General features: G+C 61.8%; 53 protein-coding genes, 4 tRNA genes, 3 rRNA genes and 1 pseudogene (1 of these 61 running past the window's edge). 32 read left to right on the forward strand and 29 right to left on the reverse strand.

Annotated features, from left to right (window positions below; translation table 11 throughout):
• Window positions 1–9 precede the first annotated feature (9 nt).
• On the reverse strand, window positions 10–423 hold the full coding sequence (locus tag ACJ0G7_RS04440; RefSeq protein WP_407395287.1) for a hypothetical protein: 414 nt from the start codon (window positions 421–423) through the stop codon (window positions 10–12).
• A 181-nt stretch (window positions 424–604) separates the two neighbouring features.
• Between ACJ0G7_RS04440 and ACJ0G7_RS04445 the strand changes: the two genes are divergently transcribed.
• Window positions 605–781, forward strand: coding sequence for a chlorophyll a/b-binding protein (locus tag ACJ0G7_RS04445; protein ID WP_407395288.1), 177 nt, complete (start codon window positions 605–607; stop codon window positions 779–781).
• A 541-nt stretch (window positions 782–1322) separates the two neighbouring features.
• Here ACJ0G7_RS04445 and ACJ0G7_RS04450 read toward each other — a convergent pair.
• Window positions 1323–1445 (reverse strand): hypothetical protein, encoded by a 123-nt coding sequence (locus ACJ0G7_RS04450; protein ID WP_255475551.1) that lies wholly within the window; start codon window positions 1443–1445, stop codon window positions 1323–1325.
• On the opposite strand from ACJ0G7_RS04450, the gene ACJ0G7_RS04455 reads away from it, so the two are divergent.
• Window positions 1435–1656, forward strand: a complete 222-nt coding sequence (locus tag ACJ0G7_RS04455; protein WP_407395289.1) for a hypothetical protein — start codon at window positions 1435–1437, stop codon at window positions 1654–1656. The two genes, ACJ0G7_RS04450 and ACJ0G7_RS04455, sit on opposite strands and share 11 nt — an antisense overlap.
• A gap of 203 nt (window positions 1657–1859) precedes the next feature.
• Here ACJ0G7_RS04455 and ACJ0G7_RS04460 read toward each other — a convergent pair whose 3' ends face one another.
• A complete protein-coding gene (locus ACJ0G7_RS04460) occupies window positions 1860–2114 on the reverse strand; it encodes a hypothetical protein (RefSeq protein WP_043695264.1) in 255 nt (84 codons plus the stop codon).
• A gap of 99 nt (window positions 2115–2213) precedes the next feature.
• Between ACJ0G7_RS04460 and ACJ0G7_RS04465 the strand changes: the two genes are divergently transcribed.
• Window positions 2214–3008: a prohibitin family protein gene (locus ACJ0G7_RS04465; protein ID WP_407395290.1), complete on the forward strand. Its 795-nt coding sequence runs from the start codon at window positions 2214–2216 to the stop codon at window positions 3006–3008.
• A gap of 187 nt (window positions 3009–3195) precedes the next feature.
• Entirely contained in the window at window positions 3196–4233 is a 1038-nt protein-coding gene (locus tag ACJ0G7_RS04470; RefSeq protein WP_407395839.1) for a DUF389 domain-containing protein, read from the forward strand.
• 26 nt (window positions 4234–4259) lie between these two features.
• On the opposite strand, the gene bsmB is transcribed toward ACJ0G7_RS04470, so the two are convergent.
• Both bsmB and ACJ0G7_RS04480 read right to left on the reverse strand, forming a co-directional pair.
• Window positions 4260–5102: a dimethylglycine N-methyltransferase gene (gene bsmB, locus ACJ0G7_RS04475; RefSeq protein WP_407395291.1), complete on the reverse strand. Its 843-nt coding sequence runs from the start codon at window positions 5100–5102 to the stop codon at window positions 4260–4262.
• 5 nt (window positions 5103–5107) lie between these two features.
• Window positions 5108–5956, reverse strand: a complete 849-nt coding sequence (locus ACJ0G7_RS04480; protein WP_407395292.1) for a class I SAM-dependent methyltransferase — start codon at window positions 5954–5956, stop codon at window positions 5108–5110.
• A 304-nt stretch (window positions 5957–6260) separates the two neighbouring features.
• Here ACJ0G7_RS04480 and ACJ0G7_RS04485 point away from each other — a divergent pair, with 304 nt between their 5' ends.
• Genes ACJ0G7_RS04485 through ACJ0G7_RS04495 form a run of 3 tightly spaced genes read left to right on the forward strand, consistent with a single transcriptional unit; the run spans window position 6261 to window position 9132 of the window.
• Complete coding sequence (locus ACJ0G7_RS04485) at window positions 6261–7268, forward strand: glycine betaine/L-proline ABC transporter ATP-binding protein (protein ID WP_043695258.1); 1008 nt, start codon at window positions 6261–6263, stop codon at window positions 7266–7268.
• The gene (locus ACJ0G7_RS04490) at window positions 7265–8176 is read left to right on the forward strand and encodes an ABC transporter permease (RefSeq protein WP_407395293.1); all 912 of its coding nucleotides are present in this window, start codon (window positions 7265–7267) and stop codon (window positions 8174–8176) included. Before ACJ0G7_RS04485 ends, ACJ0G7_RS04490 begins: the two co-directional genes overlap by 4 nt.
• Window positions 8173–9132, forward strand: a complete 960-nt coding sequence (locus ACJ0G7_RS04495) for a glycine betaine ABC transporter substrate-binding protein (protein WP_407395294.1) — start codon at window positions 8173–8175, stop codon at window positions 9130–9132. The genes ACJ0G7_RS04490 and ACJ0G7_RS04495 overlap by 4 nt, the downstream gene beginning before the upstream one ends.
• A 35-nt stretch (window positions 9133–9167) precedes the next feature.
• On the opposite strand, the gene ACJ0G7_RS04500 is transcribed toward ACJ0G7_RS04495, so the two are convergent.
• The 4 genes from ACJ0G7_RS04500 to psbA form a co-directional block, all read right to left on the reverse strand.
• On the reverse strand, window positions 9168–9377 hold the full coding sequence (locus ACJ0G7_RS04500; RefSeq protein WP_043695249.1) for a YqaE/Pmp3 family membrane protein: 210 nt from the start codon (window positions 9375–9377) through the stop codon (window positions 9168–9170).
• 46 nt (window positions 9378–9423) lie between these two features.
• A complete protein-coding gene (locus tag ACJ0G7_RS04505; protein WP_407395295.1) occupies window positions 9424–9882 on the reverse strand; it encodes a cupin domain-containing protein in 459 nt (152 codons plus the stop codon).
• 513 nt (window positions 9883–10395) lie between these two features.
• The gene (locus tag ACJ0G7_RS04510) at window positions 10396–10623 is read right to left on the reverse strand and encodes a DUF2237 family protein (RefSeq protein WP_407395296.1); all 228 of its coding nucleotides are present in this window, start codon (window positions 10621–10623) and stop codon (window positions 10396–10398) included.
• A 315-nt stretch (window positions 10624–10938) separates the two neighbouring features.
• Window positions 10939–12018 carry a photosystem II q(b) protein gene (gene psbA, locus ACJ0G7_RS04515; RefSeq protein WP_043694721.1) on the reverse strand — a complete coding sequence of 360 codons (1080 nt, stop codon included), beginning with the start codon at window positions 12016–12018 and terminating at the stop codon, window positions 10939–10941.
• A 384-nt stretch (window positions 12019–12402) separates the two neighbouring features.
• On the opposite strand from psbA, the gene ACJ0G7_RS04520 reads away from it, so the two are divergent.
• The 3 genes from ACJ0G7_RS04520 (at window position 12403) to ACJ0G7_RS04530 (ending at window position 13604) form a co-directional block, all read left to right on the forward strand.
• Window positions 12403–12738: a hypothetical protein gene (locus ACJ0G7_RS04520; RefSeq protein ID WP_407395297.1), complete on the forward strand. Its 336-nt coding sequence runs from the start codon at window positions 12403–12405 to the stop codon at window positions 12736–12738.
• 93 nt (window positions 12739–12831) lie between these two features.
• Window positions 12832–13236 (forward strand): hypothetical protein, encoded by a 405-nt coding sequence (locus ACJ0G7_RS04525; protein WP_156957181.1) that lies wholly within the window; start codon window positions 12832–12834, stop codon window positions 13234–13236.
• A complete protein-coding gene (locus ACJ0G7_RS04530) occupies window positions 13233–13604 on the forward strand; it encodes a hypothetical protein (protein WP_407395298.1) in 372 nt (123 codons plus the stop codon). The genes ACJ0G7_RS04525 and ACJ0G7_RS04530 overlap by 4 nt, the downstream gene beginning before the upstream one ends.
• Window positions 13605–13606: 2 nt before the next feature.
• Here ACJ0G7_RS04530 and ACJ0G7_RS04535 read toward each other — a convergent pair whose 3' ends face one another.
• Window positions 13607–14533 (reverse strand): aspartoacylase, encoded by a 927-nt coding sequence (locus tag ACJ0G7_RS04535; protein ID WP_407395841.1) that lies wholly within the window; start codon window positions 14531–14533, stop codon window positions 13607–13609.
• A gap of 64 nt (window positions 14534–14597) precedes the next feature.
• On the opposite strand from ACJ0G7_RS04535, the gene ACJ0G7_RS04540 reads away from it, so the two are divergent.
• From ACJ0G7_RS04540 to ACJ0G7_RS04560, 5 genes and pseudogenes are all read left to right on the forward strand, one after another.
• On the forward strand, window positions 14598–15572 hold the full coding sequence (locus ACJ0G7_RS04540) for a glutathione S-transferase C-terminal domain-containing protein (RefSeq protein ID WP_043695229.1): 975 nt from the start codon (window positions 14598–14600) through the stop codon (window positions 15570–15572).
• The gene (locus ACJ0G7_RS04545; RefSeq protein ID WP_043695226.1) at window positions 15569–16207 is read left to right on the forward strand and encodes a DUF2301 domain-containing membrane protein; all 639 of its coding nucleotides are present in this window, start codon (window positions 15569–15571) and stop codon (window positions 16205–16207) included. Before ACJ0G7_RS04540 ends, ACJ0G7_RS04545 begins: the two co-directional genes overlap by 4 nt.
• A gap of 65 nt (window positions 16208–16272) precedes the next feature.
• Window positions 16273–16704 (forward strand): annotated as a pseudogene (locus tag ACJ0G7_RS04550) (ATP-binding cassette domain-containing protein); the annotation flags it as partial.
• Window positions 16705–16875: 171 nt separating this feature from the next.
• A complete protein-coding gene (locus tag ACJ0G7_RS04555; protein ID WP_407395842.1) occupies window positions 16876–18102 on the forward strand; it encodes an ABC-F family ATP-binding cassette domain-containing protein in 1227 nt (408 codons plus the stop codon).
• A 106-nt stretch (window positions 18103–18208) separates the two neighbouring features.
• Entirely contained in the window at window positions 18209–18427 is a 219-nt protein-coding gene (locus ACJ0G7_RS04560; protein ID WP_407395299.1) for a Calvin cycle protein CP12, read from the forward strand.
• 33 nt (window positions 18428–18460) lie between these two features.
• Here ACJ0G7_RS04560 and ACJ0G7_RS04565 read toward each other — a convergent pair whose 3' ends face one another.
• Both ACJ0G7_RS04565 and cgtA read right to left on the reverse strand, forming a co-directional pair.
• Complete coding sequence (locus tag ACJ0G7_RS04565) at window positions 18461–18643, reverse strand: hypothetical protein (protein ID WP_407395300.1); 183 nt, start codon at window positions 18641–18643, stop codon at window positions 18461–18463.
• Window positions 18644–18723: 80 nt separating this feature from the next.
• Window positions 18724–19713 (reverse strand): Obg family GTPase CgtA, encoded by a 990-nt coding sequence (gene cgtA / locus ACJ0G7_RS04570; protein WP_407395301.1) that lies wholly within the window; start codon window positions 19711–19713, stop codon window positions 18724–18726.
• 59 nt (window positions 19714–19772) lie between these two features.
• On the opposite strand from cgtA, the gene ACJ0G7_RS04575 reads away from it, so the two are divergent.
• On the forward strand, window positions 19773–21002 hold the full coding sequence (locus ACJ0G7_RS04575) for an ABC transporter ATP-binding protein (protein WP_407395302.1): 1230 nt from the start codon (window positions 19773–19775) through the stop codon (window positions 21000–21002).
• An 8-nt stretch (window positions 21003–21010) separates the two neighbouring features.
• Here ACJ0G7_RS04575 and ACJ0G7_RS04580 read toward each other — a convergent pair whose 3' ends face one another.
• The 4 genes from ACJ0G7_RS04580 to ACJ0G7_RS04595 are packed head-to-tail and all read right to left on the reverse strand — an operon-like array spanning window position 21011 to window position 25833.
• Complete coding sequence (locus tag ACJ0G7_RS04580; protein ID WP_052378238.1) at window positions 21011–23443, reverse strand: endonuclease MutS2; 2433 nt, start codon at window positions 23441–23443, stop codon at window positions 21011–21013.
• Window positions 23406–23786 carry a VOC family protein gene (locus tag ACJ0G7_RS04585; RefSeq protein WP_043695205.1) on the reverse strand — a complete coding sequence of 127 codons (381 nt, stop codon included), beginning with the start codon at window positions 23784–23786 and terminating at the stop codon, window positions 23406–23408. The genes ACJ0G7_RS04580 and ACJ0G7_RS04585 overlap by 38 nt, the downstream gene beginning before the upstream one ends.
• A 59-nt stretch (window positions 23787–23845) precedes the next feature.
• Window positions 23846–24847 carry a porphobilinogen synthase gene (hemB, locus tag ACJ0G7_RS04590; RefSeq protein ID WP_043695202.1) on the reverse strand — a complete coding sequence of 334 codons (1002 nt, stop codon included), beginning with the start codon at window positions 24845–24847 and terminating at the stop codon, window positions 23846–23848.
• Window positions 24848–24894: 47 nt separating this feature from the next.
• On the reverse strand, window positions 24895–25833 hold the full coding sequence (locus ACJ0G7_RS04595) for a DnaJ C-terminal domain-containing protein (protein ID WP_186485540.1): 939 nt from the start codon (window positions 25831–25833) through the stop codon (window positions 24895–24897).
• A gap of 138 nt (window positions 25834–25971) precedes the next feature.
• Here ACJ0G7_RS04595 and ACJ0G7_RS04600 point away from each other — a divergent pair, with 138 nt between their 5' ends.
• Window positions 25972–26376, forward strand: a complete 405-nt coding sequence (locus tag ACJ0G7_RS04600) for a vitamin K epoxide reductase (protein WP_253912755.1) — start codon at window positions 25972–25974, stop codon at window positions 26374–26376.
• Window position 26377: 1 nt separating this feature from the next.
• Window positions 26378–28063 carry a SulP family inorganic anion transporter gene (locus ACJ0G7_RS04605; RefSeq protein ID WP_043695196.1) on the forward strand — a complete coding sequence of 562 codons (1686 nt, stop codon included), beginning with the start codon at window positions 26378–26380 and terminating at the stop codon, window positions 28061–28063.
• Between the two features lie 21 nt (window positions 28064–28084).
• Here ACJ0G7_RS04605 and ACJ0G7_RS04610 read toward each other — a convergent pair whose 3' ends face one another.
• Together ACJ0G7_RS04610 and aroQ are read right to left on the reverse strand one after the other, a co-directional pair.
• Window positions 28085–28726, reverse strand: coding sequence for a tRNA-(ms[2]io[6]A)-hydroxylase (locus tag ACJ0G7_RS04610; RefSeq protein ID WP_043695193.1), 642 nt, complete (start codon window positions 28724–28726; stop codon window positions 28085–28087).
• Window positions 28723–29166 carry a type II 3-dehydroquinate dehydratase gene (aroQ, locus tag ACJ0G7_RS04615; RefSeq protein WP_407395303.1) on the reverse strand — a complete coding sequence of 148 codons (444 nt, stop codon included), beginning with the start codon at window positions 29164–29166 and terminating at the stop codon, window positions 28723–28725. The genes ACJ0G7_RS04610 and aroQ overlap by 4 nt, the downstream gene beginning before the upstream one ends.
• Window positions 29167–29252: 86 nt before the next feature.
• On the opposite strand from aroQ, the gene ACJ0G7_RS04620 reads away from it, so the two are divergent.
• Window positions 29253–29334, forward strand: a tRNA-Tyr gene (locus ACJ0G7_RS04620).
• Window positions 29335–29344: 10 nt separating this feature from the next.
• Window positions 29345–29416: transfer RNA gene (locus ACJ0G7_RS04625), tRNA-Thr, on the forward strand.
• On the opposite strand, the gene ACJ0G7_RS04630 is transcribed toward ACJ0G7_RS04625, so the two are convergent.
• A complete protein-coding gene (locus ACJ0G7_RS04630; protein WP_407395304.1) occupies window positions 29408–30835 on the reverse strand; it encodes a glycoside hydrolase family 13 protein in 1428 nt (475 codons plus the stop codon). The genes ACJ0G7_RS04625 and ACJ0G7_RS04630 overlap by 9 nt on opposite strands.
• Before the next feature lie 51 nt (window positions 30836–30886).
• Between ACJ0G7_RS04630 and glpK the strand changes: the two genes are divergently transcribed.
• Window positions 30887–32389, forward strand: coding sequence for a glycerol kinase GlpK (gene glpK, locus ACJ0G7_RS04635; protein WP_407395305.1), 1503 nt, complete (start codon window positions 30887–30889; stop codon window positions 32387–32389).
• Window positions 32382–33926 (forward strand): FAD-dependent oxidoreductase, encoded by a 1545-nt coding sequence (locus ACJ0G7_RS04640; RefSeq protein WP_407395306.1) that lies wholly within the window; start codon window positions 32382–32384, stop codon window positions 33924–33926. The genes glpK and ACJ0G7_RS04640 overlap by 8 nt, the downstream gene beginning before the upstream one ends.
• On the opposite strand, the gene ACJ0G7_RS04645 is transcribed toward ACJ0G7_RS04640, so the two are convergent.
• Complete coding sequence (locus ACJ0G7_RS04645) at window positions 33910–35601, reverse strand: alpha-amylase family protein (protein WP_407395307.1); 1692 nt, start codon at window positions 35599–35601, stop codon at window positions 33910–33912. The genes ACJ0G7_RS04640 and ACJ0G7_RS04645 overlap by 17 nt on opposite strands.
• 84 nt (window positions 35602–35685) lie before the next feature.
• On the opposite strand from ACJ0G7_RS04645, the gene ACJ0G7_RS04650 reads away from it, so the two are divergent.
• Together ACJ0G7_RS04650 and ACJ0G7_RS04655 are read left to right on the forward strand one after the other, a co-directional pair.
• Window positions 35686–37035, forward strand: a complete 1350-nt coding sequence (locus ACJ0G7_RS04650; protein WP_156957257.1) for an aldehyde dehydrogenase family protein — start codon at window positions 35686–35688, stop codon at window positions 37033–37035.
• 96 nt (window positions 37036–37131) lie between these two features.
• Window positions 37132–38175, forward strand: a complete 1044-nt coding sequence (locus ACJ0G7_RS04655; protein ID WP_043695175.1) for a LysM peptidoglycan-binding domain-containing protein — start codon at window positions 37132–37134, stop codon at window positions 38173–38175.
• 6 nt (window positions 38176–38181) lie between these two features.
• Here the strand turns inward: ACJ0G7_RS04655 and ACJ0G7_RS04660 are convergent, their stop codons facing one another.
• Window positions 38182–39663, reverse strand: coding sequence for a RecQ family ATP-dependent DNA helicase (locus ACJ0G7_RS04660; protein ID WP_407395308.1), 1482 nt, complete (start codon window positions 39661–39663; stop codon window positions 38182–38184).
• Between the two features lie 49 nt (window positions 39664–39712).
• The gene (locus ACJ0G7_RS04665; protein WP_043695169.1) at window positions 39713–40753 is read right to left on the reverse strand and encodes a hypothetical protein; all 1041 of its coding nucleotides are present in this window, start codon (window positions 40751–40753) and stop codon (window positions 39713–39715) included.
• A gap of 99 nt (window positions 40754–40852) precedes the next feature.
• Here ACJ0G7_RS04665 and ACJ0G7_RS04670 point away from each other — a divergent pair, with 99 nt between their 5' ends.
• The gene (locus tag ACJ0G7_RS04670; protein WP_043695166.1) at window positions 40853–41062 is read left to right on the forward strand and encodes a photosystem I reaction center subunit IV; all 210 of its coding nucleotides are present in this window, start codon (window positions 40853–40855) and stop codon (window positions 41060–41062) included.
• Between the two features lie 5 nt (window positions 41063–41067).
• Window positions 41068–41904 carry a DNA-formamidopyrimidine glycosylase gene (locus ACJ0G7_RS04675; protein WP_407395309.1) on the forward strand — a complete coding sequence of 279 codons (837 nt, stop codon included), beginning with the start codon at window positions 41068–41070 and terminating at the stop codon, window positions 41902–41904.
• A gap of 60 nt (window positions 41905–41964) precedes the next feature.
• Here ACJ0G7_RS04675 and rrf read toward each other — a convergent pair.
• The 5 genes from rrf to ACJ0G7_RS04700 all read right to left on the reverse strand — a co-directional run bounded on the left by rrf (window position 41965) and on the right by ACJ0G7_RS04700 (window position 47340).
• Window positions 41965–42081: ribosomal RNA gene (gene rrf / locus ACJ0G7_RS04680) — 5S ribosomal RNA — on the reverse strand.
• A 110-nt stretch (window positions 42082–42191) separates the two neighbouring features.
• Window positions 42192–45057, reverse strand: a 23S ribosomal RNA gene (locus ACJ0G7_RS04685).
• A 452-nt stretch (window positions 45058–45509) separates the two neighbouring features.
• A tRNA-Ala gene (locus ACJ0G7_RS04690) sits at window positions 45510–45582 on the reverse strand.
• A gap of 9 nt (window positions 45583–45591) precedes the next feature.
• Window positions 45592–45665: transfer RNA gene (locus tag ACJ0G7_RS04695), tRNA-Ile, on the reverse strand.
• Between the two features lie 189 nt (window positions 45666–45854).
• Window positions 45855–47340, reverse strand: a 16S ribosomal RNA gene (locus ACJ0G7_RS04700).
• Together the 16S, 23S and 5S rRNA genes with 2 tRNA genes alongside form the textbook arrangement of a ribosomal RNA operon.
• A 701-nt stretch (window positions 47341–48041) precedes the next feature.
• Here ACJ0G7_RS04700 and ACJ0G7_RS04705 point away from each other — a divergent pair.
• Complete coding sequence (locus ACJ0G7_RS04705; RefSeq protein WP_043695160.1) at window positions 48042–49496, forward strand: glycoside hydrolase 100 family protein; 1455 nt, start codon at window positions 48042–48044, stop codon at window positions 49494–49496.
• A gap of 52 nt (window positions 49497–49548) precedes the next feature.
• Here ACJ0G7_RS04705 and petD read toward each other — a convergent pair whose 3' ends face one another.
• Both petD and petB read right to left on the reverse strand, forming a co-directional pair.
• Complete coding sequence (petD, locus tag ACJ0G7_RS04710) at window positions 49549–50031, reverse strand: cytochrome b6-f complex subunit IV (protein ID WP_043695157.1); 483 nt, start codon at window positions 50029–50031, stop codon at window positions 49549–49551.
• A 39-nt stretch (window positions 50032–50070) separates the two neighbouring features.
• On the reverse strand, window positions 50071–50727 hold the full coding sequence (petB, locus tag ACJ0G7_RS04715) for a cytochrome b6 (RefSeq protein ID WP_007100534.1): 657 nt from the start codon (window positions 50725–50727) through the stop codon (window positions 50071–50073).
• 67 nt (window positions 50728–50794) lie between these two features.
• On the opposite strand from petB, the gene ctpZ reads away from it, so the two are divergent.
• The 5 genes from ctpZ to minE all read left to right on the forward strand — a co-directional run.
• Window positions 50795–52072, forward strand: coding sequence for a carboxyl-terminal processing protease CtpZ (ctpZ, locus tag ACJ0G7_RS04720; protein WP_407395310.1), 1278 nt, complete (start codon window positions 50795–50797; stop codon window positions 52070–52072).
• Complete coding sequence (locus tag ACJ0G7_RS04725) at window positions 52069–53319, forward strand: HD domain-containing protein (protein WP_043695151.1); 1251 nt, start codon at window positions 52069–52071, stop codon at window positions 53317–53319. The genes ctpZ and ACJ0G7_RS04725 overlap by 4 nt, the downstream gene beginning before the upstream one ends.
• A 63-nt stretch (window positions 53320–53382) precedes the next feature.
• Entirely contained in the window at window positions 53383–54024 is a 642-nt protein-coding gene (gene minC / locus ACJ0G7_RS04730) for a septum site-determining protein MinC (protein WP_407395311.1), read from the forward strand.
• A gap of 60 nt (window positions 54025–54084) precedes the next feature.
• A complete protein-coding gene (minD, locus tag ACJ0G7_RS04735) occupies window positions 54085–54897 on the forward strand; it encodes a septum site-determining protein MinD (protein WP_043695145.1) in 813 nt (270 codons plus the stop codon).
• Window positions 54898–54901: 4 nt separating this feature from the next.
• On the forward strand, window positions 54902–54908 hold the beginning of the coding sequence (gene minE, locus ACJ0G7_RS04740; protein ID WP_043695142.1) for a cell division topological specificity factor MinE. The gene runs 257 nt beyond the window's last position; the window shows 7 of its 264 coding nt (coding positions 1–7); its start codon is at window positions 54902–54904; its stop codon lies beyond the right edge, outside the window.

Genomic DNA, 54908 nt, shown 5'->3' on the forward strand with positions numbered 1-54908 from the left:
GAAGCAATTCTACTTTCTGACCTGTTCAGAAAGTCGCCGAATTTCCATGCTTTCATCACGATCTCCAGCACCGCACGACTGATCAAGACTGCTCACATAAAGGTCAGCCGTTTTCACAACAATCGGACGCTGCAAAACGGTGGCGTCCATGCCATTTTCACTCATGAGATCTTGAAGGATGCTACGGCCTTGAGCATCTGAGATTCGTCCATTCTGCTTCTGGCATTGGAATGCCGCAAGGTAACCAACAACAACAACTTCCTCATCAGTCAAAGCAGGAGTGAACTGCTTAAGCACAACACTGACAAGCGAACCTACAGTGGCAATGCCGAACAAACCAATCACAACAACGGCAAAGATCAGCCTGGGCTTATTAACAGCACGCTTTTCGTCCGAAGGAATCAAAGCATTGGGGATCGCCATGATTCGGCTGAAGCCTTAACGCCTTCTCAGAATGGCGACGTCCTTCAGTCGCGTCTACCAAGCCTGCCGCTTCCGGAATCGCGATCTCGCGAGCCAGCCATGATCGTTGGACGAGAACGTCATCCTGATCACAAAACGGGCAGCAACCAAATGTTTAGATGTGTAAACAGGTGTGGGCGTCATGCGTTCGGCCAATACAACCCGGTATCTGGCCATGGCCCGATTGCAGCGACGGCTCGCCTACCTCAGACGGGCTGAACGCACCAATGGCCGGATCGCCATGGTGGCCGTTGTGGCCGCCACGCTGGCTGAATGGTCGATCGGACATCCACTGATCATGCGACCCGGCGGCTTCTGAACGGAGTGCGTGAATCTCTGTGTTCAAACGATTCGTTTTATGTTCCTTGAGGAAATTATTCAGAGCTCGCCCTTAAGTTCCCTGAAATTGCAACAAGGAGCAGAAGAGCAATGCGCACCTATGAACAGAGAAAACGTCACAACGAAGTGGCCACTGGCCTTTCATTTGTCGCTGTAGCCCTGATGGTTCTTGGCTTTATGGGAATTGCCCAGCACTTCGGGCTGTCTCTGGTCTAACTCCCCTCGGATATCAGCGACGTCCGATCACGTCCTCCCAGGACACCAGTTGCTGCCGATGGCAGCTCACCGCCTTGGTCAGGGAATCAGACGTGGATGGTTCCGAGTGTGCGTGCTTTGAATCATTGAAACCGGCCGCACGTTGGCCCCGATGTGAACGATGGTTCTTGTTGGTTGTTGGCATGGATCAATCAAGGTTTATTCCAATCCGATCGCTAGCTCGACATCTGTCGATTCGCTCTCAACAACATCTTAGGCCTTCCTCCTCATAAACGAAAGGCGGAAAACCGTCTGAGGGAAATGGATCAGTCGTCGATCACGGTGATTCCGCTGGCCTGCTCCTCCAAGTGCTCGGCTCTTTCGAGAACAGCCTTGAGCACATCCTCGGCATCGGGGTCGAGTCCGAGCTGATCCAGGGTGAATGCCACGTCCCTGGTCGCCGTGAGCACAGCAGGAGAGACCTGCTCAATGGGAACGGACCGGGATCGACGTCGCCTCGATTTCTGCCCGGCCCTGGGGCTCGCCTCCTTCGCCATACTGCCCCCTGACGTTGAGTTCATTCTGGACCTCAGCCGCCGGTTCCACATCGTTCAGGAGGTGGCACAGTGCCAGTTATCGGCCAAGAGGCGCAACCGTTGATGTCCTACGCAACTCCTCCGGCGGAGACACGGCAGTGCACCTCCTGCAGAAATGTTCTGACCCTGAATTTCTTCAAGCTGGATCACCAGGAATGTCGCCACTGCGAAGGGAAGCGCCTGGCAGATCTGATCGATGCAAGCTCCGAAGAGGACTGAGACGAGGGAAGGCTTCGAGCACAACGTCTGAACTCCGGCCAGCTCCAGCTATTCACCGTAGAAGCGGCAGAAGCTCAGCATGTCGAGCTGATCAACCCCAACGAGCCGTTTGGTCTCCGCCCAGGCCTGAGATTCGCGCTCCCCTGAATCCGGTGCTCCCCAGAAGGCGGCACAGAGCGAACGCAGCTGGTCATTGCGGGACAGACGTTGATCGATCCGCACCAGCGCCACAGCCATGACCATGGCGCTGACGGTCATGAGCAGTTGAAGAAGCGCTGCGACACGGGCACGGTCTGGAGCCATTCCAAGATCCCGGATGGTGTCGGTTTAGCGCCACGGCCGGTCTCGCGACACCGGTGGTGCGTTCCACCCGACATCATCAGGGCAGTGGATCGCAACGGAATGCAGACCCCTCGCCCGATCAACGACGCCGGCAATGGTTTGGTGCTGGTGGTGGCACTCCTGCTGAGCGCCCTGCTGCTGCTGGGCCAGGCCACCTTCATCGTCCCGGCCGGACAGGTTGCCGTGGTGACCACCCTCGGCAAAGTGAGCGGTGGCTCTCGACTGCCTGGCCTGAACCTGAAGATCCCTTTCCTTCAGGCGGTGTATCCATTCGATGTGCGAACCCAGGTGCGGCCGGAGGAATTCGCAACGCTCACCAAGGATCTGCAGGTGATCGAGGCCACGGCAACAGTGAAATATGCCGTGCGTCCTGACGAAGCCGGGCGGATCTACCGGACCATCGCCGGGAATGATCGGGAAATCTATCCACGCATCATTCAGCCCTCCCTGCTGAAAGCGCTGAAATCCGTCTTCTCCCAGTACGAACTGGTGACCATCGCAACGGAATGGAATGACATCTCCGCGCTGGTGGAGCGAACCGTGGCCCAGGAACTGGACAAGTTCGATTACGTGGAAGTGCGTGGCCTTGATCTCACCGGTCTGCAGATCGCAGAGGAATACCGGGCCGCGATTGAGCAGAAACAGATCGCCGAGCAGCAACTGCTGCGTGCCCAGACCGAGGTGAAGATCGCTGAACAGGAGGCAATCCGATACGACACGCTCAACCGCAGCCTCGACGATCAGGTGCTGTTCAAACTGTTTCTCGACAAATGGGATGGCCGCACGGAAGTGGTTCCGGCACTGCCTGGCGCCACAGGGGGCTCAACTCCGGTGATCGTTGGAGGTCGCCGTTGAGGCAGGAGTGTTCCGGATCTTTGCCCCAAAACCCCGCCTGAAGGAGGGGCAACCCCTCGATCAGCTGCACCGCAGCTACGACAAGGATGCCGAGCTGAATGAGCCCTATGTGGTGCTCAGCATTGGAGCCGGCCTGATTGCAACCTTCGGATTGCTCTCTGACAACACCGCCGTTGTGATCGGGGCCATGGTGGTTGCACCCTGGATCCTCCCCCTTCGCACCGGTGTGTTTGCCATTCTCGTTGGCGATTGGGGCCTGTTGCTGAGGGCATCACGCACCCTGAGCATCGGTGTAGCCAGCACCACCATGCTGGCCATTGCGCTTGGCCTGTGGGCGGGTACGCGTGGCTTGCTGGTCGCCGAGACCATGCCGGCTGAAATCAGCGGCCGGGTGAATCCCAACCTGATCGATCTAGCCATCGCCCTGATCGCCGGAGCCATGGCGACCTACGCGAAGGTGAAGCCCAGCACAGTGAGCTCAATGGCGGGCACGGCGATCGCCGTTGCACTGGTTCCGCCCATCTGCGTGATGGGACTGATGATCGCGAGTGGCGAATGGGAGAACGCAGAAGGTGCCGGTTTGCTGTTCGCCGCCAACCTGCTCGGGATTCTGATCGGCGGGGTGACCGTGCTGGCGATCCGTGAGCCGTATTTACGGGGTCAGCTCCTCACCAGCCGGCGCACGAAGATCCCATTCATTGGCTCCCTCGTGTTGATGGTTGTGATCACAGTTCCTCTGCACAATCGCTTCGTTGCCCAGCTTTACGACAAACGCACAGAATTTGCACAACAGAAAATCGAAGAGACAATTCGCGATTATCTCCAGAGCAAAACATTGACTTTCGGAGCCAACGAGTCGCTGGCCTTGAACAGCATTGCATTTGACTGGCCGAACTTCTGGGAGAAGCGACGATCTCCAACTGTAGAAGTGGTGGTTCGGGTCACCAATCCCAATCTTCCCAGTTACAAACAAGTCCAGATCATTCAAGACACAATCAATGAGAGGATCGGATCTCGACTGGAAGGCCTGAAATTCCAGGTTCAGGTTCAACGCATCAATGTTTCCGTTGTGGAGGGCCGTGAGGTCAATCAACCGGATGGTTCCGCACCCGGATCACCACTGCTCAGTCCGCAACAGACCAAGCAGGTTCTTGAACAGGGAGCTCTGGAGCTGGATTCCGATCCTGAACAAGCCACCAATCGGAGCCGCTCTGAAACCCGTTGATGGGGTGAACAGTCCTCCCCTCCTGATCAGCCCGCTTTCCGGAAGCGCATCAGCCCCCAGCTGAGGCGACCCTGCTGGCCACCATCCACCCAGTGGCCAAGACCCACATCCATGCGGTCCAGATAGCCGGCACTGATTGTGGTTTCCAGTTCAGCGCGGCGGGACCGCGTGTCCTGGCGGACCCGGTCGTAGTGACGCACCAGCATCTCGGTGCGTTCATCCCACACCTCCAGCGTCAGACCAACCGCCTCTCCCCAGGTCTTGTAGCGAGCAGGTGAGGCGAGATCCGGCAAGTGAATTCGGTCAAGAATCGGCTGAAGAAGCCCCATCTCCACACCATCGGCCGCCATCGGATCGGTGAACACGAAACAGCCGCCAGGCTTCAGCAGGCGGGACACCTCGGCCAACACCCGGGCCCGATCGCCGGCATGCAGGATTGCATCCTGACTCCACACCAGATCCGCGCTGGCATCGGCCGCGGGCACCTGCTCAAAGGATGCGTCGTGGACTGTGATCTGTTCCGCCAGCCCAGCCGCAACATTCAGTCGGCGATGCCGATCGTTTTCCACCGTGGAGATGTTGATCGCATGGACCGGTCGTTCACTCCAGCGGGCCAGACGTCGGGAAGCCCCCCCGTATCCGGAACCAAGATCCACCACACACCCCCCTGAGGGCAGATCGGTCGCCAGTGCCAGAAGCGCCTGCACTGTGCGCTCGCTGGCAATTGCGATCTCCTGGAGAGGAGTCTCATAGAGACCGATGTGAATGTCCTCACCGCCCCAGACCAGTTCGTAGAACTGGTCTGCATCGCTGCTGTCGTAGTAATGAGCCGCAACATCATCCGCCGCGGTGCCACTGGTCATACTCATCGATCTCAGTGCATCGTTGCATCAACATCAAAGCGGTATTCCTTCTCCGCCACATGAATATAGAAGTCGGGATTTTCGTAACTCCGTTGATAGTCACCAAAGCTGGTGATGTTCTGGAAACCGACCTCCGACATCAGACGTCTGACATAGCCATAACGCAGCGGGAACATATTGAGGTGGTAAGTGCTGCCATCACCGAAGGCATAACGGAATCGGGCGAGCCCCTCATCCACATGCTCGGGGCCGACCTCCACGTCCTCACCGCAGTAGACGTTGCCTTTGCCCTGGCGCACAGCAGAGCCGCCTTCCAGCAACCGGTCGTAATTGCGGTGATCAAGGATCAGAACGCCGTTGTGCTTCAGCACGGCGTAGTACTCAGCCAGAGACTTGCGCCTGTCCCGTTCCTTGAACAGGTGGGTGAAGGAATTACCCAGACAGATCACCGCATCGAACTCACCATGGATATCGCGGTTCAGAAAGCGCCAGTCCGCCTGGGCCGTACGCAGGAGTTGATCACGATTGCGGGCATTCCGGAAGGCCCTGGCCAGCATGTTCGGGCTGCCATCGGCGCTGATGACATCAAAGCCCTCCTCCAGCAGACGGACCGAATGAAAGCCGGTGCCGGTGGCGACATCCAGAACCGAGTGGGCGCCGTGCTCCTTGAGAATGCGGATGAAGAAGTCACCCTCCGCCTCAGCCCGTGCGTTCCAGTCGATCAGGCGGTCCCAGCGGTCGGTGAAGTCCTCGATGTACTCCTGCTGATAGTGATCAGTTTCACGAACGGACTCCGGAGAATCACCGAAACGTTGATGATCAGATTCAGCGGAAGTGAACTCGTTCTGCGTTGATGTCATACCAAATGGGCCGAATGTTTACCCAGACCCACTTCCTGAGAACACGATTTCAAACGTGACGAACAATGGAAGAAGTGATCCGACTCCGAACAGAGCAACTGCTCAGATGTTCAGACCCTATACACAAACTCCTCAGTTGTCAGTGATGGCGCAAACCTGTCGCCATTCATGCCGCGCAGCCACACCTGGGATCGACTGTGCCGGATGGACTTTCAGAATATTTCAATCAATCGAAACAACAACAAGGCAGAACAAGGTGCTGCCTGCTCACACCCGTAGCATCAGGTTGCGTTGATCAGCGGAAATGAATGAGCTGATCCGCATTGAACAGCTTTGGAAAGTCTTCGGCGGCCGGCGTGATGCCGATCCAGAGACTCATCTGCAGGACCCGCTGGCGCGGGTCGCCGTCCGGGACGTGTCCCTGACGATCGGCGAAGGTGAGATCTTCGTGGTGATGGGGCTGTCGGGCTCGGGCAAGTCCACGCTTCTGCGCATGCTGAACGGCCTGATCCAACCCAGCGCTGGGGAGATCCTGGTCAGTGGGCGGCGTCTCGGAGATCTGAGCGGTTCGGAGCTGCGCATGCTTCGCCGACGCAGCATGGCCATGGTCTTCCAGTCCTTCGCCCTGTTTCCGCATCGAAGCGCCCTGGAGAACGCCGCCTTCGGACTGGAGGTGGCCGGAATGCCGAAGCGTCAGCGCCAGGAGCGGGCTCAGCAGGCATTGGAACGCGTCGGGCTCGGCAACGATCTCCATCGCCGACCGGACCAGCTATCCGGCGGGATGCGACAACGGGTGGGGCTCGCCCGGGCACTCGCTCTGGATCCACCGATCCTGCTGATGGACGAGGCCTTCTCAGCCCTGGATCCCTTGATCCGACGGGACATGCAGGATCTGCTGCTCGATCTCCAGCGCGAACATCGCCGCACCGTGGTGTTCATCTCCCATGACCTGGATGAAGCCGTTCGCATCGGCGATCGCATCGCCCTGATGCAGGAGGGACGGCTGCTGCAGTGCGGCACCGCAGAGGAACTGCTCCGCCACCCGGCTGAGGAAGCCGTGAGCCGTTTCTTCAAGGCGGTGGACGCCTCGGCGGTGCTCCGTGTCGGCGCCTTGGCAGAGCCGGCCCCCGATGGCATGGTCCTCGATCTGGGAAACCGCAGCCTTCCCCTGCTGAACGCCGCCACCCTGGTGCGGGATGCCATCCCCACCGTCGCCCGGGCGAATCGCCCCGTCCCCGTGGTCGGCGATGACCACCATTTGATCGGTGTCGTCACCCCGCAGACGCTGCTGCGTGCCATCGCCACGCCATGACCGATTCCATGCTCCCCCTGCTCGCGAGTTCAACCGAAGCCGGCACCATCGGCATCGCCACTGATGCGATCGTGCGCTGGCTCCTGGACCATGGCCAGGGTCTGTTTGATGCAGTCAATGCCCTGATCCTTGGCATGGCTGAGCTCTGTGAACAGATCCTGTCGGCCCCTGCCCCCTGGGTACTGGCGATCCTCATGGCTGCGCTCGGGCTCTGGCGGGTGAGTGCCGGATTCGCGCTGCTCACGCTGCTGGGGCTGAACCTGGTTCTGGTGATGGAGCTCTGGGATCCCATGATCAGCACGCTGGCGCTTGTTCTGGCCGCCTCGCTGCTGGCGCTGTTGATCGGGCTCCCGCTTGGTGTACTGGCTGCCCGTCAGACCATCCTCTGGCAGATCACCCGTCCGGTGCTGGATCTGATGCAGACGATGCCGGCCTTCGTCTACCTGATCCCCGCTGTGATGCTGTTCAGCACAGGGGCAGTGCCATCCATCCTCGCCACCCTGATCTTCTCCATGCCGCCTGTGGTGCGGCTCACCGTTCTGGGCATCCGACAGGTTCCAGCGGATCTGATGGAAGCGGGTCGGTCCTTCGGCTGCTCAGAGCTTCAACTGCTGCGCAAAGTGCAGCTCCCGAGCGCCTTGCCCACGGTGATGACCGGCGTAAACCAGACGATCATGCTGGCGCTCTCGATGGTGGTGATCGCCTCGATGATCGGAGGCGGCGGACTGGGAGACGTGGTGCTGCGTGGCATCCAGCAGCTGAACATCGGCCTGGGCTTTGAAGGAGGCCTGGCGGTGGTGATCCTGGCGGTGATCCTCGACCGGCTGACTCAGAGTTTCACCACACCCCCGTCAACGTCTCTGCCGGACCGGTTTCGCGGCTTCCTTGATCTGTGGAGGGTTCGATGAAGGCCAACCATCGCTGGCAACGACGTTCCGTTCTCCTGGCAGGCATCGGCCTTGCCGGCGCATCTCTGTTCAACATCGCCCGGCGTGGCCGCGAGCAGAGCGGATCGGTCAACACAACCGCTTCCCTGCAGAGCCAGGAGCAGTCGATGGACAACGCAAGGCCGTTGAAGCTGGGCTGGTCGCCCTGGGCCGATGCCGAGGTGGTGAGCCTGATGGCGGCACAGCTGATCCAGTCACGCCTGAACGTGCCTGTGGAGCGCGTGATGGCAGACATCGGCATCCAGTACGAATCGGTTGCACGGGGAGATCTGGATCTGATGCTGATGGCCTGGCTGCCTGGTACGCACCGGGACTACTGGTCTCGTATCAGGGATCGTGTCCTCGATCTGGGGCCGATGTATTCGGGTCGTCTCGGTTGGATTGTTCCGGACTACGTTCCGGAGACGGTGCTGAACAGCATCGAACAGCTCAAGGATCCCGACCTCGCGACCCGCTTCGCCAACCGCGTTCAGGGCATCGACCCAGGTTCAGGTCTCAATCAGGCATCGCTGGAGGCATTGAAGCGCTACGACCTCAAGGACGTGGACCTGGTGGCATCCAGCAGTGCCGCGATGGCGGCGGTGCTGGCCCAGGCCATCGACGAGAAACGCTGGATGATCGCCACCAGCTGGACTCCTCACTGGATGTTCGCCCGCTACAACCTGCGCTTTCTGAAGGATCCCGACGGAGTGTTCGGAGGCACGGAACGCATCCATGCGGTGGCACGCCAGGGGCTGGATCGGCGCGCCCCGTCGGTGACCGCCTTCCTCAGCCGGTTCCACCTGCCGGACAGCGACCTTGATGGCCTGCTGCTGCAGGCGCAGGAGCAGTCCGCGGAGGAGGCGGTGGCGGCTTACCTGGAGCGCAATCCGGATCGGGTCACCTACTGGTGCACCGGCCGCATGAGCGCCAGCTAACCGCACCCTTCCGGCTCAACATTCCAACGCGGTCGTCACTTTCTGGTGAGGATCACCCAGAAGGCATGAATGATGGCGATCGCTCCCATTCCGAACAGCGGTGGCAGGCCCAGAAAGCCACCGAGCGCGAGCGCGAACAGCACGAGATTCAACCAGAACGGCCCGCTGAAGCCCACCTGCGTGAACACCCCGAGCGGGGGCAGGAACACGGCAATGATGAGACGGAAGATGTCACCGCAAGTCATGGGCGCTCAGATCACACCCCCTTTCTTGTAGCAAAACGAACACTCATCAGAGCAATGCCTCGTCGATTCCCATCGGCCAACGGGAGCGAACTCGATCGCGCAGCATCTCGAAATCGTCAAAACTGAACCCCGGACCGACACAGCAGCTCACCAGGCTGTGCTCACCTTGACTTCGCGCCGCCATCCAGACCCCGGCTGGAACGCAGGCCACGGGCTGATCAGCGCTGAGCACGTCTTCATCCGAGGCGTTCGCATCATCTGGATGCTGAAAAAGGCTGAGCGGAGCCCCTCCGAGGAAGGTCCAGATCTCATCGCCACCATGAACGCAGTGCCAGCGACTCACATCGTCGGCACCAAGAAGGAACAGCACGGTTGTGATCGCACTGCGTTGTTCGCCATCAGGCCTGGTCACCTGGATTGAGCTGCGCTGCAACTCCCTGTACCACCCGCCCTCGGGATGGGACTGCAACCCCAGGCGCGACACGAGAGCGTCGAAAGAGTCCACCACCGAGCTGACCAGAGTTCTGCAACGCTGCCACAACAAAAGCCCCCTTGCGAAGGGCATCTCAACGTGAGCTAAGGCGATGCCGAAACCATGAGCCCTCATGCAACCAGGACGACAAGATTGGTTAACTGAAAAGACGCTCACGATTAAGCGGTCGTCGAGGCCATCGCGTTAGAGCAAACAATCAAAAGGAATGAGAGACCTGACGCTTATCTCCTAATGCTGCAAAAGCCTGCCCACAAGCAATAGAGACTGGAAACCTTTGCCCAGGACTAGTACCAAAAGACTGCAAAATTTGATTCACTATGCACAATCAACCTGTAGCTCTTCAACATTAAAACAAGAAGAAAACGATTTCCGATCTGGGCAAAAATATTAGCGTCCTTCATAAGCATGATTCCTTAAAATCTCAAACGGAACTATTTTCAAGGCAGATGGATCTGCAGCCTCAAGAATCACAGGAGGAGCTATTCCGTCGAATCTTGCCTATTCCCAACGAGATGCACACAAACATCAACTGTCTCCTGGCTTGAGTTCAGGAAAGTTAAACATTGGATTAGGATCTTTCAGATTATTGCCTTGAGCAAGAGTATATGACAAAAACTGATCAGTCATAACACTGCAAATTACACGCTCCCCCAAGTCAGATGCGTCGGCCCCACAGAATCCACCAAGATACCAACCAGTTAATGGCTTACAACCACACGGAAGCAAGGGCTCTCCAAGAATATTAGCCAGCATTATTCACATAGATAGCATACTTAAACACTGAAGCAAAGTGATTCAGGGGCCGAATAATTATTAATAGTTCTCCTACCGTCGAATAACCAATCCGAATAAATACTCGCAGTATTGCGTCGTTTCACTGTTGCAATTGACTGCGATTACACAATGCTGCAATGGCAGTCAAATAAGTCCCATCCACTATGGGGCACACCCGCATGACGGGGACCCGTTGCTGTCACAACAAAAAGCCCCCACCTTGCGGTGAGGGCTTTCCGATTCAGTTGATCTGAATCGTTTGGTCTGTTCCAGAAGGAACAGGTTGATTCCAGATCAACCGATGGCAGGTGCCTGCAGAGCCACAGGAGTGGACTCAGCAGCAGCCAGGTCGAGGGGGAAGTTGTGAGCGTTGCGCTCGTGCATCACTTCCATGCCGAGGCCGGCACGGTTCAACACGTCGGCCCAGGTGTTCAGGACGCGGCCCTGACCATCAAGGATGGACTGGTTGAAGTTGAAGCCGTTCAGGTTGAAGGCCATGGTTGACACGCCCAGGGCGGTGAACCAGATGCCGACAACAGGCCAGGCAGCCAGGAAGAAGTGAAGGCTACGGCTGTTGTTGAAGGAGGCGTATTGGAAGATCAGGCGACCGAAGTAACCGTGGGCAGCCACGATGTTGTAGGTCTCTTCCTCTTGGCCGAACTTGTAGCCGTAGTTCTGGGACTCGGTCTCGGTGGTTTCACGCACCAGGGAGGAGGTCACCAGGGAGCCGTGCATGGCGGAGAACAGGGATCCACCGAACACACCTGCGACGCCCAGCATGTGGAAGGGGTGCATCAGGATGTTGTGCTCAGCCTGGAACACCAGCATGTAGTTGAAGGTTCCAGAGATGCCCAGGGGCATGGCGTCAGAGAAGGAGCCCTGACCGAAGGGGTAGACCAGGAAGACAGCAGAGGCTGCAGCGACAGGTGCGCTGTAGGCAATGCAGATCCAGGGGCGCATGCCCAGGCGGTAGGAGAGTTCCCACTCGCGGCCCATGTAGGCGTAGATGCCGATCAGGAAGTGGAAGACAACCAGCTGGAAAGGACCGCCGTTGTACAGCCACTCATCGAGGGATGCAGCTTCCCAGATGGGATAGAAGTGCAGGCCGATGGCGTTGGAGGAGGGAACAACAGCACCGGAGATGATGTTGTTGCCGTAGATCAGGGAGCCAGCGACAGGCTCGCGGATGCCATCGATGTCGACCGGAGGAGCGGCGACGAAGGCGATGACGAAACAGATGGTGGCAGCCAGCAGGGTGGGGATCATCAGCACACCGAACCAACCGACATACAGACGGTTGTTGGTGGAGGTAACCCACTCGCAGAAGGACTGCCAACTAGAAGCGCCGGAGCGCTGCTGGATGGTGGTGGTCATGAGAACGGAAAGAAGTGCCCCCGAAGGGACGGTTTAAGGAAGGGCAGGGATGCCCTGCCTCCACCCAATGTAACGGAAGTTTGCGGTGTGTGTGCGGACATTGCGCGGGGTCCGGCGGCACACCCCAGGCCAGGACAGGGGGGCTCGGAAAGTCTTAAGGTTTGATTGCCCCCTTCGGGATGCGTCTTGGTTCTGATCCGCTGGCTCCATTCAGGGCAACGCTTGGAGGAAACCGTTCCTCTTTGCCAGGCACGGCATCGCCGCCATGAGCTCGAGGCCCAGGGAGCCACGGTTTATTGGAGTGAACGTCTGGTGCAAGCGGCGATCTGCTGAGAGCCTGGATCAACCGTTCTCCGGACCATGGTTTCTCGCGTCTCCAGGCCGATGTCTGTTGCAGCCCTCTGTTTCGGACTTCTGCTGCTCGGCGGGTGTCAGCGTGGATGGATTCCAACACCAGGCGCAGAGCAGTCCAGAACAGGCGCTGGCTCCGACGATGCCCTCAGGAGGCTGGAGCTTCGCCTGGATCAGCTGGAGAGACGCCTCGAGGATCAGAGCAAGGGAGCCGCCCCGAAAGACGCCAGGACTCCGGCAGGTCCGCTCCAATCGCTGACGCTTCGCATCGGAAGCGACGACGACAGGCTCCGCTTGTACTGGGCCGATGGTCAACGCAGTGACCTCAGTTGCAGCAAGGAAGGGACGGGGGTCTGGGCCTGCGGTTGATGGACAGGCGCATCCGGACACACCTATGTCCCAGCCGCGGGGATGCATCCCACCGCTCCAGCAGCAGAGTGACGGCACATCGCAAGTGCTCCGATGCGTCCGTTCCCTGCTCTGCTTGTCAGCCTGGGACTGGCTGTGACTGGGTCGATGGCCATCGCCCAGTCCAACAACTACCCCTTTGCCCAGACCAAGGCGGCCAATCTGGCCCGGATGAGGGCCGAGCGACTGAACGGCGGATTACGTCTGTACCGATCCGATCAGTGCATGCATGCTCTTCGGGGAGAGGCCTGCCTGATCTCCTCGACGGATGAGGGATTCCTCTTCCGCTTCAGGGGCGGTGCACCCGGCTGGCAGCAGCAGATTCCGCCGCAACCGACCCTGGTGACCGAAGTTCTGGTCTCACCAGACGGCGATCGGATTCTGGACGTCTCTTACAACGGACCGCTGCTACCAAAGGGGAACAGCTCTCCTCCGGTGATGCCACCGGACAATCCATGAGTTTCCTCAGCCGATCCCTCGGACTCGTTCTGATCGGAGCGAGCCTGCCCCTCGGCCTCGGCCCCGTTCAGGAAGCCAGAGCCCAGGTGTCCGATGCCCGGCAGAGAGCTGTGAATGTGGCTCGGATGCGTGCCGAGGCCATCAACGGTGGACTGAGCCGCTACCGCGCGGCCCGCTGCATGTACGGGACAAGCGTCGGTGGAGGTGACTGTCTCGTGACCACCGACGACGGCTACACCTTCCGGTTCGACGGTGGTGCTCCCGGTTGGCAGGAGGCCGGCGCACCTCCGACCGTGGAGACCGAACTGAAGATTTCTTCTGACGGACGTCAGGTGGAAGCAGAGATCTACAACGGACCTCCCCGCTGAACTCAGCTCTTCAGCAAGTGCTCGAGGGCCGTCCGCCAGGCGTCTTCCACAGGCCAAACCTCCCGCCGGGTCAGCGACAGAGCGATTCGCTTCTCGGCGTAAGCGGCCTCATTGATGAACACGGGAACATCGCCCACCTCGCCATCGAAGCCCTGAATCGCCGGCAGCCCCTGGCCGCAGAGTTCAACGAACAGAGGGTCCTCGGACGCCAGCGGCTGCCAGTCCCGGCCGAGACGATCACCATGCAGCAGGCCTGAAATCTGATTCCCGTCACGTCTCGGCAGATCCAGGCTGCAGCGATGGCGATGCACCACGAGCTGTCGTGGGTAACGCCCTGCCGCCCTGCGCGCTGCTGCCAGAGAGGCCAGGCAGGTTTCCACCGCCAGACGGGTCTGTTCAACGATCCGAACATCCAGAAGCGACTGCGGCACCGGACCCACCTCGATCACCAGACCACAGGGCCAGCACTCCACGAGGAAACCGGTCTGACGATCATCAGCCTCATGCAGATACACCGGCAGTCCGAGCGCACCCTGCACGAGGCTCGCCAGAGCCAGATCAGCGGGCCGACGGCCGTAAACCACCAGACAACTGCCCATGGCCGCCGTGGTGCTGTGCAGATCGAGGGCCACCCGGCAGGGATGCGTGCCGTGTGGACCATGCAGCTGCACCAGGGACCGGGCCCGGGCAAGCTCCAGCGCTTCACTCTCATCAGAGGCGAAACGTTCCGGCAGAAAGCTGCGGTTGAGATCACGGTCGATGTAGCGGCGATTGGCCGCTCGCGCATCGGGATTGCCGATCAGCGGCTGAACCGTGAGGCCATGGGCATCCACCAGATCAGGCGTCCTCTGCCAGGCCTCCAGCAGCCATGGCGCGTTCACCTCGTTGCCATGGGTCCCGGCCACAAGAAGAACGTCCGACGCCGTCATCAGGGGCACACGCTGCTGCACGACTGAAGCATGGGCTTCCAGACTGGCGGCAAACATCCTGACGATGTCGATCCCTCCGATCGTGGTGATGGCCGCCCGCTCAGGGTGGCGATGGCAATGGAGCCGGCTGATGGGAGGCCTGGGTCCTGCTGATGCTGCTGGGAACTACTGCCGCCCGGTCAGTGATCATCTCGAGGCAGAACGACCCGACCAAGCGCAGCTGAGGGGCCGCTCCGAACAGCAGAGGCCCCATCTGATCATCGGCCGCAGCTGTCCATGGGCCCATCGCACCTGGCTGGTGCATCGCCTGAGGGGTCTGGGAGACAGCCTGACCGTGCTCATGGCGACGGCTGATCACCGCGCAGGGCGCTGGCAACTGGATCCGGCCTGGCTCGGCTGCAGCAGCCTGCTGGACCTCTACAGAGCCTGCTCGGCACCACCAAGTCATCGGGCCACGGTGCCGGCTCTGGTGGATCCCCAGGGACCACGCATTCTCGGCAACGAAAGTGCACAGCTGGTGGAGCTGCTGAACCGCTGGCCCGCCTCCGAGGATGCTCCGGACCTCGATCCTCCTGATCATCAGGAGATGATCCAGCGGTGGCAGACCCTGCTGCAGCCGGCGGTGAACGACGGTGTCTACCGCTGCGGTTTCGCCCGGGGCCAGCTGGCTTACGACCGTGCTGAAACAGCGCTGTTCGAGGCTCTGGAACAGGTGGAGCAGGCGCTGGCGGAGAGGGGTCCGTGGCTGTGCGGCGAGACCCTGACCCTGGCGGATGTCCGACTCTTCCCAACGTTGATCCGTTGGGAACTGGTCTATTCCCCTCTCTTCGGCTGCAGCCGGAGACCCCTCTGGCAGTTTCCGCATCTATGGGCCTGGCGCAGGCGCTTCCACGACCTGCCCGGAGTGGCTGAAACCTGCGATGCCAAGGCCTGGCGTCAGGATTATTTCGGAGCCCTGTTTCCCCTCAATCCCGGGGGCATCGTTCCAGCCGGCCCGGAGCTGAGCACACTGGTGAACAGCACCATCCCTGAGGCATGAGCACGGCCGACCCCCAGTTCGACGGTGTCTACGGCCCGTACACGATCAACGAGCAGGATCGCCGGGAGGTGCAGCGCTACCGCATCGCCCTTCTGATCTCGGGCCTGGCGATGAGCGGAGGAGTGCTGCATTGGTGGGCCCTCGGCGGATCCTGGGCCTGGCTGTGGCTGCTGCCCCTGACCGCCGGGATCGGTCTGGCACTGAAGTGGATTCACATCTACCTGAGGCCGTTGCACCGCGCACTCCAGCTGTTCTGGTTGCTGGGATGTGCCGGATGGGGGGCCTTGCTGATCACAGCGGGACCTGCTGATGCCCTCGCCACACTGGCCGGCAGGCCGCTCTGGATCCTGGCCGTCGGGCCACTCTTCGCGGCCCTGGCGGGAATCGGCTTCAAGGAATTCTTCTGCTTCCAGAGACCGGAGGCGATCGGTCTCACTCTGCTGCTTCCCCTGGCGTTGCTGGGTCGTCTCGTCGGTCTGCTCGGCGACGAATCCGGGCTGGTGCTGGTGGGTGTTGCCGGCCTGCTTCTGGTCGTGCTGGCTCTGCGGAAATTCGGCATCGAAGCCGCTGCGGATGTCGGCGACAAGAGCGTCTTTGCTTATCTGGACGGTCAGCTGTCTGCCGGGACCCCGTGAGTCTGATCAGCCTGGTGGGGGCCGGAAAGGATTTCGGCATCCGCACCCTGTTCGCTGAGCTGGATCTCCACATCGGAGAGGGGGAGAGACTCGGACTGATCGGCCCGAATGGAGCGGGCAAATCAACGCTGCTGAAGGTGCTGGCCGGCCAGGAACCCCTCGGAGAGGGGGAACGGCGTTGCTCACCGCGGCTGCGGGTGGAGCTGGTGGGGCAGGACAGCCGCGTCACACCCGGACTCACGGTTCTGGAGCAGGTGCTGCAGGGATGTGGTGCCAAGCGTGATCTGCTGCTTCGCTTCAGCTCCCTGAGTGAGGCCGTGGCAGCGGATCCCGAGAATCAAGCGCTGCTGGCCGAGCTGGGCGACCTGAGCCAGCGGATGGATGAGGAAGAGGCCTGGAGCCTGGAGCAGCAGTGCCGCGAGGTGCTTCAGAAACTCGGAATCAGCGACCTGCAGAAGCCTGTGGAAGCTCTCTCCGGCGGCTACCGCAAACGGGTCGGACTGGCCTCAGCCCTGGTCGCGTGCCCGGACGTGCTGCTGCTGGATGAACCGACCAACCACCTGGACGCCACTGCCGTGGAGTGGCTCCAGAGCTGGTTGGACCGCTACCCGGGAGCCCTGGTGCTCGTCACCCACGATCGCTACGTGCTCGACCGAATCACCCGCCGGATGGTCGAAGTGGCCCGAGGCCGGGCGCGGACCTATCAGGGCAACTACAGCACCTACCTGCAGCACAAGGCCGAAGAGGAGGCGTCCGAAGCCTCCTCGGCGGCCAAGTTCAAGGGGGTGCTGAGGCGGGAACTGGCCTGGCTGCGCCAGGGCCCGAAAGCACGCAGCACAAAGCAGAAGGCTCGCCTGCAGCGCATCGAAACCATGCGGGACGAACAACCGGTGCAGGCCCGGGGAAAACTGGAGATGACCAGCGTCAGCCGACGCATCGGCAAGCTGGTGATCGAAGCCGAGGGACTGGGGGTCAGCACCGACGGCAGTGCCGAAGGCCGGAGGCTTCTGGATGACTTCACCTACAGCTTCAGCCCCGAGGACCGGGTGGGGATCATCGGCCCGAACGGCAGCGGCAAATCCACGCTGCTGGATTTGATCGCCGGTCGCCGCAGTGCCACCCACGGCTCCCTGCGCCTTGGGGAAACCGTCCACATCGGCTATCTGGACCAGCACACCGAGGACTTCACCAAGGGCAAGGGACTGGAGCGCAAGGTCATCGAATTCGTGGAGGAGGCTGCCAGCCGCATCGACCTCGGAGGCGAGCAGCTCACCGCCTCTCAACTGCTGGAGCGGTTTCTGTTTCCACCAGCGCAGCAGCACAGCCCCCTGGCCAAACTCTCCGGGGGCGAGCGGCGGCGCCTGACCCTTTGCCGGATGCTGATTCAGGCTCCGAATGTGCTGCTGCTCGATGAGCCCACCAACGATCTGGATGTGCAGACGCTGAGCGTTCTGGAGGACTTTCTCGAAGACTTCCGCGGTTGCGTGATCGTGGTCTCCCACGACCGCTATTTCCTCGACCGCACGGTGGACCGTCTGTTCTGTTTCGAAGCCGGCCGGCTGCAACGCTTCGAAGGCAACTACTCGGAATTCCTCGACCAGCAGCGGCAGCAGGAGCGACAGCAGACCAGTGCCGCAGTTCCTCCATCCCGAAAGGACTCCAGGGACAGAGGTGACGAGGAGAAGCCCCGTCGCCGCAGCTTCAAGGAATCGAAGGAACTGGCATCGCTGGATCAGCAGCTCCCTGAACTGGAGACCAAGCGGGCGGCCCTGGAACGGGAGCTGACCTGTGAGGGATCCGAGGTGGCCAGGCTCAGCATCGAGCTCGCCGAACTGATCAGCAGCATCGAACAGGCGGAGGAACGCTGGCTTGAGCTGAGCGAACTGAGACCCTGATCTCACAGGGCCAGGGCGGCGATGTCAGGGAACTGCCGCAAACGAAAACGACCGCACTCACCCTTGAGATGGGTCGTAATGTGGTGAGCGGCATCGGGGAGATTCCATGAAATCCATCGACGAGCACATCAACAAGGACAAGTCCGAGATCGAAGCGGCCAAAGCCGCAGGCGATGAGGCCAAGGTCCGTCACCTCAAAGATGAACTCCACTCTCTCGAGGAGTACAAGGAACATCACCCCGAGGACTCCCACGACCCGACGTCCCTGGAGCTCCATTGCGAGGCCAACCCGGACGCCGATGAGTGCCGGGTCTACGACGACTGATCAGACAGGTCGAAGGACCAGGGGATCTGCGAATCAGATCTCCTCGTTGAAGTCCGAGGGGCTGCCGGTAAGGCTGCAGACCACAGCCTCTTCATTCTTCATGGCCTTCACCTCAGCGATCGGGCGCCCCATGCGGCGCAGCACATCGATTTCTTGTTGGGTCTGACAACGGGCGATGATCTCGCCTTTGTCGTCAAAGCAGGTGTAAAAAGTCATGGCGGCTGTTGGATGCCAACTCCGTTATGGCGAGGAGTGACCGGCCTCACAACTTCAGATGTGCCGGCCGACACGGAGCATCAGACCCCCAGTTCGCGCCAGACGCGCTCCAGCAGAGCATCGAGATTGCTCCCCATCGCTGCTGAGACGCACAACACGGAACGGCCGCTGGCCCCTTCGAGGTCACCGACCAGCTCAGGCAGTTGATCGTCGGAAACAAGTTCCTGTTTGTTCAGCACCAGGATGCGGGGTCGTTCCACGAGCCCATGGCCATAGGCCTCCAGCTCGTTCTCCACCACCCGCAGATCGCCGATCGGATCGTCTGCCCCGGCATCAACCAGATGAATCAGCAATCGGGTGCGCTCGATGTGGCGCAGGAAGTCGTGGCCAAGCCCGGCTCCCTGAGCGGCACCGGCGATGAGTCCTGGGATGTCAGCGAAGACAGTTCCATCACCGCTCGGTCGTCGCACGACCCCGAGATTCGGGACCAGGGTGGTGAATGGATAGTCGGCGATTTTGGGGCGAGCGGCTGACAACACGGCGATCAGGGTGCTTTTGCCGGCATTCGGCAGGCCGATGATGCCGACCTCGGCCAACAGTTTGAGCTCAAGCTGAAGCGGCCACTCCTCTCCATCGCGACCCTCGGTGAATTTTTCGGGAGCGCGATTGCGGTTGCTCAGGTAATGAGCATTGCCCAGCCCTCCGCGCCCGCCGAAAGCGACCACCAGCCGTTCACCGCCGTTGATCAGATCGCCGAGCAGGATTCCAGTGGTGAGATGTCGCACTTCCGTCCCGCACGGGACCTTCACCACCAGTTCACGCCCTGAGGCCCCGGTGCACTTGTTCGGTCCACCGCGCCGGCCGTCGTCGGCAGCGAACAGACGCTTGTATTTGAAGTCCAGCAGAGTCTGGAGATTGGCATCGGCCTCCAGCACGACATGTCCGCCGTGACCGCCATCACCGCCGGAAGGTCCACCTGCCGGCACGTACTTCTCGCGTCGGAAGGCCGCAATCCCGTCGCCGCCGCGGCCACCTCGAGCCGTGATCCGTGCCTGATCGATGAACTGCACGGTGGCGCCGGGTGGGTCGAATCCACAACCCTAGGATCAGGTGGCTGCAGTCCCAACGCTTGGCCGGCGTCCGATTCGAAGCCCTCTGCAAGAGCTACCCAGGCCGACGAGGGGGCCGCCCCGTCGACGTGATCCGAAGCCTTGATCTGATGATCGAGGACGGTGAGTTTCTCGTGCTTGTCGGACCTTCCGGCTGCGGCAAAAGCACGCTTCTTCGTCTTCTGGCAGGACTTGAACTCCCATCCGCCGGAGAGATCCTGATCGGTGATCGACCCGTCAGCAGGGTGCGGCCGGCCCAACGGGATGTGGCCATGGTGTTTCAGAGCTACGCGCTCTATCCGCATCTGAGCGTCCGGGACAACCTCAGCTTCGGGCTGCGACGCAGCCGCTCTCTGCCGCCACTGCAGCGTCTGCAGGATCAGCTGCACCGAAGTGCTCGCCACCTGCCGCCCTCCCTGCAGGTGCCCAGTCCCCGCGAGCGACGCATCGAAACGCGCGTGGGGGAGGTGGCTGAGTCGCTGGAACTGACGGACTTGCTGGATCGACTGCCGAAGGAACTCTCCGGTGGCCAGAAACAGCGGGTCGCTCTCGGACGTGCGATGGCCCGGCAGCCAAAGGTCTTTCTGATGGACGAGCCGCTCAGCAATCTCGATGCCAAGCTGCGCAACAGCACCCGGACCCGCATCGTCGAGCTGCAGAAACAGCTGGGGACCACGACGCTGTATGTGACTCACGATCAGGTCGAAGCGATGACGATGGGTCATCGCATCGCCGTGCTCAATCAGGGATACCTGCAGCAGCTGGGGACTCCCATGGAGTTGTACCGATGGCCCTCGAATCTGTTCGTCGCCCAGTTCATCGGCAGCCCGCCGATGGCCCTGCTGCCGGTCACGGTGGCACCCGCAGCCACCCTGCTGCTGGAGGATCGTCGACTGCCGGTGGAGGGGCCGATGGCCGAGGCACTCCCTGCACTGGAGGGGCAGGTGCTCACGGCAGGGCTGCGGCCGGAAGGCTGGAGGGTCGCCCCTTCCACCAATCGCAACCTGCCGGCGGAGATCCGTCATGTCGAAGTGCTGGGCAACGAGCAGCTGATCACCTGTCAGCTGCTCCATGGCGGTCACCTGGTGACGGTGCGCACCGAGGCGGACCTTGCGGTGATCGTGGGAGGAAGGCTGCACCTGGATCCCGATCCCCAGGGCTGGCGGCTGTTTGACGCCGAAGGCGATGCCATCTGCCCACCGGAACCTGCCCGGAGCTCACCCGAAGAGCCACAGCTTCCCCCTCTCTGAAGGCTCCCTCAGCGCAGCCAGACCACGCTGCAGCCCTGTCCACCATCGCCCTGGTCCGCATCGGTGACGCGTTCCACGTAGGGCACCGTGTCCAGCCAGGCCCGCAGGCCGCGCTTCAGCTTCCCGGTCCCGATCCCGTGGATCACCCAGACGGCACCGGACGCAGAGCGCAGGTGCTCCTCCACGGCAGCCTCCGCTTCATGAACCCGAAGACCACGGACATCCACCGTGTTGCGCGACGTGCGCACCTGACCGCCGCCTCCTGATGGCGTCCGGGCTTTCACCTTCACCACCGCCTCCGGCGGCTCCGGCTTGCGGCCATCGAGACTTTCCACCGCCGCCAGCTCCACGGTGCTGCGCATCACGCCGCAACGCACGGTGAGCTGCAAGCCATCGTCTGACATCTCCAGCACATCAGCAGCCTTCCCGAGAGCCAGCAGACGGATGCGGTCTCCCACCTGGGGCCGCCATCCAGCGTGCGCCCGGCGCTCCGGTTCAGGCCGATGACGGTCCTCCAGCTTGCGCAGGCGCTGGCCGGCCCGCCGGGCCGTCTCACCATCAGCCTGGCCGTCCCTCAGCCGACGGATCAGGGTGCGCACCTCCTTCTGACCGTCACGGATCGAACGCTCCAGACGCTGCCGGCCCTGCTCCTGGCGCTCCGCTGACTGCTGTTTCTGCTGCTGCCAGCGCTGCAGCAACTCCTCATGCAGCAGCTCGGTGCGGGCCAGCAGTGCCGCGGCATCCTCCGCCGCGGCCTGCTGGCGTTGCCGTTGCTCCTCAAGACCACGGATGACACTGTTGACCTCTCCATCTCCGGCTGGAGCGAGCAGCTCCTGGGCCTGATCCAGCACCTGCCGGTCGAGGCCAAGCCGGGTGGCGATCGCCAGGGCATTGCTGCGCCCGGGGATGCCCCACAGCAATTCATAGGTGGGTGAGAGCGTCTCAGGGTTGAAAGCCACCGAGGCGTTCTCAAAACGGCCATCGCCGTACTTGAGTGCCTTCAGTTCACCGAAGTGGGTGGTGGCGATCGTGAGCCGGGCCCGATCCGCGAGAGCCTTCAGCAAGGCCGTCGCCAGGGCGGTGCCCTCGCTGGGGTCGGTGCCTGCACCCACCTCATCGAGAAGCACCAGAGCCGGGGCGGGCCCCTGCTGCAACGCGTCCAGGATGCGACCGATCCGCTTCACATGGCCGCTGAAGGTGGAGAGGCTCTGCTGCAGGGACTGCTCATCACCGATGTCCGCCAACACCTGAGCGCACCACGGCAGCGACGGCTGCCCGGAACAGGGAAGCAGCATGCCCGCGCGGGCCATCAGGGCCGCCAGACCGATGCTCTTCAGGGTCACGGTCTTGCCGCCGGTGTTGGGACCAGTGATCGCAACGACCCGCAGCTCTTCAGACACCTCCACCGAGATCGGCACCACAGCCGGGCCTTCGTCATGCTTCTCCTGCCAAACCAGCAGGGGGTGGCGCAGGTTCTCCAGCCGGAACGGCGCCTCCGGCCGGTCCTCCAGCTGGGGCACCGATCCTCCCAGCCAGCGACCGTAACGGCCTCGAGCCAGCGCCAGGTCCAGCCGAAGCAGCACTCCATTGAGAACGTTGAGCGGCTGCTCCTGCTCCGCCACCCGCTCGCTCAGCTCAGCCAGGACCCGCAGCTCCTCCTCACGGATCCGGGCCTCAATGTCCACCAGCCGGTTGCCGATCGCGAGCACGGAACGGGGCTCCACGAACAGGGTGCTGCCCGAGGCCGAACTGTCATGCACCTGCCCCGGCACCTGTCCCACCGCTCCGGCCTTGACCGCCAGCACAGGACGCCCGTGGCGTTGTGCGATCACCGTGTCCTGCAGCAACGGACCGAGACGCCGCAGCAGATCCTGCAACTTGTCGCGACGCTCCTGCCGCAGACCGTCCCATTGCCGCCGCAGGCCCGCCAGGGGAGCGCTGGCGCGGTCGGCCACACGTCCGCCCTCCTCGAGAGCGAACTTCAGCCGCTGCTCCAGCTCCGGAAGGGTCACCATCGCAGCGATCAGATCGCTGCACGCCGGTCGAAGCTCCGGTTCATCGATCTGCCGCCGAAGCCGCCGTGCGGTTGCCAGGGTCTCCGCCACCGCCAGCAGCTCCTCCCCGGATGCGGTGCCGCCTTTGCTGCAACGCAACACAACCGGCCGCAGATCCCGTACGCCTCGGAAGCTGATCCCTCCCTCGCTCAGATCATCGAGGGTCACCAGTTCCACGGTCTCCTTCAGAGCCGTTCGACTTTGGGCAAGGCCAGCCGGCAGCGACAGGGACCGTGCAGCAACGCGTCCCATCGCCGTGGACGCGAACCCGGAGAGGTGCTCGCACACCCGCGGCCATTCCAGGAGCCCGAGCGTCTCCTGCAGAGCACGATCCCGCTCGACGGGGGCGTCAGCTGCAGTTGGAAGGAATGCCACCGGGGGGTTCATAAAGCATCTCCAGCCAGTTGCCGTCTGGATCCTTCAGGTAGAAGGAAGCCGTGCCATCGCGGTGGTCATGCACAGACCCCACGAACACACCGGACTGCTGAAGCTGTTGATGGATCTGATCCACGTCGTCGCGGTCACGGAAGTGGAAGGCGAAGTGGGGGCCGGCAGCCTTGTAATCCGGACCCAGCAGGGCAAGCCCGTCGCGCCCGGGCCCTGCCTCGAGATAACACCAGTCGTCCGCTTTCCACACAAGGCGCATGCCCAGCCCCTCGTAAAAGGCCACGGCACGGGTGACGTCCTGGACGCGGATGGCCACATGGCCGAGACGATCCACCGATGCCATCAGGGGAGGCTCACTGAAGGGGACATTCTGAAGAGTGATGTGACCGAACCGTTGACAGGTCAGCCGCCCTTCAGCCAGCCGGCCGCATCGCAGGCGTGATAAGTGAGGATCAGATCAGCTCCGGCCCGCTTGAAGCTCAGCAGCGTTTCCAGCACCACAGCCCGTTCATCGATCCAGCCACGTTCGGCAGCAGCCTTGACCATCGAGTATTCGCCGCTGACGTTGTAGGCGGCAATCGGCAGCTCCGACTCCTGCCGCAGCCGATGAATGATGTCGAGGTAGGCCAGACCCGGCTTCACCATCATGATGTCGGCGCCCTCCTGCTCGTCGAGCTGGGCTTCCGTGATCGCTTCCCGAGCATTGGCGGGATCCATCTGATAAGTGTCTTTGTTCTTCGGGATCGGTTTGCTGCCCGCAGCCCTTGGGGCAGAGTCCAGCGCCTCCCGGAAGGGCCCGTAATACGCGGACGAGTATTTGGCGGTGTAGCTGATGATGCCCACCTGATCGAAACCCTCGTCATCGAGAGCTTCCCGGATGGCTCCGACACGCCCGTCCATCATGTCGCTGGGTCCGATCAGATCCGCGCCTGCTGCCGCCTGCACCACGGCCTGCTGACAGAGCTGCTCGATCGTCTCATCGTTGAGCACGATGCCCTGCTCGCTCACGATGCCGTCATGGCCATCGCAGGAATAGGGGTCCAGGGCGACATCGGTCATGATCGCCATCTCCGGCACATCTCTCTTGAGCTGACGGATCGCCCGTGGGATCAGACCGTTCTCGTTGAAGCACTCGGCCCCGTCCTCGGTCTTCAATCCCTCGGCCACCTTCGGAAACAGCACGACGCAGCGGACGCCGAGATCCCAGGCCCGCTGCACCTCCCCGCTGAGCTGCTCCAAACTCCAGCGGTTCGCACCCGGCATGGCGCCGATCGGTTCAACGCCCACTCCTTCGTGCACGAACAGGGGGTAAATGAAATCAGCCGCCGACAGACTTGTTTCCCGCACCATGGCTCGAAGAGCGGGAGTGCGACGCAGACGTCGGGGGCGGTAGGTGAGCTCCATCTGACCCGGGAACCAGCCGTTGATCGTAGGGCTGGGGGGGCTTGTGTTCAGAGGCTGGCGGACTTCAGCCAGCTGCGCCGTGGATCCTCAGACCGAAGCACGCGCAGCTGCTCAAGCAGACGTCGCTCCTCATCCGACCACTGGCCCGGTAGTTCCAGCACCAGCGAGAACAGGAGATCTCCCCGCCCGCTCCGGCCGGGCCATCCCTTGTTCCGCAACCGCAGGCTGCGGCCGGGAGGAGTTCCAGGGGGGATCGTCATCTTGGCTTCGCCATCCGGGGTCATCACCGGCACCGTGCCGCCGAGGGCGAGTTCATCGAGACTCACGGGCAGGTCTGCGCGCAGCTGATCTCCATCGAGACGCCAGACGGGATGATCCGCCACGGAAAGATTCAGGTAGAGATCGCCTCGGCGTCCTGTCCCCGGCTGAAGGTTGCCCTTTCCCTTCAGCCGCAGTCGCGATCCGGTGCGGACACCTGCAGGAATGCGCACCTGAACCCTTTCATCATTGACTGAGAGTGTGCGCTCCGTGCCGCGGAACGCCTCCAGAAAACCGATGGAGACACTGGCCTCGGCGTCCAGGTTGATGGGCGAGCGGGTCGCCTGAGCACCCCGGGGAAATCCGGCTGCACCGGCAGGACCACCGAAACGACCGAGCAGATCGTTGATGAAGTCGTCAAAGTTTCCGTAGCGCCCGAAATCCACATCGAATCCGGCACCCGGGGCACCACCTCCCATGCCCCCGGCTCCGGCCTGGCTCCAGTACTGGCCGAACTGCTCGTAGCGCTGACGCTTGTCTGGATCCGAGAGCACCTCATACGCCTCGCTGATCTCCTTGAACCGCGCTTCGGCTGACTTGTCTCCAGGGTTCACATCAGGGTGGTACTGCCGCGCAAGCTTGCGGAAGGCGCGCTTGATCGCATCCGCGTCAGCGCTGCGCTCGACCCCGAGCACCTGGAAGTAATCCTTGTATCCACTGCCGGCCATGGCGGTGCGCCTGTCTCCCGACCATCCCAACAACCCTGACAGTGTCCCAAGCGACGGGTGTTCGGTGCGGGTTCACGATGGAGGGAAGCCCGAACGGCGACGATCGACCTAGCTTCTAAAAACTTGAGGTCCGATGGCATGACGCCGCGCGTGAAGACTCTGCTGGCCGGCATGGCGCTCGGGCTGAGTTTCAGCACCACCCCGCTGGACGCCAAGGAATGGAGCGGAACCATCGGTGAGCCCCTCCGCGATTCGAGCGAGCAGGCCCTGCAGCTCGTCGACCATCTGCGCAGCATCGGAGCCCGCTTCTTCGGGGCCTGGACGTGCCCTGCCTGCTTCCGCCAGATGAATCTGTTCGGCAAGCAGGCCGGTGCCGAGGTGCCCTACGTGGAATGCCGCAAGCCTGAAACCCTCCCCGCGCAGGCGGAAGCCTGCCGAGAAGCGGGGATCCGCGCTTATCCGACCTGGGTTCTCTCGGATGGTCAACGGCGCGAGGGCGTCCAGTCTCTCGAGGCCCTGAGCACCTGGACCGGACTGCGCTGAGATGGCGCTGATCCACGGTCTGCATCGACGCAATCTGCGGGGGGATCTGCTCGGTGGTGTCACCGCAGCCGTGGTCGCACTGCCGCTGGCCCTCGCCTTCGGTAACGCAGCGCTCGGACCGGGCGGAGCGATCTACGGCCTGTACGGAGCCATCGTCGCCGGCTTCCTCGCGGCCCTGTTCGGCGGCACACCCGCTCAGGTGAGCGGACCCACCGGGCCGATGAGCGTCACGGTGGCAGGTGTGGTGTCAAGCCTTGCCGCGGTGGGGGTCTCCAGAGATCTCTCCGCCGGCGAAATGCTGCCGCTCGTGATGGCTGCCGTGGTGCTCGGAGGTCTCTTCGAGGCCCTTCTGGGCGTTCTGCGCCTCGGTCGCTACATCACGCTGGTGCCCTACTCCGTGGTGTCCGGCTTCATGTCGGGGATCGGCGCCATCATCCTGGTGCTTCAGCTGGGGCCTTTCATCGGGGTGAGCACCCGCGGCGGAGTCGTGGAGTCTCTCGGCACCCTGCTGTCTGACCCGACGCCGAACCCCGCCGCCATCGCCGTCGGGCTGATGACACTGGCCGTGGTGTTTCTCACGCCGGCACGGATCAGGGCATGGATCCCGTCGCCTCTGCTGGCCCTGCTGGTCGTGACCCCGCTGTCGCTGCTCCTGTTCAGCGACGACCGGCTGAGGGATCTGGACCTCGAGCCTCTGACGCGGATCGGGACGATTCCCGATGGTGGCCTGCGTCCGGTGATGCCTGATTTCAGTCGTCATCTTCCCGAACTGGTGAAGGCAGGCCTGGTGCTGGCCCTGCTGGGGGCGATCGACTCGCTGCTGACCTCGCTGGTGGCCGACAACATCACCCAGACCAATCACGACTCCAACCGGGAGCTGATCGGCCAGGGGATCGCGAACTCCGCAGCCGGTTTCCTCTCAGGGCTGCCTGGAGCAGGGGCCACGATGCGCACGGTGATCAACATCAAATCCGGCGGAGAGACACCGATCTCCGGGATGACCCACTCTCTTGTCCTGCTGCTGGTGCTGCTGGGGGCGGGGTCGCTTGCGGCAGAGATTCCCACCGCTCTGCTGGCAGGGATCCTGATCAAGGTTGGACTGGACATCATCGATTGGGGCTTCCTGCTGCGGGCCCACCGGCTGTCCACCAAAACAGCGGTTCTGATGCACGGCGTGCTGCTGATGACTGTCTTCTGGGACCTGATCTGGGGGGTGCTGGTCGGGATGTTCGTCGCCAATCTGCTCACCGTCGACTCCATCACCCAGGCCCAGCTCGCTGGGATGGATGAGGACAATCCCCACGACGGGGAGGCGGCACTGCCCTCGGACCTTTCTGAGCAGGAGAAGAACGGCATCCGTCGCTGCGGCGATGCTCTGATGCTGTTCCGGCTGCGGGGACCGATGAGTTTCGGAGCCGCCAAGGGGATCAGCGCCCGGATGGGACTGATCAGGAACTACAAGGTGTTGATCCTGGACATCAGTGAAGTCCCGCGCATGGGGGTGACGGCCTCCCTGGCGATCGAACGGATGGTCAAGGAGGCTGAGTCCCTCGGTCGGCTGGCGATCGTCGCGGGTGCCAATGAACGGCTACGGGCAAGGCTGATGGCCTTCGGCATCAACGCGCCCATGACCGATCGTCGTGAGGCGCTCCGACGCGCTGAGGAATTCATCGCTCCGCCGCGCTGAATTCTCAATCAGACGTTCGAATCATCTCCGGAGCGTGACACCCGGGGAGTGCATTCTCACCTCTTCAGGCTTCGCAAGGCTGCCTTCCAGGGCAAGGGATTCGGCTTCGGCCAACACCTCCAGACGTTCCATCACCAGCTGGCGTGACCAGCGGGCCTCCGCCAGGGTCCAGTAGATCCCGAAATGACGGGCCTCACTGTTCAGCAGATCTGCGTAAAGCGCTCGCAGCTCAGGATCCGGGCTGTGCTCGGCCAGCAGGGCCATGCGCTCATGGGATCGGGCTTCGATCAAACCCGCCACCAGAAACGAATCCAGCATCCGCTGGGGTTCACCGCGACGGATATGGCCTGACAAGGCAGCTCCATACCCAGCCGAGGGCAACGGTTCCAGATAACGACCTCTGGATTTGATCAGGGTCAGAACCTGCTCGAAATGCTCCAGCTCCTCTCTCGCCAGAGGACTGAGCACCTCCCCGAGACCTGGCTCGCAGAGGTAGCGGAACATCATCTGAACAGCGGATCCCGCTGCCTTGCGCTCGCAGTGGGCATGGTCGATCAGCACCTCCATCGGCCTGGCATTGGCCTGGTCCACCCAGCTCCAGCTCGTGGGGGCCGCCAACCAACGAATCGACTGAATGCTCTTGTCCGGAATCGCGACGGTCATGAGCTGGTGGTGCGCAGATGATGCAGCAACCCCTGCAGGGCCAGGCTGTAGCTCCCGGAACCGAACCCCATCACCACACCGACGGCCCGATCGGCGAGCAGGGAGCGATGGCGAAAGGGTTCCCGGGCATGGGTGTTGCTGAGATGCAGCTCCACATAGGGGATCGCAACCCCCAGCAAGGCATCCCGCAGAGCGATCGAGGTGTGGGTATAGGCCCCGGCATTGATCAGGATGCCCTGGCTCCTCCCCATGGCCTGGTGAACCTTCTCCACCAGGGCCCCCTCGAAATTGCTCTGAAAGCAGTCCAAGGTCACGTCGGCCGCCTGCGCTTCGGCCTGCAGCTTCTCCTCGATCGACGCCAGGGTGCCGCTTCCATAGAGTCCCGGCTCCCGCTGGCCCAGCAGATTCAGATTGGGTCCGTTCAGCAGCAGCAGATGCATGGGGCTTCAGCCCGGAACTGTTGACGTGATCGTATCGATCTGGTCGGGAGCGACACACCGGCTGGTAAGTTCATGCGGTGTGGTTCGGGTCGGTGCCCGAGTGGTTAATGGGGGCGGACTGTAAATCCGCTGGCTCTGCCTACGTTGGTTCAAATCCAACCCGGCCCACCTTCCACATGCCCTTGTAGCTCAGCGGTAGAGCACTCCCTTGGTAAGGGAGAGGTCACGAGTTCAAGTCTCGTCAAGGGCTTTCACTCCCCGTCACCACCACGGCTGATTGGCAGCCCAGGGCATCAGGGGTGGCGTTCAGGCCGTTCGATGACCAGATGATGATCCCGCTCCGGATGTGATCGGGAAGGGGCAGGTGCTGCTCGCGGCTGCGGTTGATCACCACCTGCAGGCTGTCTGTCTGACCGAGCAGACCGTCGCTGCCGAGACTGCTCCAGATGAGACAGCCCTCCCGGATGGCCGACTGGTGCGTCCGCAGTGCGGCCATGTCCCGGATCAGGGACTGAAGCGCCTCACAGCGGGGCCGGTTCCAGGGGAACCCTTCCCGACAGCCGGGTTCTGGCCCACCCGCCAGGGCGGCCTCGGTTCCGTAATAGACGCAGGGAGCTCCGGGCAGGAGGAACAGGAGAACCAGGGCAAGCTTCAACGCTTCGACATCGCCCTGGAGGCTGTGGAGAGCCCTGGGTACATCGTGGCTGTCCAGCAGGTTCATCTGAGCCCGGGTGACCTCTGGCCGGTACCAGCCCGCGGTGGTGTCCCAGATCCCGATCAGCTGCTCTGTGCTCAGGGGATCCAGCGGATACTCGGGGTTGCGGTAGTCCCGACGCAGGTGATCACCCGCCACCCAGCAGAGAGTGCTCCAGCCGAGGCGGTAGTTCATCACCCCATCGAAGTGCTCTCCCTGCAGCCAGGCTCTGGCGTCCCCCCAGATCTCACCGACAATCCAGGCCTCCGGGTTCACCTCCCGCACCACACGGCGGAACTCGACCCAGAAATCCGCCGGGACCTCCGCCGGCACATCCAGCCTCCAGCCGTCGATGCCGCGCTCGATCCAGTGCCGTCCCACGGCGAGCAGATGGTCCCGGACGCCGGGATCCGCGTGGTTGAACTTCGGCAGATCCGGAACGGCCCACCAGCAGTCGTAACCGCAGTCCATGCCCTCTTCGGGATAGGGACGCACGGGCCAGCTGTGCACATGGAACCAGTCGCGATAGGGCGAGTTCTGCCCGTTCTCCACCAGATGGTGGAAAGCCCAGAAGCCCCGACCGCAGTGGTTGAAGACACCGTCCAGCACCAGACGCATGCCGCGCTGGTGAACGGCGTCGATCAGGGCATCGAGGGCAGCGTTCCCCCCCAGCAACGGATCAACCGTCAGGTAGTCGTACGCGTGATAGCGATGATTCGACGCCGAACTGAAGATCGGCGTCAGGTACAGACAGGTGACACCCATGCCCTGAAGTTCCTCCAGCGCCTCGATCACCCCGTAGAGATCACCCCCCTGAAACCCCTGTTCCGCGGGGTCGTTTCCCCAGGGTTTGAGCGAAAGCGAGCGCTGGGCCACAACCCTGCCGCTGCAGCGGAAACGGTCAGGAAAGATCTGATAAAGCACCGCATTCGACACCCACTCGGGCGGATCGTTGAAGGCGACCGCACCTCCCATGACCTTTGCAGGCGGCGGTCCCCTCGCTAGCAGGGGAGAAACGGAACGGCCATGGCGGATCAGCCTCTCCTGTTGGCCCTGGATCAGGGCACCAGCAGCTCCAGGGCTGCACTGTTCACCGCGTCAGGGGCGCTGGTGGCCAGTGCCAGCGCCCCTCTGCCGATTCACTACCCCGCGGATGGCTGGGTGGAGCAGGACCCGCAGGCGATCTGGAACAGTCAGCGGCAGGCTCTGATCGATCTGCACAACGCCCTCAGCGAAGAGCAGCGGCAGGCTGTGGTTACCTGCGGCATCACCAACCAGCGCGAAACCACCGTGCTCTGGAGGCGCAGCAGCGGCGCCCCCTGCGGCCCTGCCCTGGTCTGGCAGGACGGACGCACCGCCGATCTCTGTCGTCAGTGGAAGCAGGAGGGACTGGAGCAGGAATGGTGTCACCGCACCGGCCTGCTGCTCGACCCGTACTTCAGCGCCAGCAAGATCCGCTGGATGCTGACGCACCACGAGGACGCCGCTGCTGCCGCTGCCGCCGGGGACCTCTGTTTCGGAACCGTTGAATCCTGGCTGCTCTGGAATCTCAGCGGCGGCCGTCATGGCTCCGACGTGAGCAATGCAAGCCGAACCCTGCTGATGGACCTGGAGCAGCGCTGCTGGGTCGAGGCGTTCTGCGATCACGCCGGCCTGCCGATGGCCTCGCTGCCGGACCTGCTGCCCTGCCGCGGCGACTTCGGACAGATCCGCGAGGGACTCCCCTTCGCGGGACTGCCGATCCAGGCGCTGCTGGGGGATCAGCAGGCCGCCACGCTGGGGCAGCTCTGCCTCGAACCTGGTGAAGGCAAGTGCACCTACGGCACGGGAGCCTTCCTGGTGATCAATACCGGCGAGCGCATCCGTCGTTCCGATGCCGGCCTGCTCAGCACCCTGGGCTGGACGGACGCCGCCGGGACACCCACGTACTGCCTCGAGGGGAGCCTGTTCAATGCGGGCACCGTCGTCCAGTGGCTGCGGGACGGCCTTCAGATCATCGACAGCGCTGATGCAGTGAACCGCCTGGCCATGGAGGTGCCCGATTCCGGCGGCGTGATGCTTGTGCCGGCATTCACCGGCTGGGGGACTCCGCACTGGGACCCGCAGGCCCGGGGCCTGATGGTGGGTCTGACCCGCGACAGCAGCCGTGGCCACATCGCCCGGGCCGCTCTGGAAGGCATCGCGCTCTCCGTGGCGACCCTGGTGGAGCTGGCGGAGAACGCCCTTGGCAAAAGCCTCGGGGAGCTGGCGGTGGATGGAGGAGCAGCCGCCTCCGATCCGCTGCTGCAGGCCCAGGCCGACAGCACCGGGCTGACGGTGCGGCGGCCGGCCAGCCTGGAGAGCACTGCCCGCGGAGTCGCCCTGTTCGCCGGTCTTCAGGCCGGCGTGGTGACGGACCTGCACGATCTTGCTCAGCAGCGCAGCGAGGGAGCCGATCGATTCGAGCCGCAGATCGACACATCCGCCCGCACGGCCTGGCGACGTCGCTGGAATGACGCCGTGACCCGCAGCCTTGGCTGGCATGGCTGACCCAACTTTCGATCTGCTGGTGATCGGTGCCGGCGCAAGCGGTGCCAGCGTGGCCTACGAAGCCGTGCGCCGCGGTCTGTCCGTGGCGCTTCTGGATGCAGGCGACATCGGTGGCGGCACCAGCTGCCGCAGCACGAAACTGCTGCATGGAGGCGTGCGCTATCTGGAGCTCGCCTTCAAGACAGCCGATCTGGCGCAGCTCCGACTGGTGCGGGAAGCCCTGCTGGAACGCGGCCACTGGCTGCGGGAAGCCCCCTTCCTGGCCCATCGTCTCGAGCTGGCCCTTCCCACCGGGACCCTGTGGGGGCAGGCCTACTACCGCGTCGGTCTCGGGATGTACGACGCGCTCGCCGGCCGCCAGAACATCGGCTCCAGTCGTCTCCTGGGGCGTCGCCAGCTGGAGCGGACCCTGCCAGGGCTGAAAGCCTGTCAAGGTGCCGTCGCTTACAGCGACGGCCAGTTCGATGACGCGCGTCTGAACCTGTTGCTGGCGCTGACCGCCGCACGGGGAGGAGCCGAGTTGCGCAGCCACTGCAGCGTGGTGGAGCTTGAGCTGGGAAGCGATGGCCGTCTCTGCAGTGCCGTCAGTGAGTCCAGAGACGGCGTGCGGGAGCGATGGAGGGCGCGGGTGATTGTGAATGCCACCGGCATCGGGGCGGATGGCATCCGCCGGATGGCGGATGCGTCAGCCGCGCCCCGCATGCTCACCAGCCGCGGCACCCACATCGTTCTGAAGGAGCAACTCTGCCCGGCAGGCCTGGGGCTGCTGGTGCCATCCACGGATGACGGCCGGGTTCTGTTCATGCTTCCTTTCTTCGGGCGCACCCTGGTGGGGACCACCGACGAAGCCTGTCCCCAGGCGATGGCCACCCATCCCACCGACGCCGAGCAGGGGTATCTGCTCGATTACGTCCGACGCTGGTTCCCTGGGAGCTCGGCAACGGTGACGAGCCGCTGGGCGGGCGGCCGCCCTCTGCTGAAGCCTGCCGGGGCTGGACTGGACAGCAGCCGGGTGGTGCGGGAGCACGAGGTGGAGACCCTGCCCTGCGGACTGGTGAGCGTGATGGGCGGCAAGTGGACCACATGCCGCCCGATGGCGCTCGACACGCTTGAGGCTGTGGAACAGCAGCTGGGAGCTCCGCTGTCCCCACCCCAGCCCCTGCCCCTGATCGGGGCGGCGGAGACCCCCAACGGCACCGCACAGGGGCTTGAACAACAGCGGCTGGAGCTGGAGGCCCTGCTCGAGGATTCCCCTGGGCGCAACGAGCAGATCGCTCATCTGCAGGGAAGTCACGGCCTGAACGCCAAGGCTCTGATCGAGAGCGCCCCCGCCGCCGATCGCGTTCCGCTCAGCGGGGTGATTCCACTCTGCGCAGCAGAGATCCACCATGCGATCCGCCATGAACACGCCCGCGATGCCGACGATGTGCTGAGCCGGCGCTGCCGACTGGCCATGGTGGATCAGGCGGAGGCACAGCGGTTGAAGCCGCAGGTCGAGCAGGCCCTGGATGGAGCCGGAATCAACCCTGCGGCATGAAGGGCTCGGACTCCACCTCCGCGGCGACCTCGGCATCCACCTCACCGATCAACCACCAGTTGAAGCCGTAGGCCGGCAGATACACGAACCAGCTGCTGGAGGCCTCGGGGAACTCGCAGCCCCACATCACCTCCCGGGTGCGCTCCCCGTCCCAGTCGGAGAGGTCGAGGCTGATCGATGCCCCTGCAGCCGTGACATTGCCGGCCACCAGAACGGTCATCGCCTCGGTGGATCGCACATAGACGATCACGCCCGGATGAGCACAGGAGAGCAGGCGGAAGCCACCGCTGCGCAGGGCGGGAAGCAGCCGCCGGCAGGTGAGCATCCGCCGGTGCCAGTTCAGCAGTGATCCCGGCAACTGCTTCTGCACCTCCACATTCACCACCCGGTAGTCGTAACCGGGGGCCGTGATGGGGGGCAGCACGAGCAGGGGATCGGGAGCCGTGGAGAAGCCACCGTTGCGGGCGGGCGTCCAGGCCATCGGAGTGCGGTTGGGGTCCCGATCCCGCAATCCCGGCCAGTCCCCCATCCCCAGCTCATCGCCGTAATAGAGACACGGCATCCCCGGCATGCTGTAGAGGAGCCCATGGAGAAGCCTGTTCGAGCGGGGGTCGCCGTTGAGCAGGGGCGCAAGGCGCCGATTGATGCCCCAGTTCAACCAGTGCCCCTGCCCTTGCGGCAGTCCGACCCGGATGGTCTGGATCACCTCATCCGGGATCAGATGACCATCCCCCAGCCAGAGCTCATCGTGATTGCGCAAAGGCAGAGCCCATCGGCATCCCGCCACGGCATCCTGCGCCTCCTGCAGACACTGCCCGAGGGTGCGGACACTGCCGCTGGCCACAGCCGCGAACAGGTGGGCCGTGAGAGCGAAGTTGAAGGCACCGTGCAGCTCGTTCTCAGCCAGATAGGGAGCTGCCTCCTGCACCGGCTGAATCGCCTCCCCGAGCAGAAGGATCTCGCGGCCATGGGAGTCGACCCGCTCGCGCAGACGCTGGAGGAAGGCATGGGTCTCCGGCAGCCCCTCGCAGCGGGTGCCCTCCGCTTCGCAGAGGAACGGCACGGCATCCAGCCGGAACCCGTCAACGCCCCGCTCCAGCCAGAAGTCCACCACCTCCAGCATCCGCTCCTGCACCCAGGGGTTGGCGTAGTTGAGGTCGGGCTGATGACGGAGGAAGCGATGCAGGTAGTACTGCTCGGCAACCGGATCCCATTCCCAGTTGGAGGCTTCGAAGTGACGGAACAGAACCGGGGCGTCGGCGTAGCGCCTCGGGTCATCGCTCCACACATAGACATTCCGCTCGGGGCTGTCCTTCGCAGCCCAGCGCGCCCTCTGGAACCAGGGATGGAGATCACTGGTGTGATTCAGCACCAGATCGAGGATCACCTGCATGCCCTGACCATGGGCAGCGGTGAGGAACCGATGGAAGGAGGCGAGATCGCCCAGATCCGGATGGATGTCGTTGAAGGCGGTGATGTCGTAGCCGCCGTCCCGCAGGGGTGAGGGGTACACCGGCGTCAGCCAGAGCGTCTTCACGCCAAGCCATCGCAGGTATGGCAAGCGGCTTGCCAACCCCTTGAAATCTCCGATGCCATCGCCGTTGCCATCGGCGTAGCTCCGAACGGTCAGCTGATAGATGACGGTGCCGGACCACCAGGGCTGGGCTGCGTGCATCCCCCGGACATTGCTGAACCACTGCTAGACCCGATTGGCCTGTTCGTCAGCCCTGTGCCCCTGACTTCTGCCCATCTGGAGTCGATGCGTGACCTGGTCGGGTGTGGCCGGAGTCGGCCGATCGCCTGGAGACAGACGCAGCTGAAGCAGCTCCGCTCCCTTGTGATGAGCCATGAGCAGGAGGTGATCACCGCCCTGGCCAGCGATCTCGGCAAGCCTCCGACGGAGGCGTTCTTCGAAGTGGTCGCCCTGCTCCAGGAGCTGAAGCTGACCGAACGGAAGCTCCGCCAGTGGATGCGTCCCCGCCGGGTGACGGTGCCGCTGGCCCAGCGACCTGGCCAGGCCTCCGTTGTGTCCGAGCCCCTCGGATGCGTGCTGATCATCGGTCCCTGGAACTACCCCTTCTCGCTGACCCTTCAGCCGCTGATCAGCGCCCTTGCCGCCGGCAACACCGCCGTTCTCAAACCCTCCGAACATGCTCCGGCCGTGGCGGACCTGATCGCCCGGCTGATTCCACTCCACTTCGAACCTGAAGTGGTGCGGGTGGAACAGGGGGATGGGGCCGTCGCCGCCGCTCTGGTGGCCATGCCCTTCGACCACATCTTCTTCACCGGCGGCGGCACGATCGGAAGCCGGGTCCTGTCAGGGGCCGCCGCGAATCTCACTCCCGTGACCCTGGAGCTGGGGGGCAAAAGCCCGGCGATCGTGCTTCCAGGAGCTGATCTGGAGGTGAGCGCCCGGCGTTTGATCTGGGGCAAGGGGCTCAATGCCGGGCAGACCTGCATCGCACCTGACCATCTGCTGGTGGCGGACGGCCTGCAGGAGCCGCTGCTGGCAGCGATGACGGAGGCACGCCAGGAGATGTACGGCGAGGCGCCGCTGCGTTCCGATCAGCTGGGGCACATCGTCAATGACCGTCAGTTCCAGCGGCTGGAAAGCCTGCTGGAGGGAGCCCGGGCGGCTGGACGGATCCTCCTGGGCGGCGAGGTGAACCGGGATGAGCGCCGCATCGCCCCAACCGTGATCCGCGTGGAGAACCGGCAGGACCCGCTGATGGCTGACGAAGTCTTCGGTCCGCTGCTGCCGCTTCTGGATCTCGGCGACCTGGACAGCACCCTTGCCGAGATCCGACGAGGCCCCAAACCGCTGGCGCTGTATGTCTTCGGAGGCAGTGATGAGCAGCAGCAGCATGTGCTGAACACCACAAGCTCTGGAGGCGTGTGCATCAACGATGTGGTGATGCAGGCCGGGGTCCCCGACATGCCCTTCGGGGGCGTCGGTGGCAGTGGCATGGGCAGTTATCACGGCCAGAGCGGTTTCGACACCTTCAGCCATCGCAAAGCCGTGCTGCGACGCCCCTTCCGGTTTGATTTCAAGGTGCGCTATCCCCCCTACAAGCTGGACCTGAACGTGCTCAGACGCCTGGCCGGCTGAAGGGAATGATGGGTTGACATCCCTTCCGCAGCAGCGGCTCTGGGGACTGGCGCATCCGGGAAAAAACCGTACATTCAAGTCAGCTCAGGTCAACGCATGCGTCTGCCCTCTTTCGCCGCCCTTGCCCTGACGGCCCTTCTGCCACTGTCCGCGGCGGCTGCAACGGTGACCGTCCGTTCCGGAGAGACACTGTCCGACATTGCGGCGCGTTACGACGTCTCCGTGGCTTCCCTGATGCGGCTCAACGGCATCAAGGACCCCGACCACGTCGAAATCGGCAGTCGCCTGAAGGTTCCCGGCCACGCGGCCTCAGCCACGGCCGGGCCGGGGCGTCACCGGGTGAGTGAAGGGGAGACGCTCGGTGAGATCGCGGTGCGGTATCAGATCAGTTCGCGCGATCTGATCGCCTTGAACGGCCTCCGCAATGCCGATCATGTGGAGCTTGGTGAAACGCTGAAGCTGCCGGCGAACGCCGTGCTCCCGGTGGCCAAGCCGAAAAAGGAACCGATCAAAGTTGTTCCCGGTGCCAGCCAGCACACCGTCGGGCAGGGCCAGACCCTGAGCCAGATCGCCCGGGCCTACAACCTGCCGATGACGAGCCTGGTGAGCTTCAACCAGCTGGACAATCCCGACCAGGTGACGGTCGGCATGCGTCTTTACCTGAAGGCGCCGGTGGCAACGGTCCAGACCGCCAAGCCCCAGACGGCGGTCAAGCCTGCAACAACCGTCAAACCATCAACAGCCGTCAAACCATCAACAGCCGTCAAGCCGACGACAACCGTTGTCGTCAACACAGCCACTGCGCCGGTCAAGACAGCCACCAAGCCTGTTGCTCAGAAACCGGCAACGAAACAACCAGCGGCCAAGGCATCGAAACCGGTTGATGCGGTGATCGCCAAGCAGGCTGACTGGCGGACCTACGGCCCTCTGCAGGTGGACTGGGCCAACTGGCGCCCGATGGGAGGCAGCCAGGTCGTGCCGAGTCTCAACGACCAGGGACAGGCCCTCTATCTGGCCGTGAACTGCTCCGCCGGGAAGATCAACGCCACAGGCGCTGATGGCAGCTGGAAAGCCTGGGCCGCCCCCTCCAGCAGCTTCGAGAAGGATCTCGTCAAGGATCGCTGTCAGGCCCGCGCCTGACGCGGCTCAAGCCGCGTAATCCAGCGGCCAGGGGTCATCGAGGAAGCGACGTCCGCTGTCCCTCAGGTACAGCCTCTGGACGCCATCGTCACTCTCACGGATGAGCTCCTCCTGAACGAGACGACGGGCCAGCCAGGTCCAACGCTCGTTGCGACCGGGCTCAGCCAGGGCCAGCCGCTCCCCAAGGCGCCGCAGATCCGTGCCGTCCTTTTCCGCCAGATGCTCAAGCAGGGTCTGGGCCTGAGTTGACCAGTCGCGCCGATCCGGGGTTGCGGTGCAGCGATCACAACGGCCGCAGGGTTGAACGAGTTCGCCCACTGTCAGCAACAGAGCCTGCTCCCGGCACATCTCCCCTTCGGCCACCGCCTCCATCCTCCGCAGCTGCTGCTGGGCAAGATCGAGTCGGCTGCGCTCATCCGCTGAAATCTCGCCCCGAGCCCCCGCCTGCATGGCCCAGCCGAGGCTGGTCCTGTCCCCCGGTGAAAACAGCACCAGACAGTCGGCCGGCAGACCATCACGCCCGGCTCGACCTGACTCCTGCAGATATCCCTCCGGCGTCGAAGGCAGATCGAGATGCAGAACCAGACCGACATCGCCCCGATCCACTCCCATGCCGAACGCCACAGTGGCCACCAGCACGGGGCGCTCCTGGTCGAGAAACTGGGTCAGAGCGAGCTGGCGCGCCTCAGGATCCAGTCCGGCGTGGTACGGCGTTGCCGGGATCTCCTGCTCCTGCAACCGCTCGGCCCAGCGCTCCACGGACCGCCGGGTACGGGCGTAGATCAGGGTGGCCCCTCTGGAGGCCTTCAGAGCCTCCAGCACCATCGGCATTGGGTCACGGGGGCGTCGGCGCATGGCGTAGCGAAGATTGCTGCGACGCGCAGAGCTCACCTGCACCGAAGGACTCCGCAGGTCCAGCAAGCGGATGATGTCCGCCCGCACACGGGGGGCTGCTGTGGCGCTGAGAGCCAACATCGGCACTCCCGGACAGAGACTCCGGATCTGACCGAGCCGTCGGTAGTCCGGGCGGAAGTCATGCCCCCAGGCGCTGATGCAATGCGCCTCATCCACCGCCAGTGCCACCAGTCGCCCCTCGCTGGAGTGGGTTTCGAGCATCTGCCGGGTCGCCTCCCCTTGCAGGCGCTCAGGTGCCAGGTAGAGAAGACGCAGCGATTCATCCCGCAGTGCGCTCAGAGCCTTCCTGCGGCGATCGGGAGCCAGACCCGCATGCAGACAGGCTGCGGCGATGCCGCGTCGCTGCAGCTGCAGCACCTGATCCTCCATCAGGGCGACAAGGGGAGAGATGACCACGACGAGGCCACCGCGCACGAGAGCGGGCAGCTGATAGCAGAGCGATTTGCCGCCGCCGGTGGGCAGCACCGCCAGGGCGTCTCGCCCCGCCAGAACGGCTTCCACAACAGGGCGCTGCCCAGCCCGGAAGCTGGACCACCCGAAATGTTCCTGGAGCGACTGTTCCAGACGGTCCAATCCACACCAGATCTAGTGAACCCAGTTTAGGCCGACACCAGTGGTGGCGTCAGGGCAGGGGCGGTGGCTCCAGCTGATCCGGCGACTCCTCCACCAGCTGCAACCGAACCCGCTTCCCCCCTGCCAGCTCACCAAGGGAGACCCGCATGGTGGAGCCGCTGAGGGACTGCAAAGCGTCGAGCACATCCCGAAGGTAAGGGGTGCTGCTGCCGCTTTCCACCCAGAGACGCTCCTGCAACCCCCCCAGTCGCCGCCAGGAGGTATGCAACTTCAGAACAGCGGCCTCGAGGGCCTGCGCCTGACCAACGGCATCTGCGAGCAGGCCGAGGGCATCAAGACGCTGTGCCTCCTGCATCGCCTTCTCAAGATCGAGTTCACCCTGCTGGAACGCCCGTACCGCCACACCGGCTTCCGTGGCCTTGGTGATCCAGCGAGCGGTGCTGGTCACATCCTTGATGCGATCCAGCTCCGGTTCATCACGCAACACCTTGCGCAGGTCCTCCTGCTGAGGCTCAGGAAGCTTGGCCAGCTCACGCACCAACGGGGCGACCGCCCGTGGTGGCAGCAGGTTCTCCTGGGTTCTCTGGCGGATTTCCTCCGGCAGCAGCGGACTGGTGGCGGCCGTGAACTCATCCGTCAGCCGCCGCACCTGCTTGCGGGTGATCTCCTGCCCCTCGTTGGCGGCCTCGGAGATCATCACCTGCACTTCCGGAGCCGCCTGGGCCGTCTCCAGAAAGGCCCGCTTCGAGAACTGATTGACGCTGCCTTCCTCGAGCATGCCCCCACCGACGAGATCGTCAGCGGATTCGGCCAGTTGAATCAGGCTGTAGGCGCGGGTCTTGCTGATCTCCCGCTCCCGCAACCACTGCAGAAATCCGGCGCCACGCCCCTCCCCGCCGCGCTTTTCGCGATCCCTCACGGCCCCCAGGATGCGACCACGCCAGATCTCGGTCTGCAGATCGAACCGGTCGCAGACAGCCCAGGCCTGCTCAAGCTGAGCCAGGAACTCCAGCGTGCTGATGTCATCCCGCTCTGGATCCGGGAGGTCCAGCTGCAGAGCGGGTTGTTCAGGCACAACAGATGATGTCAACGGAACCGGACGAGACGAGGGGACGACATTCTGTGACGCTGCGCGTTTCCGCCCCTGACCGGGCGATACGCTCCCGGTTGCATCCCTCCATGCCCTTCGATGGCGATCACCCGCGGCGCCAAGGTGCGCATCAAGCGTCCTGAGTCTTATTGGTTCAACGAAGTCGGTACGGTGGCGTCCATCGATACCTCCGGAATCCGCTACCCCGTGGTGGTGCGTTTTGAGAAGGTCAACTACACAGGCCTGGACGGCACGGATGGCGGCGTCAACACCAACAACTTCGCGGAAGCCGAGCTCGAGCCGGCCTGAGGCGTTTGCCTGAGCTTCCTGAAGTCGAGACGGTCCGCCGCGGTCTGGCGGACCGTCTTCAATCCTTTGTGATCGCGGATGTCGAAGTCTGCCGATCGAGAGCGATCGCCAGCCCCGGAGGTGAAGCAGAGTTCCGGGACGCTTTGCGCGGCGCTGAAGTCGGAACCTGGTCGCGTCGCGGAAAATATCTGATGGCAGAACTGCTTCCAGGTCGCGGCACCTGGGGCGTTCACCTGCGGATGACCGGACAATTCCAGTGGCATCCACAACCCAGCGAACCGTGCACACACACCCGTGTGCGGATCTGGAATGAACAGGATGAAGAATTGCGCTTCGTGGATATGCGCAGCTTCGGCGAGATGTGGTGGATTCCTGAGGGCCAGGAGCTGGACACAGTGATGACAGGGCTGAAGCAATTAGGCCCCGAACCATTCACCGAAAGCTTCACAGCACCGTATCTCAAGCGTCGACTGAAAGGATCCACTCGATCGATCAAAAGTGCCCTGCTCGACCAAAGCCTTGTGGCCGGTGTCGGCAATATTTACGCGGATGAAAGTCTGTTTGCGGCAGGAATCCGTCCGCACACTCCGGCAGGGCAGTTATCGCTGAAGCAACTGGAAAAGCTGCGCACCTGCCTTGTGGAAGTGCTGCAAGCAAGCATCGGCGCCGGAGGCACGACCTTCAGTGATTTCAGAGATCTCGAAGGGGTTAACGGCAATTACGGCGGGCAGGCCTGGGTGTATCGACGCAACGGGAAACCCTGCCGCATTTGCGGAACTATCCTGCTCCGGGACAAATTATCCGGGCGCAGCACTCACTGGTGCCCCAACTGTCAGAGCTGACTTTTGAAGGCACAAAAAAACCACCTCGTTGCGAGGTGGTTTCTTCGTATGGAATGTTTTACCTGGCATCGAGCTATTTTCTCAGGGGGCTACCCCCCAAATATCGTCGCCGCTGATGCGTTTCACAACCGAGTTCGAGATGGATCGGAGTGGTTCCACACCGCTATGGACACCAGGATAGTTAAACATTCTCATGGGTTGTGAACCCTGAGAACTGCATAGGATCTGCAACTTTCGTCGCGCGTCTGAATCAAACAAAGTCTGTCTTTCAGGCAAGAACCAAGAAGTTGGTCAAGCCCTCGGTCTATTAGTACTCCTCCGCTGCATCCATTACTGGACTTCCACGTAGAGCCTATCAACGGGTGTTCTGCCCGTGACCTTACTGGGTTACCCCATGGGAACACTCATCTTGAGGTGGGCTTCCCACTTAGATGCTTTCAGCGGTTATCCACTCCGCACATGGCTACCCAGCGTTTACCGTTGGCACGATAACTGGTACACCAGAGGTGCGTTCCTCCCGGTCCTCTCGTACTAGGGAGAAATCCTCTCAATGTTCCTACGCGTACACCGGATATGGACCGAACTGTCTCACGACGTTCTGAACCCAGCTCGCGTACCGCTTTAATGGGCGAACAGCCCAACCCTTGGGACCGACTTCAGCCCCAGGTTGCGATGAGCCGACATCGAGGTGCCAAACCTCCCCGTCGATGTGAACTCTTGGGGGAGATCAGCCTGTTATCCCTAGAGTAACTTTTATCCGTTGAGCGACGGCCCTTCCACTCAGAACCGTCGGATCACTAAAGCCGACTTTCGTCCCTGTTCGACTTGTTGGTCTCACAGTCAAGCTCCCTTCTGCTTTTGCACTCGTCAGCTGATTTCCAACCAGCCTGAGGGAACCTTTGCGCGCCTCCGTTACCTTTTAGGAGGCGACCGCCCCAGTCAAACTGCCCACCTGATACTGTCCGCTCCCCGGATAACGGGTGAACGTTAGAACCCTAGCTCTGAAAGAGTGGTATCTCACCAGTGACTAACTCATACCCACAAGCATGAGATCAACGTCTCCCACCTATCCTGCGCATTCAGAGCCCGGGCACAATACCAAGCTACAGTAAAGCTTCATAGGGTCTTTCTGTCCAGGTGTACGTAGTCCGCATCTTCACAGACAATTCTATTTCGCCGAGCCTCTCTCCGAGACAGCGCCCTGATCGTTACGCCTTTCGTGCGGGTCGGAACTTACCCGACAAGGAATTTCGCTACCTTAGGACCGTTATAGTTACGGCCGCCGTTCACCGGGGCTTCAGTCGCCAGCTTCGCTTACGCTGACCGGCTTCCTTAACCTTCCGGCACTGGGCAGGCGTCAGCCCCCATACATCGTCTTGCGACTTAGCGGAGACCTGTGTTTTTGGTAAACAGTCGCCAGGGCCTCTTCACTGCGACCACCTTGCGGTGGCACCCCTTCTCCCGAAGTTACGGGGCCATTTTGCCGAGTTCCTTAGAGAGAGTTACCTCGCGCACCTCGGTATTCTCTACCACCCCACCTGTGTCGGTTTCGGGTACTGGCAGTTATGCCTTAACGGGTATAGAGCTTTTCTTGGAAGCATGACGTCACCAACTTCGCTGCCGTAGCAGCTCGTACTCACGCCTCAGCTCGGAACGTTTTCTCCGCTCCTCAACGCCTCGAACGCTTGAACCAGTAACCAACATCTGGCTTGGCTAGCCTTCTCCGTCCCTCTTCCCAAAACATAACCGGTACAGGAATGTTGACCTGTTATCCATCGACTACGCCTTTCGGCCTCGCCTTAGGTCCAGACTAACCCTCCGCGGACGAGCCTGCCGGAGGAACCCTTAGGGTTTCGGTGCATGGGATTCTCACCCATGTTTTCGCTACTCAAGCCGACATTCTCACTTCTATGCAGTCCACGTCCGCTCACGCTAACGCTTCGCCCCACATAGAACGCTCCCCTACCATAAATCCGCAGCTTCGGTACAACACTTAGCCCCGTTCATTTTCGGCGCAGGATCGCTCGACCAGTGAGCTATTACGCACTCCTTTGAGGATGGCTGCTTCTAGGCAAACCTCCTGGTTGTCTATGCAATCCCACCTCCTTTATCACTTAGTGTTGATTTGGGGACCTTAGCTGGCGGTCTGGGCTGTTTCCCTCTTGACCATGGAGCTTATCCCCCACAGTCTGACTGCCTGACTACACACAGGGTATTCAGAGTTCATCTCGATTTGGTACCGCTCTCGCAGCCCGCACCGAAATGGTGGCTTTACCCCCCTGCTGGAGCATCAGACGCTACGCCTCAACGTATTTCGGGGAGAACCAGCTAGCTCCGGGTTCGATTGGCATTTCACCCCTAACCACAGCTCATCCGCTGACTTTTCAACGTCAGTCGGTTCGGACCTCCACTTGGTATCACCCAAGCTTCATCCTGGCCATGGTTAGATCACCCGGGTTCGGGTCTATAAACACTGACAAGCGCCCTATTCAGACTCGCTTTCGCTATGGCTCCACCATTTCCGGTTTAACCCGCCAGTGCCTATAAGTCGCCGGCTCATTCTTCAACAGGCACACGGTCACCCTATGAGTAGGGCTCCCATTGCTTGTAGGCTCACGGTTTCATGTTCTATTTCACTCCCCTCCCGGGGTTCTTTTCACCTTTCCCTCGCGGTACTGTTTCGCTATCGGTCACACAGGAGTACTTAGCCTTACGAGGTGGTCCTCGCGGATTCACACGGAATTTCACGTGCTCCGTGCTACTCGGGATACAGCTAGGTCAGTTCAGTTTTCAGTTACGGGGCTTTCACCCTCTGTGGCGTGTCATTCAAACACTTCTCCTAACATTCCTGATCCACGTTGCTGTCCCACAACCCCGATGCTCGAAAGCATCGGTTTAGGCTCTTCCCCGTTCGCTCGCCGCTACTGAGGGAGTCGTTTTTACTTTCCTTTCCTCCAGCTACTAAGATGTTTCAGTTCGCTGGGTTGGCTCGCGCCAGCCTATGGATTCAGCTGGCCGTACTAGGGGTTGCCCCATTCGGAAATTCCCGGATCAAAGCGTGCTTCCAGCTCCCCGAGACTTATCGCAGGTAACCACGTCCTTCATCGCCTCTGTGTGCCAAGGTATCCACCGTGAGCCCTTTGTAGCTTGACCAATTAACCTCTAAAACGCTTACCGTTGTTGAGACGGATTCTTCTGTTTTCAACCTCAGTTTTCACTGACACTGAAAACAAAATCAAACTCCCCGTCGCTCGACACGACAAGAAGAACATTTTAGAGTCTCGGCTCTTGCTCAAAAGAATTTTCATTGCTCTGGTTCTAGGCATCCTTTCGGATACTCAGACTCAAAACAATGCATCCATGAGATGCTTTGTTTTTTCCAGACTTCACCTATGCAGTTGTCAAGGTTCTGCCAGACTCCAAATCAAATCATTGATTGCTCAATAACTTGAATTGAGCCCAGCATCTTATCAACCAAATCATGAGTTCTCACTCATCCTTGGAATGACAGGAAGCTGGGGTCATCCAGCGGACATCATCCAAATCACACTCCTCATTTCGAGTCATTTCCCGTTACACGGAAAATGGAGATTGAGTTCGGTCAGTGGAGGTTAGGAGACTCGAACTCCTGACATCCTGCTTGCAAAGCAGGCGCTCTACCAACTGAGCTAAACCCCCAACACCGAATGGGCCATCCTGGACTTGAACCAGGGACCTCACCCTTATCAGGGGTGCGCTCTAACCACCTGAGCTAATGGCCCAGGAAAAAAACTCAACCCTTGTGGGGTGTGACCTAGACAAAGTTTAGGAACTGATCATCTCCATAACTCAAATCAACATTGCTGCTGATCCAGTTACTTCAACGCTGAGGTACCGATCGACCTAAGGTGACAGGATTTCGGCCTAAGAATAAAAGTACTCAGGCATCAAAATCGTTGTTTGTCTCCCTGTTAGGAGGTGATCCATCCGCACCTTCCGGTACGGATACCTTGTTACGACTTCACCCCAGTCATCAGCCCCACCTTCGACGTCCTCCTCCACAAGGGTTGGAGTAACGGCTTCGGGCGTGGCCAACTTCCATGGTGTGACGGGCGGTGTGTACAAGGCCCGGGAACGTATTCACCGCAGTATGCTGACCTGCGATTACTAGCGATTCCTCCTTCACGTAGGCGAGTTGCAGCCTACGATCTGAACTGAGCCACGGTTTATGGGATTTGCTTGTCCTCGCGAACTTGCTGCCCTTTGTCCGTAGCATTGTAGTACGTGTGTAGCCCAGGATGTAAGGGGCATGATGACTTGACGTCATCCACACCTTCCTCCGGTTTATCACCGGCGGTCTCTCTAGAGTGCCCAACTAAATGCTGGCAACTAAAGACGTGGGTTGCGCTCGTTGCGGGACTTAACCCAACATCTCACGACACGAGCTGACGACAGCCATGCACCACCTGTCACTGCGTTCCCGAAGGCACCCTCTCGTTTCCAAGAGGTTCGCAGGATGTCAAACCCTGGTAAGGTTCTTCGCGTTGCATCGAATTAAACCACATACTCCACCGCTTGTGCGGGCCCCCGTCAATTCCTTTGAGTTTCACACTTGCGTGCGTACTCCCCAGGCGGAACACTTAACGCGTTGGCTACGACACCGAGGGGGTCGATTCCCCCGACACCTAGTGTTCATCGTTTACGGCCAGGACTACAGGGGTATCTAATCCCTTTCGCTCCCCTGGCTTTCGTCCATGAGCGTCAGTGATGGCCCAGCAGAGCGCCTTCGCCACTGGTGTTCTTCCCGATATCTACGCATTTCACCGCTACACCGGGAATTCCCTCTGCCCCTACCACACTCAAGCCCAACAGTTTCCACTGCCATGATGGAGTTAAGCTCCACGTTTTAACAGCAGACTTTCTGGGCCGCCTGCGGACGCTTTACGCCCAATAATTCCGGATAACGCTTGCCACTCCCGTATTACCGCGGCTGCTGGCACGGAATTAGCCGTGGCTTATTCATCAAGTACCGTCAGATCTTCTTCCTTGATAAAAGAGGTTTACAGCCCAGAGGCCTTCATCCCTCACGCGGCGTTGCTCCGTCAGGCTTTCGCCCATTGCGGAAAATTCCCCACTGCTGCCTCCCGTAGGAGTCTGGGCCGTGTCTCAGTCCCAGTGTGGCTGATCATCCTCTCAGACCAGCTACTGATCGATGCCTTGGTGAGCCTTTACCTACACCAACTAGCTAATCAGACGCGAGCTCATCCTCAGGCGAAATTCATTTCACCTCGCGGCATATGGGGTATTAGCAGCCGTTTCCAGCTGTTATCCCCCTCCTGAGGGCAGATTCTCACGCGTTACTCACCCGTCCGCCACTAACCCGAAGGTTCGTTCGACTTGCATGTGTTAAGCACGCCGCCAGCGTTCATCCTGAGCCAGGATCAAACTCTCCGTTGTAGTTCATGTCCTCTTACAACTCAAATAATTACTTACCTGAATCGCTCAACATGATTTGCGTCACCCATTACTCAGCCAATGCCGGCAACAGTTGAGGCCTCCTTCCCGCTGACACAGAAAGGGTTCTTAAGAGTGCATCTCTAGATTTCTCTTTCAATGACTTTCCAGGATCTCAGATCCGGTTGTTGCTCCACATTGCGCACACCGGCAACCGCAAGGCTCGTGAAAACCTCGCCGTTGCAAGCACAATGCTTCTCTGCAACACGTTTGTTCTTTTGACGGGACCTCACACCTTCATCGCTTCTTCATTCAAATGTGCACCTCACCTTGCGGCTCAATGCTCATCTGAACGCGATGAAAGCGTCAGTTCCTAAACTTTTCAATTGTCCAGGTTCGATCAACTATCCTCTCCTCCCTTTCAGAAGGTGGGTGTTGATCAACGCGGTCTCGCGACCGCTTGTGAAACCTACAACACCGTGGGATCTCTCCCTCCGGGTCCTGTAAGCCGCCTCAGACACCTCAAGGCTTTCGCCTTCAGCGCTTCGGCTTGCGCACTCGCCTCTCGGCTCCTGCGCAAGACAAAACCATAACACCACAACGCCCACTCAAGCAACAGCAACGACCCTCAGGGATCAGCAGAATCGCTTCCACTGCCGAGACCCGTTGGCATGACTAGCTTCCCAAAAGGATGACGGGATGCGATGCCAACCGGCTTCACACAGCAGAATCAACGGTTCCGTCCGAGCTCGAAAGAAGATCAGGTTGTTCAGAAGGCCCGCGAGCATTTCGAACGCACCCTGATCCAGATCCGCGGGGAACTCGCAGGGAGCGTGGCAGCCCTGGAGCATCCGCGTCACGACGAGGCGCTGAACTACGGGGAGATTTTCCTTCGGGACAACGTTCCCGTGATGATCTATCTGCTGCTTCAGGGGAGATACCCCGTGGTGAAGCAGTTTCTCTCGGTCTGTCTGGATCTGCAGAGCACGACGGTGCAGACCCGCGGCGTCTTCCCCACCAGCTTTGTGGAAGAAGAGGGAGATCTGGTGGCCGATTACGGCCAGCGATCGATCGGACGGATCACGTCTGTGGATGCCAGCCTCTGGTGGCCGATTCTGTGCTGGCTCTACGTCAAGCGCAGCGGCGATTCAGAATTCGGACGCAGTCAGCGTGTTCAGCGCGGGCTGCAACTGCTGCTGGACCTGGTGCTCCATCCGAGCTTCGAAGGCACACCGGTGCTCTTTGTTCCGGACTGCGCCTTCATGATTGATCGCCCCATGGATGTCTGGGGAGCACCGCTGGAAGTGGAGGTGCTGCTGTTCGCAGCCTTGCGCAGCTGCATCGGACTGATGGAACTCTGTCAGCGGCACGACAGCAATGCGCTGCTGGAGGAACGTCTCCGGCTGAGCCGCCGATGGATGCACGATCTGCGCCAGTACCTGCTCAAGCACTACTGGGTCACCAGCAAAACCATGCAGGTTCTGAGGAGACGCCCAACGGAGCAGTACGGCGACAATCAATATCAGAACGAATTCAATGTGCAGCCTCAGGTGATTCCCGACTGGCTGCAGGACTGGCTGGAAAACCGAGGCGGGTATCTCATCGGCAACATGCGCACCGGCCGACCGGATTTCCGCTTCTACAGCCTCGGGAATTCACTGGCCTCCCTGTTCGGACTGCTTACCGCGCCCCAGCAACGGGCCTTGTTCCGGCTCGTGCTGCATAACCGCCAGCATCTGATGGCTCAGATGCCGATGCGCATCTGCCACCCCCCCATGGGTGGTGTGGAGTGGGAGAACAAGACCGGTTCAGATCCCAAGAACTGGCCCTGGAGCTATCACAACGGTGGGCACTGGCCGAGCCTGCTCTGGTTCTTCGGGTCGTCGATCCTGCTGCATGAACGGCTTCACCCGCATGCGGACGTGCTGCTGATGGGTCAGATGAAGACCATGCTGGAGGAGTGCTACTGGAGCCATCTGAACCAGCTGCCCAGACAGCAGTGGGCCGAATACTTCGATGGGCCCACCGGCACCTGGGTTGGGCAGCAGTCCAGGACTTACCAGACCTGGACCATCGTGGGCTTTCTGCTGCTGCATCACTTCCTGCGGGTGAACCCCGACGATGTGCTCATGCTGCAGCTGGAAACCGGTCTCCAATAAAAAAGCCCCCGGGTCGGACCCGGAGGCTTGTGGAGATGGTTCCGATCGGTGATCAGAACAGGCCGAGCGTCAGAGACTTGTCGATCGGCATCGCTGCTCCAATACCCAGATAGATGGTGGCGACGGTTCCGAACAGGAACACCGTCATGGCCACGGGACGGCGGAAGGGATTCTGGAACTTGTTGAAGCTCTCGATGAAGGGAACGAGCATCAGTCCCAGGGGAACAAGGGTCTGCAGAGCGATTCCCAGAAGCTTGTTGGGAACAACGCGCAGGATCTGGAACACCGGATACAGGTACCACTCGGGAAGAATCTCGAGAGGGGTGGCGAAGGGGTCGGCCTTGTCTCCGAGCATGGCCGGATCAAGAACAGCGAGACCAACAACACAGGCGATGGTTCCGAGGATGACGACCGGGAAGATGTAGAGGAGGTCGTTGGGCCAGGCAGGCTCTCCGTAGTAGTTGTGCCCCATGCCTTTGGCGAGCTTGGCCCGCATCTTGGGGTCAGAGAGATCAGGCTTCTTGAGGATGTGCATCAGAAACTCCGGGTGATGGTTGAAGAGTAGAGAAATCGATCACAACGGACCGGAAATGCCCTGCTTCCGGATCATCAGGAAGTGCATGAGCATGAAGACAGCCAGCAACCAAGGCATCACAAAGGTGTGCAGGCTGTAGAAGCGCGTGAGGGTGGACTGGCCGACGCTTTCACCGCCCCGGAGAAGTTCCACCATGAAGTCGCCCACCACAGGAATGGCAGCGGGAACACCGGAGACGATCTTCACGGCCCAGTATCCAACCTGATCCCAGGGGAGGGAGTAACCGGTGACGCCGAAGGACACGGTGATCACCGCCATGGTCACACCGGTGACCCAGGTGAGCTCACGGGGACGCTTGAAGCCTCCGGTCAGGTAGACCCGGAAAACGTGGAGGATCAGCATCAGCACCATCATGGATGCGCTCCAGCGATGCACGGAGCGGATCAGCCAGCCGAAGCTGACATCCGTCATCAGGTACTGAACCGAGGTGTAGGCCTCAGCCACGGTCGGCTTGTAATAGAAGGTCATCGCGAAGCCGGTCGCGAACTGGATCAGGAAGCAGACCAGGGTGATGCCGCCCAGGCAATAAAAAATGTTGACGTGCGGCGGCACGTACTTGGAACTGATGTCGTCGGCAATGTCCTGGATTTCAAGACGTTCCTGGAACCAGTCGTAAACCGGTGATGAGTTCGCCATGCACAAGCGGGCTCGGGTTGCGAAAGTCTACTGAGCACGCTTCAGCCAAGGCGCCGGAGGGACCGCTATGTATCCGACTGTTAACGGAAACTCAGAACGGCTGCGGCGCAGTGTGTCTGCCTGCCTGCGCAGCCTGATCGCGCTGCTGATGTGCTGCGGACTGGTCCTGCAGCCCGTGGGATCTGCCCAGGCCCTCAGCGATGCCCAACAGCTGGTGGTGGAGAGCTGGAGGCTTGTGAATCAGGGCTACCTCAGCCCTGAGCGCCTGGATGAGATCCGCTGGAGACGCCAGCGCCAGAAAGCCCTGGAGCGTTCGATCAGCAGCAGCGAGGACGCCTATCAGGCGATCGAGGCGATGCTCGCGCCCCTTGAGGATCCCTACACACGGCTGTTACGCCCTGATGATTACGCCGCTCTGAAGGACAGCACGACTGGAAATCTCAGTGGTGTGGGGCTCCAGCTCGGCCCGGGATCAGACAGTTCCAGAGTTGTGGTGATCTCAGCACTCGACGGCTCCCCGGCCGCGGACGCCGGTGTGAACAGCGGTGCCGAAATTCTCTCGGTGAACGGTGTGGCGGTGGCTGATCTCGGACTGGAAGGAACGGCCAACGCTCTGCGCGGCGACGTGGGGACCACGGTTCTGCTGATGCTGTCGGATGGGGTGGATGGGGAACATGAGCTTTCGCTGGAGCGACGCAGCGTTGACCTGCGTCCGGTGCGCACCCGGCGGCTCCGCAGCGATTCCCACACCTACGGCTACCTGCGCATCACCCAATTCACCGAAAGCGTGCCCGAGCAGGTCGGTCAGGCCTTGGCTGAATTGCAGGACAAAAACATCGAAGGGCTGGTGCTGGACCTCCGCAACAATTCAGGCGGTCTGGTGAGTTCCGGCCTCGCTGTGGCGGATGACTTCCTGGCGGGCGGAACCATCGTGGAGACCCGCAACAGGGAGGGCATCAACGACTCGATTCAGGCGGGATTCGACAGCCTTTATGACGGTCCGATGCTCACCCTGGTCAATGGAGGGACAGCGAGCGCGAGCGAGATCCTGGCGGGAGCACTGCAGGACAACGGGCGTTCGACGCTGCTGGGCGGCCGAACCTTCGGCAAGGGCCTGATCCAGACCCTGACCAACCTCAGTGACGGCAGTGGGCTCGCGGTCACCGTGGCCGGTTACGTGACCCCGGACGGACGGGACATCCAGGGCACAGGCATCGAACCTGAGCGGGTGCTGGATGGACCCGAACCGCTGAATCCAGGAGGGGATGGTGATCGCTGGCTGAACGAGGCCCAACAGTCTCTGGAGGCTCTGCTCGAAAGAACGGCGGACGTCCCCGCGGGATGAACCAGCGCACGTATCACGACCCCCTGCACCGGGGCATCCGACTCGACGGGGATGTCCCGGCGGAAGCGATGGTGATGACCCTGGTTGACACCCCACCTTTTCAGCGATTGCGCCGGGTACGTCAGCTGGGGCCTGCCTTCCTCACGTTTCACGGCGCGGAATCCAGCCGCTTCACCCATTCCATCGGGGTGTTTCATCTGGCCAGGCGCGCCTTCACCCAGCTGCTGAACCAGAACGATGAGCTGGAGGTTGATCGAGGGCTGCTGTACGCCGCAGCACTTCTGCACGACATCGGCCATGGCCCCCTCAGCCACACCGGCGAAGAGATGTTCGGACTGCGTCATGAGGACTGGTCAGCCCGGATCATTGAGGAGGATCCGGTGATCCGCGGCTGCCTCGAAGACCATGCCCCCGGAACGGCGGCAGCCGTCGCTGCCCTGCTTGCCAAGGGAGAGGCGGAACGGCTCGTGATCAAGAGACTGGTCAGCAGTCAGCTGGACTGTGACCGGCTGGACTATCTGCTGCGGGACAGCTACAGCACCGGAACGCGTTACGGACAGCTGGATCTCGATCGCATCCTGGCGGCCCTGACCCTCGCTCCTGACGGCGACCTGGCCCTGCATCCCAAGGGCCTCATGGCAGTGGAGCACTACCTGGTGGTGCGCAATCTGATGTACCGGAGCGTTTACAACCATCGCCTGAACGTGGTGTGCAACTGGCTGCTGGAGAGGCTGGTGCGCACCGCCAGGCAGCTGGGGCCCGATCAGGTCTGGGCCGATGCCGTCATGGCCCGATGGCTCTGGGAGCCCGACGGTCTCGACCTTCCCTGTTTTCTGGCCAACGACGACGTCCGCACCGGATATCACCTGCAGAGATGGCAGCAGGAGGGACCGGACTCCCTGGCTGAACTCTGCAGCCGTTTTCTGGATCGACGCCTGCTCAAGGCCATGGCGGTGGAACACATCGGAAGCGAGGACCAGTTGAAAGCCCTGGCGATCGCCGGACGTCTGGCGGAATCCATCGGCCTGGATCCGGCTTCCTGCTGTGGGCTGCGTCACCAGCAGATCCGTGGATATCACCCCTACAGAGGCGGGCTGCGGCTCTGGAATGGACGCCGTCTTCAGGCTCTCGAGCAAGCGTCCGCACTGGTGGCCAGTCTGTCGACACCTGCTGAGACGTCCTGGTTGATCCATCCGCGAGAGATTCAGGAGGATCTGCAGGCCGCTCTGGATGGGGAGGGGTTCTGAAGCCGAACCTTCGACCTGTCGCCTGTCTCCCGTTGAATGGGGCACACCAGGCTCCCGGCGTCGATGACCATGCTGCAGCTGCCGGACCGACACCATCAGCACTGGCGGGATGCTCTGGAGGACCGACTGCAGGACGCCTCGCCAGGGCCGATTGATCTTGACTGCGGGGATTGGCTGCTGACCTGCAGCGATCTTCAGCAGCTGAGTGGCATCGCTGCTGCCCGCGGCTACACCCTCCGGACCCTGCTCGGACACCGTCCGGAGACCATCGTCAGCGCTTCGGCCCTCGGTCTCGATGCACGGCTGCAGCCGCACCTCGCGGAAGACAACGCGACAGCCGATCCATCGCCATCGACAGGGGAAGGGCTGCTGTTCCATCACGGCACCCTTCGATCCGGCGACCATCTCCAGAGCGACCGGGATGTTCTGCTCTACGGAGATGTGAATCCTGGTGCACGGATCAGTGCTGCTGGACACGTGCTTGTGTGGGGGCGTCTGCGCGGAATTGCCCATGCCGGACGAGACGGCGATCCTTCAGCGCGGATCATCGCCCTGCAACTGAGGCCACTTCAGCTGCGCATCGGAGACGTGGTGGCGCGTGGACCTGAGGATCTGCCGCAGGAGGGTCTGGTGGAGCAGGCCCGCCTGGAGGACGGTGAGATCGTGATCGAGGCGGCACCCGCACAGACCCTCCCTCGCCGCTGATCAATTGGGTTGCCAGTGCAAACACTCTGTTTATCCTGGCGAGACCCAAGCGAATCCCTGGTGTCGACGACACGAACGATCCTGATCTGCTCGGGCAAGGGCGGCGTCGGCAAGACGACGACAACGGCGAATCTCGGAATCGCCCTCGCACGCCAGGGTGTCCGCACGGTCGTTCTGGATGCCGACTTCGGCCTGCGGAATCTCGACCTGCTCCTCGGCCTTGAAAACCGCATCGTCTACACCGCTCAGGAGGTTCTGGCCGAGTCCTGCCGGCTGGAACAGGCGCTGGTCAAACACAAACAGGAACCCAACCTGGCGCTGCTTCCGGCCGGTAATCCACGGATGCTGGAGTGGCTGACACCCAAGGACATGCGCGCCATCACGGCACTGCTTGAGCCCTCCTTCGACTACATCCTCATCGATTGCCCGGCAGGAATCGAGGATGGTTTCAAGAACGCCTCGGCCGCAGCACGGGAAGCCGTGGTGGTCACCACACCCGAGGTCGCTGCCGTCCGTGATGCGGATCGGGTGATCGGCCTGCTCAACAGTCAGGGAGTCACTCCGATTCAGCTTGTCCTGAACCGCGTCCGTCCGAAGATGATGTCGAACCAGGAGATGCTCTCCGCCGACGATGTCACCGACATCCTGGCTCTGCCGCTTCTCGGACTGGTGTTCGAAGACGAACAGGTGATCGTCAGCACGAACCGTGGAGAACCGCTGACCTTGACTGGAAGCAATTCCCCTGCAGCGAAGGCCTTCAAGAACATCGCCCGCCGCCTTCAGGGAGAAGACGTTCCTCTCATGGATCCCTCCGAAGCCCGTTCAGGGTTGCGCGCCAAGATGCGCCAGCTGATGCAGACCAGGATCTTCTGAACCGATGACGC

The sequence above is a fragment of the Parasynechococcus sp. genome (genome assembly GCF_045559935.1).
Taxonomy (GTDB): domain Bacteria; phylum Cyanobacteriota; class Cyanobacteriia; order PCC-6307; family Cyanobiaceae; genus Parasynechococcus.

Bases quoted from the DNA above. Each gene is read 5' to 3' on its own strand.
- ACJ0G7_RS04440 (WP_407395287.1), bottom strand. From the start codon at position 423: ATGGCGATCCCCAATGCTTTGATTCCTTCGGACGAAAAGCGTGCTGTT.
- ACJ0G7_RS04445 (WP_407395288.1), top strand. From the start codon at position 605: ATGCGTTCGGCCAATACAACCCGGTATCTGGCCATGGCCCGATTGCAG.
- ACJ0G7_RS04460 (WP_043695264.1), bottom strand. From the start codon at position 2,114: ATGGCTCCAGACCGTGCCCGTGTCGCAGCGCTTCTTCAACTGCTCATG.
- ACJ0G7_RS04465 (WP_407395290.1), top strand. From the start codon at position 2,214: ATGCAGACCCCTCGCCCGATCAACGACGCCGGCAATGGTTTGGTGCTG.
- ACJ0G7_RS04470 (WP_407395839.1), top strand. From the start codon at position 3,196: ATGGTGGTTGCACCCTGGATCCTCCCCCTTCGCACCGGTGTGTTTGCC.
- bsmB (WP_407395291.1), bottom strand. From the start codon at position 5,102: ATGAGTATGACCAGTGGCACCGCGGCGGATGATGTTGCGGCTCATTAC.
- ACJ0G7_RS04480 (WP_407395292.1), bottom strand. From the start codon at position 5,956: ATGACATCAACGCAGAACGAGTTCACTTCCGCTGAATCTGATCATCAA.
- ACJ0G7_RS04485 (WP_043695258.1), top strand. From the start codon at position 6,261: ATGAATGAGCTGATCCGCATTGAACAGCTTTGGAAAGTCTTCGGCGGC.
- ACJ0G7_RS04490 (WP_407395293.1), top strand. From the start codon at position 7,265: ATGACCGATTCCATGCTCCCCCTGCTCGCGAGTTCAACCGAAGCCGGC.
- ACJ0G7_RS04495 (WP_407395294.1), top strand. From the start codon at position 8,173: ATGAAGGCCAACCATCGCTGGCAACGACGTTCCGTTCTCCTGGCAGGC.
- ACJ0G7_RS04500 (WP_043695249.1), bottom strand. From the start codon at position 9,377: ATGACTTGCGGTGACATCTTCCGTCTCATCATTGCCGTGTTCCTGCCC.
- ACJ0G7_RS04510 (WP_407395296.1), bottom strand. From the start codon at position 10,623: ATGCTGGCTAATATTCTTGGAGAGCCCTTGCTTCCGTGTGGTTGTAAG.
- psbA (WP_043694721.1), bottom strand. From the start codon at position 12,018: ATGACCACCACCATCCAGCAGCGCTCCGGCGCTTCTAGTTGGCAGTCC.
- ACJ0G7_RS04520 (WP_407395297.1), top strand. From the start codon at position 12,403: ATGTCTGTTGCAGCCCTCTGTTTCGGACTTCTGCTGCTCGGCGGGTGT.
- ACJ0G7_RS04525 (WP_156957181.1), top strand. From the start codon at position 12,832: ATGCGTCCGTTCCCTGCTCTGCTTGTCAGCCTGGGACTGGCTGTGACT.
- ACJ0G7_RS04530 (WP_407395298.1), top strand. From the start codon at position 13,233: ATGAGTTTCCTCAGCCGATCCCTCGGACTCGTTCTGATCGGAGCGAGC.
- ACJ0G7_RS04535 (WP_407395841.1), bottom strand. From the start codon at position 14,533: ATGACGGCGTCGGACGTTCTTCTTGTGGCCGGGACCCATGGCAACGAG.
- ACJ0G7_RS04540 (WP_043695229.1), top strand. From the start codon at position 14,598: ATGTCGATCCCTCCGATCGTGGTGATGGCCGCCCGCTCAGGGTGGCGA.
- ACJ0G7_RS04545 (WP_043695226.1), top strand. From the start codon at position 15,569: ATGAGCACGGCCGACCCCCAGTTCGACGGTGTCTACGGCCCGTACACG.
- ACJ0G7_RS04555 (WP_407395842.1), top strand. From the start codon at position 16,876: ATGGTCGAAGTGGCCCGAGGCCGGGCGCGGACCTATCAGGGCAACTAC.
- ACJ0G7_RS04560 (WP_407395299.1), top strand. From the start codon at position 18,209: ATGAAATCCATCGACGAGCACATCAACAAGGACAAGTCCGAGATCGAA.
- ACJ0G7_RS04565 (WP_407395300.1), bottom strand. From the start codon at position 18,643: ATGACTTTTTACACCTGCTTTGACGACAAAGGCGAGATCATCGCCCGT.
- ACJ0G7_RS04580 (WP_052378238.1), bottom strand. From the start codon at position 23,443: ATGAACCCCCCGGTGGCATTCCTTCCAACTGCAGCTGACGCCCCCGTC.
- ACJ0G7_RS04585 (WP_043695205.1), bottom strand. From the start codon at position 23,786: ATGGCATCGGTGGATCGTCTCGGCCATGTGGCCATCCGCGTCCAGGAC.
- hemB (WP_043695202.1), bottom strand. From the start codon at position 24,847: ATGGAGCTCACCTACCGCCCCCGACGTCTGCGTCGCACTCCCGCTCTT.
- ACJ0G7_RS04595 (WP_186485540.1), bottom strand. From the start codon at position 25,833: ATGGCCGGCAGTGGATACAAGGATTACTTCCAGGTGCTCGGGGTCGAG.
- ACJ0G7_RS04600 (WP_253912755.1), top strand. From the start codon at position 25,972: ATGACGCCGCGCGTGAAGACTCTGCTGGCCGGCATGGCGCTCGGGCTG.
- ACJ0G7_RS04605 (WP_043695196.1), top strand. From the start codon at position 26,378: ATGGCGCTGATCCACGGTCTGCATCGACGCAATCTGCGGGGGGATCTG.
- ACJ0G7_RS04610 (WP_043695193.1), bottom strand. From the start codon at position 28,726: ATGACCGTCGCGATTCCGGACAAGAGCATTCAGTCGATTCGTTGGTTG.
- aroQ (WP_407395303.1), bottom strand. From the start codon at position 29,166: ATGCATCTGCTGCTGCTGAACGGACCCAATCTGAATCTGCTGGGCCAG.
- ACJ0G7_RS04630 (WP_407395304.1), bottom strand. From the start codon at position 30,835: ATGGGAGGTGCGGTCGCCTTCAACGATCCGCCCGAGTGGGTGTCGAAT.
- glpK (WP_407395305.1), top strand. From the start codon at position 30,887: ATGGCGGATCAGCCTCTCCTGTTGGCCCTGGATCAGGGCACCAGCAGC.
- ACJ0G7_RS04640 (WP_407395306.1), top strand. From the start codon at position 32,382: ATGGCTGACCCAACTTTCGATCTGCTGGTGATCGGTGCCGGCGCAAGC.
- ACJ0G7_RS04645 (WP_407395307.1), bottom strand. From the start codon at position 35,601: ATGCACGCAGCCCAGCCCTGGTGGTCCGGCACCGTCATCTATCAGCTG.
- ACJ0G7_RS04650 (WP_156957257.1), top strand. From the start codon at position 35,686: ATGCGTGACCTGGTCGGGTGTGGCCGGAGTCGGCCGATCGCCTGGAGA.
- ACJ0G7_RS04655 (WP_043695175.1), top strand. From the start codon at position 37,132: ATGCGTCTGCCCTCTTTCGCCGCCCTTGCCCTGACGGCCCTTCTGCCA.
- ACJ0G7_RS04670 (WP_043695166.1), top strand. From the start codon at position 40,853: ATGGCGATCACCCGCGGCGCCAAGGTGCGCATCAAGCGTCCTGAGTCT.
- ACJ0G7_RS04705 (WP_043695160.1), top strand. From the start codon at position 48,042: ATGCCAACCGGCTTCACACAGCAGAATCAACGGTTCCGTCCGAGCTCG.
- petD (WP_043695157.1), bottom strand. From the start codon at position 50,031: ATGCACATCCTCAAGAAGCCTGATCTCTCTGACCCCAAGATGCGGGCC.
- petB (WP_007100534.1), bottom strand. From the start codon at position 50,727: ATGGCGAACTCATCACCGGTTTACGACTGGTTCCAGGAACGTCTTGAA.
- ctpZ (WP_407395310.1), top strand. From the start codon at position 50,795: ATGTATCCGACTGTTAACGGAAACTCAGAACGGCTGCGGCGCAGTGTG.
- ACJ0G7_RS04725 (WP_043695151.1), top strand. From the start codon at position 52,069: ATGAACCAGCGCACGTATCACGACCCCCTGCACCGGGGCATCCGACTC.
- minC (WP_407395311.1), top strand. From the start codon at position 53,383: ATGACCATGCTGCAGCTGCCGGACCGACACCATCAGCACTGGCGGGAT.